Genomic DNA, 57,671 nt, shown 5'->3' with positions numbered 1-57,671 from the left:
ATATGCTCATCCATTTCATCATCATTTTTTACCAAACCATGGATTTTCAATACTCTGCCTATAGTATCTCGAATAATCATCCGGGGATTTAAAGAGGCAAAAGGGTTTTGGAAGACCATTTGAGCCCTGAGACGAAATTGCTTCATTTCTTCTTTGTCAAAAGAAGAAATCGGTTTTCCATTGAAAAGAATATCGCCATCTGTCATATTTAAAAGACGCAAAGTCATAAGGCCCACAGTGGATTTTCCACTGCCGGATTCTCCTACCAACCCTAACGTTTCTCCCTTATTGATAGAGAAAGAAACGCCATCCACAGCTTTTACATGCCCAATGACTTTTTTAAAGAGCAACCCTCCCTCTATAGGGAAGTATTTTTTGAGATTATCGACTTGAAGTATAGACATAACATGCAACCTCGTGTCCTTTTTCTACTTCCACCCGGGAAGGCCGACTCTCAGAGCATTCTAGGCGGGCACATTCACATCGAGCCTGGAATTTACACCCTTCCGGCAAATGCATCAAGTTAGGAAGAGTTCCCTTAATAACTTGAAGCCACTCTTGATCACGATCAAGGCGGGGGATAGCACCGAGCAACCCCTTAGTATAGGGGTGGAGAGGGTTATTAAATATATCGTTCACAGCTCCATACTCAATGATACTGCCAGCATACATGACGGCTACTTTTTGAGCCATGCTGGCAATGACGCCCAGATCATGAGAAATAAGCAAAATACTGGTACCATACTCTCTTTGCAATTTTTTGATAAGGGAGAGAATCTGAGCTTGAATTGACACGTCCAAAGCCGTTGTTGGCTCATCTGCTATAAGAAGCTTCGGATGTGACGATAAGGCCATGGAGATCATCACTCTCTGTTTCATGCCCCCTGAAAACTGATGAGGATAGCGCTCTATGGCCGTATCTGGATCTGGGATATTAACCTCTCCAAAAAGGCTTTTTACTTTTTCAATAACCTTTGTAAGGGACATCTCTTTATGATGAACCTGTATGGCTTCTTGTACCTGATACCCTACTCTATAGACAGGATTGAGACAACTCATTGGATCTTGAAAGATCATGGAAATATCTTTCCCCCTGATCTTTCGCATTTCACCAGAAGAAAGCTGCAAGAGATCTTTTCCTCCAAAAAGAATACGGCCTCCCATGATTTTCCCCGGTGGAGAGGGGATAAGACGCATAATACACGACGATGTCACTGACTTTCCACATCCCGTCTCTCCAACCAATCCAAGAATTTCTCCTTTTTTTATAGAAAAGCTTACATTTTCAAGGGCTTTCACTATCCCGCCTTCCGTATAGAACCACGTGGTGAGATCTTCAACACGAAGTAGTTCGTCATGAAATCGATTGTCGATATTCATCACAGCAGATCACTCCTTCAGTCGCGGGTTGAGAGCGTCTTGCAAACCATCCCCCAGGAAATTAAATCCTAACACTACCAACATAATGCATAACCCCGGGATAACAGCCACACTTGGAGCACTGCGAAGATAAATTCTGGCAGAGCTTAACATCGTCCCCCACTCTGCAGTGGGAGGTTGAACACCGAGCCCCAAGAACCCTAGACCAGCTGCAGTTAACAATACTGTTGCCATTCGCAGAGATGTCTGGACGATAATTGGCGAAATAGCGTTAGGAAGCACATAGCGCCAAATGATAGAACCATTAGTTTCGCCTATCGCTTTAGCCGCTGTAACATAATCATTCTGCTTAACACTAATAACAGATCCTCTCGTGATTCGCGCAAATTGGGGAATGGAATAAATCCCTATGGCAATAATAAGGTTTACCAGGCTAGGTCCTAACATAGCCACTATAGCAAGAGCCAAAAGCATACCAGGGAAGGCTAACATTACATCCATTATTCGCATAAGACATTCGTCGAGCCAGCCCCCAAAATATCCGCCTATAGCACCTAGAAAAACCCCTATAAAAAGCGCTATTACCACTGATGAAAACTGTATTATAAGAGATGTTCTGGCCCCATATATAATACGACTGAGAATATCTCGGCCAAATTCATCACATCCAAGCCAATGTTGTGATGACATAGGTGCAAGACTAAGGCTTAAATCTTGTTTGGCCGGAGCATAAGGGGCTAAAACTGGAGCGAAAATAGCAGACGTTACATAGAGAGCGATGAGGAAAAAACCTAAGAGTGCTATTTTATTTCGCCGCAACCGTCTCCAGATAAGAGCTATGTGAGTTGTCGGTTTAGTTATATTATTAGCCATGATAACGAATCCTCGGATCAAGATAAGCATAGAGAATATCCACGGTCAAATTGGCAAAAACGAAAATGGCCGCTATAAGCAATAGAGTTGTCTGAACCACTGGATAATCCCGTGCCATGATAGACCCCACGAGAAGTCTACCTACTCCAGGCCAGGTAAAGACGCTTTCCGTAAGGACAGCTCCCGCCAAATGCCCTCCAAACTGCAAGCCTATGACTGTAACAGTAGGAATAAGAGCGTTTCGCAAAGCATGACGAATAATAACAATCTTCTCTACTAATCCTTTAGACCGAGCCGTTGTAATATAATCTTGTCGCAAAACATCAAGCATACTTGAACGAGTCATACGAGCGATAACCCCCATAGACGCCGTCCCCAGAACAATCGCTGGAAGAATTAAATGGCGAAATGTCCCCATTCCACCTGAAGGGAACCACATAAGATGTACTGAAAAGACAAGGATTGTAAGTAATCCCCACCAAAAAACCGGCATGGAAATTCCGAGCATAGCTAGTACTGTTGCTAAATAATCCAGCCACGAATAGCGATATACAGCTGCTAACACCCCTGCTACAACCCCAAATATAATAGAAATAGTCATGGCTGCCACAGAAAGAATCAGCGTATTTTTCAGACGAGGGGTAATAACTCTATAAACTGGCTGTTCATATTTTAAAGAAACCATATCACCAGTCACTACACCTCTAAGGAATCGAAAGTATTGTACATAAAGAGGCTGATCAAGTCCGAAACGTTCTCTGATCAGCTCTATTTCCCGTTGTGAAGCCTCGACTCCAGCCAATAATTCGGCAGGGTCGCCAGGTGCCAGGTGCAAGATCATAAAGGCAATAACAGAGACTCCTAAAAGAACGGGAATCAACATAATAAGCCTTCTTACAACAAAACGCCCCATACTACACCTCCGGAAAACCATAGAGTTGTCCAATCACACTACGAATGAACTTTTAGAATAGTTGACTATGACAGTCTCTAATAAAGCTATAGATGGTTTTTCTCCGGCCTCATCCACCCCCTATATATGTAAAATATCCATCTACACATCCTTCCAAATTCTAGAAGAAACTCTACATTAACCTACAAAAATGCCTATAGGTACGTTGTATGTGATCGGCCATAGATAGTTTGGCCTCTTCACTATCCTTATTTTCTATGGCTCGTATAATACGAGCATGTTCTGAGTTTGTATGGTGGTCAGGATCTTGAGGGAACGCCTTTTTTTCCGCAAGGTTTCGGTAGGTACGGTAAAAGCTTCCAAGATAGAAAGTATAGAGTTGCGCTCGCCAATAGAGCTGGAGAGCAAAACGTTGCAAATATATATTTTCACTGAGCCGAACGATAGAAAGGTGGAATTTTTCGTTGAGATTGGCGAAACGCTCTTTTTCATCACTATCATAAAGGCGTCGCTCTTGCATATTATAGTCCCAAAGAAGTGCAATATCTTCCGGTGTGGCATTAGAAGCCGCGTAGTAAGCACATTGAGCTTCAACCACTTCCCGAGAAACATAAACCTGTTGCATATCCTCAGGAGTAAGAATGGGGATTGCATATCCCTTCTGCCCTTCCCTATTTTCAAGAACTCCCTGCGCAATAAGACGACTAATAGCCTGTCGTATAGGAGTACGGCTCACACCTAGTTCTTTACTCAGGGCCGTTTCATAAATTCTGTCTCCGGGGCGCAATTCTTTGGCAACAAGCTTTGCGATAACATGGCGAAAAACTACCTCATCTGCTCGTAGTTTTCCCTCCATTCCGTTCCCCCCTCCCCTTCATCCCTAAATGGATAAAAAAATGGGTCCATTTGTCTATTCATTTTTACAACGATCATTTATAATTGTCAATCAAAGCATTGAATTCTTATTATTGAGGTGATTCCAGTGAAGATCTACATAAGCGTGGATATGGAAGGGGCTACCGGCATCGTAAGTCCTTTACACGTGCGTGCCGAGGCTGTAAATGAATACGCTTTTGGGTGCACAATGCAATATCACGATCTAAAAGCCGTCGTTGAAGGAGCACTTGAAGCTGGCGCAACCGAAATACTTGTAAACGATTCACATGCACGAATGATTAATATTGATGTATCTCAGTTGCCCAAAGAGGTTCGGCTTATCTCTGGAACTCCCAAAGCACTTGGCATGATTGAAGGGGTTCAAGGATGCGACGGAGCATTTTTTATCGCCTACCATGCTATGGCAGGAACGCCAGAAGCGGTGCTAGACCACACTGTTTCTGGAAGTTCTGTCTTCAACGTAACGCTCAATGGCCACAACGTAGGTGAGACCGGGCTCAATGCCGCAGTCTGTGCTGAACATCATATTCCCGTAGCACTCGTCTCTGGAGATGCCGCCGCCTGTCGAGAGGCTCTGGCGCTTTTAGGGAGCAATCTCATTACGTGTGCTGTAAAAGAAGGGCGCTCTAACAGCTGCGCAACCCTATTACCTCCTTCCGTCTCTTTCTCTCTTTTGAAAGAAGCGGCAAAAAAAGCAGTAGCGTCTATACAATCTAAAAAAGCCCCCGTTATGAAAATTGCTACTCCTTATTCCTTAGAGATTACGTTTAAATATTCCCGCCAATGTGACGAAGTGTCTTATGTTCCAGGGGTTATTCGCGTAGATGGGCGAACGGTACGAATGGAAGGTTCTACCATGGAAGAGATGCGACACTGGATGGGGATAGCCACATCTCTGGCAGGATCAATAAAACCATAATCCTACAACAGGGGGTGAGACTCTATCTGAAAGAGGCAAGAATAGTGTTTTTAGTGTTCTTTCAAATCTGTCAGATTAGAAGGAGTGATGATTCATGAGTAGCTCAGGAAAACGCGTTGTCGTGCTGTTTCTCTCAGTCCTTTTGGTAGTCTTCTGTTTCGCCGGGCTAGCTACAGCCTCAAACAAAGACACTCTTATCATCGGGAAGGGAACAGAAGCGCTCGGGATGGATCCTCAAGACCTTACCGATACCCCTTCGGAAGAGGTTTGTCACAGTATCTATGAAGGTCTGGTAGCTTTTGATGAAAAGATGAAAATAGAACCTCGTCTCGCCACAAATTGGGATATTTCCGAAGATGGCAAAACGTGGGCATTCCATCTCAGAGAAGGCGTTACATTTCACAGTGGATCTCCCTTCAATGCGGAAGCCGTGAAGAAAAACTTTGATCGAATCTTATCTGGCAAATATAAACGTTCTTCCCTCTACACTCCCATCGTTGAATCTGTTGAAGTAAAAGATGAATACACCGTCGTTTTTAAACTTAAAACATCTTTTGGAGCCTTTCTTAATATTCTTGCCCACACCGCAGGACTTATTCTTGATCCTAAAGGCATAGATGAGGGGACAGACTTTGTTCGGAACCCCTCAGGCACAGGCCCTTTCATGCTTGATGAATGGATGCAGGGAGACTATATCGCCCTGAAAGCTTTCGATAAATATTGGGGTGGCAAACCCAAGCTGGCCAAAGCAATCTTTAAAACCATCCCAGAAGATTCTGCCCGAGGCATGATGATCGAAACTGGTGAAATTGATGTTGCAGAACAAGTACCTCCTCAGGATGTGGAACGCCTAAAAAGCAACAAGGATGTAGATATGAGAGTAGAACCCTCTGTAGTGGTGCAATTCCTCACCCTCAACTGTCAAGATGAATTTTTGAAGAACGTACACGTTCGACAGGCTATTTTCATGGCTATTGACCGAGAGGCTATCTGCAAAAATATCCTTATGGGATTCGCCACACCTGTAGATTCCATGGTCGCTCCTTTAGTCAATGGATATTCGGAAGTAGAAGCCCTCTCCTATGATCCCGAAAAAGCCAAAGTTCTCCTCGCTGAAGCCGGATGGAAAGATGACAACGGAGACGGGGTCCTCGATAAAGACGGGAAACCCTTGGAAATAAAGCTTCTTACCCATGGGCGGAACACTCCCGCTCTGAAAGTTCCAGAAGCTGTTCAGGCCTATCTGTCTCAAATTGGCATCGGAGCCAAGATGGTTGTTATGGATTGGGGTGCATTCCTCGCCGAAACTCGCAAACCTGTGGAAGAAAACACTACTCAAATCAGTTTTTACGGCTGGTCTCCATCCACTGGTGATGCTGACTGGGTCTATCGCCCCCTTGCTATGTCAGATCAGTGGGTACCAGAAGGAGCCAATAGAGCTCTATATGCCAACAAAGAAGTAGACGAAGCCATTATGATTGGTTTCTCTTCTGTAGATCAGGAAGTTCGCCGCCAAGCATATGCTAAAGCTCAAACTATAATTAATCAGGAAATCCCCTGGCTTCCTCTCTATACTCGCATGAATCTCCACGCAGTGAGGAAAAACATACACAAAGTTCGGCTCAGTCCGTTGGATTTCGTTGAAGTTACACACGAAACATTTAAAGACTAATTGTACATTGATGCTTTATAAAAAAGCCGCTGGCAAGAGGAGCGCCAGCGGCTTTTTTGAGGAGATGACATAATATGGACATGAAGACGGAACTTCAACTTCTTTCAAATTGCATTGCCGTTACTGGAATGGAAGAGGCTATCGCAGCTTTTATTTCCACCCGTATCCCATCGAACTATAAGTTATACAAAGACGCTTTGAATTCTCTGCACGTTTCTATTCCTGGTAAAGAGCACTCAAAAAAAATACTGCTGTTGACACACTACGATGAACCTGGAATGATCGTCACAAAAAGAGAAGGACAATTTCTGGCTTTTCAAACAACTGGCTCTCTTTCTCCATCCAGCCTCGCTGCCCAAGAAGTTACTATTACAGATGGAGTCCATACTCACCCCGGCATTATAGGTGCTCGACCTCCTCATATTCTAAGGCCAGAGGAGCAAAAAGCCCCTTTAAGCATAGATACTCTTCGAATCGATCTGGGGCTTACGGAACAAGATCCATTCCCACAATGGATTCTACCGGGAATTCCAGCTGTTATATCTCGCCCTTTTACTGAACTGCTGAACCATAGAGTTTGTGGAAAATCTCTCACAGATCGTTGCGGAACAGCCATCCTCATGGCTCTACTGCAAGATTTTCCACAGATGAAAAATGATGTTTATATCGTCTTTGCCTCTCAATATTACAACACTTTCAAAGGAGCCCTTGTCGCAGCTCACACAATCCAACCTCATGTAGCGCTTATTCTTGATGGGATATGTGTCTCAAGCCGCGAACACCCTGATAATCCTCTCCAGATAGGGAAAGGGCCTGTCTCTTATTTCGGCCCCACATGCCATAAAGGACTCACAAATGCTCTTCGAAAAACCGCCAAGACAGAGGGTATCCCTTTACAAAAACGATCTTCTGGAGAACGACGATTCTCCGACATATGGACAGTACAAACAGCGGTAGGAGGAATATCATCAGCTTTGTTGGAACTGCCGATTATGTATAGCGGAAAGAGCACAGAAATTGTATCTATATCTGATATGGACAAGGCTCTTAAACTCATTCAGGCATTTTTACCCTTTCTCGACAAGGTAATAAAGGAGAAGGCCTATTATGCTTGAAAAACTCACAAACATTAATGGGGTATGCGGTAACGAAGACAACATACGCTCATTTATAATAGAGAATCTTAAAGAAAGCGTCGAGAGCATAGACATAGATCCTCTAGGGAGTCTCATCACTTCTCAACAGGGGGGAATGCCATATCCTCGCGTTATGATCGTAGCCCATATGGACGAAGTCGGCTTTATCGTTACTACCATTCACGAAGATGGAACGATAGGCTTCTCCCCTTCCGGAGGAGTATACGAACACGTTATTGATTCTAAAAACGTAGTAATTGGAACAAACCATATCCCTGGCATTATTCGCATGGGAGAGTCTTTCGAAAAATCCTACATAGACATTGGGAGCACAAGCAGGGATGAAACTCTACAGATTGTAGATGTTGGTGATTTTATAGCATTTAAGACGTGTTTCGGCCCTCTAGGAGGGGCATCGATAAAAGCAAAAGCACTAGATGACAGAACAGGATGCTTTGTTTTGATGAATATTATGGCTTCTAAAAAATGGGATTTTCCTATCTACGGCGTCTTTTCTTCACAGGAAGAGGTTGGTGAAAGAGGAGCCCTTTCAGCTTCTTACAGGGTTCAGCCTCATATAGGAATTGTTTTGGAAGGAACAGTATGCTCTGATTTGCCTACCGTGGAACCATATCGTCACTCCACCACGCTAGGGGGAGGCCCTGCTATCTCTATTGCTGACAGTACAAGTTGTTTTGACGTAGAGTTAAGCGAAATTCTTTGCAAACTCGCCGAAGAAAAAGGGATACCGTGGCAAAGGCGGCGGATTATGGGCGGAGGTAACGACGGTGGAGTTGTACACCTTTCCGGATCGGGGGCAAGGACGGTCACAATTTCTGTTCCCTGCCGGTACATTCACTCTTCCGTAAGCGTTGCCAATTTAGAAGACGTACAGAACACCATTCACCTCGTGGAAACGTTCCTTTCGTGGCTCAATAAAGGAGATCTTTCAAAATGATAGAATGCCTATACGACCATGTTATATCAGATAGCACTGTAGAGGGTACTATACCTTTCAACGCGATAAAATGTCTATATGACCTTGTTGCCGCCTTCGCTCCTACAGCTATGGAAAAAGAAGTAGCAGAATGTATCGTGCACCAAATAGAAAATCTGAATTTTCCCTGTAAAACTAGAATTGATTCTCTTGGTAACCTTACTATTGAGCCCTTATCGAATCCTGCCCCCAAGATAATGCTTGCTGCTCCTATAGACCAATGTAGCTTTCCCATTATCGCTGCCCCTAATGCGAATCAAGTACGATTCGCCATATTAGGGAATGTCCGGCCTCAAGACCTCCCTGGGAACACTGTTCGTTTCTCCAACGGCGCGGAAGGGATCATACGTGTAAGTGACAACAGTGTTTCTTCTGTAAATCGTTCTGATGAACTTCTCATTTCTCTAACTGAAAAATCTCCTTTTCCTCTGCCAGGAGACCGAGCAATCCTCACTGGACCTTTTTCTGTTCAAAAAGGAGTGCTCTCTGCCCCAGCTATGGAAGGGCGATTAGCTTCGTGGGTTTTTCTTTCACTCATGGGAAAAGAAAGTATAAAGAAACAAGAGGTTCTCTTCGCTTTCTGCGCTCACGGAGTAGGAGGAGGAAGAGGATGTCAGGTTATTGCCCAAACCAAACAACCTCAAATAGCTATAGGACTTGACATAGAACCTATCGCTTCAACATCTCCTATACATATGGGAAACGGACCTGTCCTCCGGTGGCGAGACGAAAATACGATCTCTCACCCTGGCCTCGTCCGTCTCGCCGTAAAGACAGCAAAAGAAGAAAATATTCCACTACAAATATCTCCCATCTCTTTAGGAAAAGCTAATATTTCAGGGGTTCATGCTTCAGGCACCAATTGTGCAGTTCTCTCTCTTTCTATACCTGTACAAAAAGCATACACTCCACAAGCTTTCTGTTCTCTGGAAGATTGTCATTTCGCTTCCTGTTTGTTAGAAAAAATAATCGACAGATTGCTTTAAAAACATCTTGGCGGAGGAGTTTTCAAGCCCTCTATTCTCCCTTTTACTTTGATGTGGGGACTCCTCCGTCTGGGGTGTTTTTCTCTAACCACTTCACCACGTCTTCACGGCTACGGATCTCTTTTTTAGCCACAGCTTGACGAAGCCCTACTTTCAAAATGCCAATAAGAGGGCCCTCCTCCACATTGAGCATCGACATGAGCTCATCACCATCTGGAAGAAAATCTGCACAAAATAGCCGAGCTGCCGTTGCGCTATAGAGAATACGGTTTTTTCGACATAACTCGTCAGATTTCCCCGACGCCGCCAATATTGCACGAGCAAGAAGGAACAACTTTTCAACTATGTGTGCCCCTAGCTCTCCATTTATAGAAACCGCTGTTTCTAAAGAGAGGGGAGACAGCAGTAATGAATGATACTTTACCAACATCTCGATTTCGTTGCGAAGAGCAGCCGGCCATGCCCAATCAATTAAATATTTTTCTACAGACGGACAGCCTACATGATGAAGCAATGCCGCCATTTGTACGGCGCTTTCCGCATGAATGTTTTGAGCCGACTGAAGGGAAAGAAGTGAATGAAGGAGCCTCCCTCCTTCATAGTGGTCACCAAAAACAAGGCGCTGATCTTTCAAAACTTCAAGGAAAGGGAAAAAAACAGGCATAAGTTGATGACTGCTCACCAATCGGAAAAAAAGCAAGGCATCTCCATCAAGAGCTTTCAGAACTTCATGCCCAATTCGTTCCCCAGGAATAGGCGGAATAAGGGGGGCAAAAGCCTTCACAGCATTGGAAGAATCTTCATCTATTTTTAAACTCAGCGAGGCTGAAAAGCGGCAGAGACGCAATGTTCGAATGGGGTCATCCTTAAGACGCTCCACAGGATCGCCGTTAAAGCGAAGAAGCCCCTTTTCTAAATCTATCAGCCCTCCAAAAGGATCATACACGTCCCCCTCTCCATCTATAGCTATGGCATTTACCGTAAAATCCCGCCTCCCCAAATCTTCTTCAAGAGGATATGAGCCGAGGGGGAAAATATCCACGTGCTCTCCCTCAAAAAAGATTATGCCAGTTCGCTTCCCCTTCTTTCCAACAAAAATAGCGTGGGGAAAAATATTCTGAATTTCTCCTTCCTCTCCTTCAACAGCTACATCCATGTCAGAAAAGGAAGTGCGTCCCATCAATAAATCTCTCACTGCACCACCCACAAGCCAGGCACGTTTGCCTTCCTTAGCGAAAAGACGGATAAGCCGTAAGGCTCGGCATAAAGCCATCTTCATTCCCCCTTCCCAACAAGCCTTATAAGGTAATATAGTATAATATATGTGTATATGCACAATTTATTAGCCAGCATAAGCTTCTCTGACCTTATGGAATAATATATAGTATACATGCACCTGAAAGCAGGTGATAAAAGTGAGGAACTACCAAAAGCCCCCAAAAAGACATAGAGAAGGCCCCTCTCTCCTCATGCAGTTTCTTATAGTCTTCTGTGTTATTGTTTTGTCCTTACTTTTTGTTATTGCCATCGATAAATATACCCATCCTGGCCGGGATTGGAGCGATACTCTCCTCTTACGAATGATGGTCGAGCGTCGTCTCGCCAAGCCTTATTTCAAATAACAAAGGGAAAGAAACAGTTATCCTTTTTAGAATAAAAAAATATTCATTTTTATTTATTGCAAATTATAGCTCTTGTCTAAGAAAAAAATAAGAGAGAGCGGGGACCCTATTACTATAGGTCCCCGCTTTGTGCTGTGAGGTGTTTCGGAGGTAAAATCTTTATATACGAAAAATATTCATATAAATCACGTGACAAGCCATTGAAAGCTAAAGAATATAGGCTTTAACGCCCTTTCTCCTAATGGCAAATTCCCGGCAACGCCATCTCTCTGAACACGTTTGAGTCCCATTAGCTACAGCTACAGCTAGGTTGAAAAGATCATTGCCAAGCTCGGAAATGCTTTTCCCTGCATCAATAACAGGGCCAGCGTTGAAATCTATGTTATCTCGCATATTATTGTAGGTAGTTGTATTACTCGAAACTTTAATAACCGGGACACCAGGACATCCAGTAGGAGTTCCCCGGCCAGTGGTAAAGAATATGAGATTCGCTCCTCCGGCTGCCATAGCAACCATAGATTCTACGTCGTGACCTGGTGCATCCATCACGACAAGGCCTCTTCCTCTAGGGCATCCACCGTGAGGAACAACTTCCTGTATGGGGCGCGTTCCACCTTTTCGAATACATCCCAAAGATTTTTCTTCCAGAGTGCTCAGACCTCCTGCAATATTGCCAGGAGCTATATCTGCTATTTCGCTATGACCAACTTGAGCCATAAAACCCTCTGTCTCGCGAACATACTCCATAAGGTTCTCCGCCACTTTTGCAGAGACACATCGCTGGGCCAATATATCTTCAGCGCCAAGGAATTCTGTAACTTCTGTAAGAAAAACTGTTGCGCCACTATCTACAAAGTGATCACAAGCATGCCCTACAACTGGATTAGCAGAAAGACCTGAATAACTATCGGAAGCACCACATTCTGTCCCAACAATAAGGGAGGATAGAGGAACATCTACCTTCACGTCTTTTTCAAGAAGGGCCATAAACTCTCGCACTATAGCATCAGCTTTCTCAATAGCTCGGCCTGTGCCCCCTTCTTTCTGGATTGAAACAACTCCTACTGGTTTCCCAGAAAGACGAATGCCTTCGTATACCTCATGCAGTTTGATGGTTTCGCACCCTAAACTGACAAGAAGGACGGCACCGAAGTTAGGATTTCTGCCTAATCCTACAAAAATGTCTGTGATCTCCTTATTGCTTGATGGATCGAAAGTACAGCCGTATGGATGGGGAACAGTGATAGCATCAGGATATCTTCTTCCCATCTCCTCAACTACCGAATTGGCACAAACAACGAGAGGGAGAACAAGAATATGGTTACGAATACCCACCGTCCCATTTTTTCGCATATATCCCTTTAGGGTTTTATTTTTATCTCCCATGCTAATCCACCTTCGATTCCTTCCCACGGTGACTACGGATATTGTGAACATGAACCATGGCTCCAGCACCAATATCAGATGTAGCTGTCCCGATAGTTTTTCCATACTTATAAACAGTTGCACCCTTAGGAATAGCAGTTATGGCGACTTTAAACCCTTTCGGTATCTTTTCTTCAGCAACCAGCGTTCCGTCAAAGTCTCGAGCGACGAGAACCTCTCCTTCTTGAATCTCGCGAAAAGTAGTTAGTACATTGTCTTTCTTGTCGATAAGAATGGCGTTCGGCATTTCTTTTTTTTGAGATTCGCTGCACTCTTTTTCCTCTCCAAGAAGGCTACAACCTTCCCGAGAAAAACGGTTCATTTCATCTATTGTCTCTCGAAGATCTCTCTCTTCATCGTCTGAAGGAAAGGCTTCAGATGATATATAGCCTTTATAGCCGACCTTCATCAACGCCGCAAAAAACGGAGCAAGATCCAGATTCCCTTGACCTAAAGGTTTCCTATCAGAATCACACACATGAACATGATCCAGATACGGAGCTGCAAGAGCAACGCTCTCTGTTGCGTTCTCTTCCTCTATAACAAGATGCATATAATCGAGCATAAGACGAACGTTGACAACATTCAGGTCTTTAACGAAATCCACGCCATCCTGAGTAGATATAATGAAATTTTCATAGTACCGGTTAATAGGTTCAAGCAAAAGGTGAACATCCCTGTTCAGTTCCGCAACGTCCCTAAGCCCATCTTGAACCCACCTCAGAGTATCTTCTTTGGGAACCCCATCAACAAATCGCCCCCGCGCTCTTCCTATACTCACATGCGTATTCAGAAGAGCTGCCGCCTCCACTAAAGCCTTGAATCGCTTAAGGGCTTCTCGTCTTACTGCAAGATCAGGGTCTCCCAAAGAGATTTTGTCTTCTCCGTACATTTCTCCAGTACATAAAGAGCAGACAGGCAAATCATATTTTTTAGAGAGGCTATAAATCTGATCAAAATCCACATTGAAAGGATTTTTTAACATCACCTCTACACCCTGGTACCCTAACTCCTTTAACCTTGGGAAAAGGTCTTCAAAAGGACCCCGAACTCCTGTAACCTGACTTCCCTGAACGTCTGGAGTAATAATCATAAACGCAAAACGCATAGCTTCACCCCATTTTTACTTTTTACGTTCCAGAGGTAACACGTACAAATCCTGAACAAGAGCCACTCGACGCATCTTTTTGGATTGTACCAACTGAAGAGCATCACCGATGGAAGAACAGACAGGAATACCAGAAATCTCCTCCACTTCCTTCTTCACGTGGCAGTTATCTGTGACAAGTACGAGGGTCTTTGTTTCCATAATTTTTCGAATAGCACAAGAAGCTGATACCCCCAAAGGATCTGATACTTTTCTATCTGCGAGAAGACTTTCTATCTCTTTCACAGACATACGGAGAGCTGATGCAAACTCTGGATGATCACCTGTACCATCGATCAGAGGAGAAGCCAGAATAATTACTCCCCCGTCAGGCACCAAATGCTCTCCAATATAAAACCCTTTCCCGCTTTGCCACAAATCTTGACTAGCTGGGTAAGAAGAGATAATAGCTACGTCGAATCGTTCGTCAAACTCCTGGCAGGAGTATTCCATGCCAATACGTATCCCTTCCATAAGAGTACTATCAGGAGTTCCTGCCACTACTCCGTAATACCCCTCCGCTCCCGAAACAAAATTCACAACAAAGCTTAAGCCAGCTCTTCGTCCCACTTCGTCTATAAAAGTGCGGAACCAGTTCGGATACATGCCTGGCGCAATCTGCTCACGAAGAAGGGCTCGGCAGTGTGTCTGGAATATAGTTTCATACCCACTCAGCCCTGGGGTAATAATCTTTCCACCACCAGACCATCCACAAAAGCGATGAGGAACTGTAGAACCTACAGCAAGAATGGTCCTAGCTTCTTTGAGGTGTTTGTTCAAAAGTACAGGAATACCATCAAGATCTCCATAACTTTCTAAAGACTCTGAGGCGTAACAGTTATGTTGATATACCTTAAAACGTTTTCCGTACTCCCCTAACTTCCCATCAACTTCCTCCGGAATCATTTCTCTATGTGTTCCATTGGCCGTAATAATGCTTATATCAGAGTCTTTTAGACCACACTGTTCTAGACGAGGAACAAGAACATCTAAAACTTCTTTTACAGGCGTACTACGAGTATGATCATCTACAATTAAGAGTAATGGAGCTCCTTTTTCTTCCAAAACTTCTTCTAGCGATTTACCGCATGGAGCATTCAGAGCACTGCTGACAGCTCGACAAATAGCCTCCGGGCTTTTGGCAATCACCCCGCTGCGACTTTTCATCTGCTGCACTACAACGTCCTCTGGAAGAGTAAAAGACAACTCTTTATCTTTGGTATAGGTTAAAGAGTAGCGTTGCTCCATTTTTCTCCACCTCACTTCTTTGCGAAGTACATATTTTGGATCGTATCCTGATTTTTAAGCTCTTCTGCACTGCCTTCAAGAGTAATAGCGCCTTGAGACAAGATATAAATTCTGTCACTGAGAGGAAGAGAAAGCTTGGCATTCTGCTCTACCAGCAAAAGTGTAAGTTTTCTTTTTTCCATAATCTCTTTCAACGTCTTAAAGATACGAATAACAACAACAGGTGCCAGTCCCATGGAAGGCTCGTCTACCATGATCAACTCATTCCCAGAAACCATGGCTCGACCAATAGCCAGCATCTGCTGCTCTCCACCACTCATGGTTCCGGCAAACTGCTTTTTACGACGTCCGAGTTCGGGGAAGAGCTCGTAAACCTGTTCAATTTCCGAAGCCCTTTTAGACGCTGGTTTCAACAGAGCTGACGCCACTTCTAAGTTCTCTTGGACACTGAGCTCAGGAAAAACCTGTCGTCCTTCAGGGACATGGGCTATACCTGCCTTCGCAACTTTATGAGGCTGCAACCCTAGAATAGACTGTCCCCTAAAGAGAATATCCCCACCTTCTTCAGGTCGAACCAAGCCGGAAATAGTGCGCAGTAATGTAGATTTTCCAGCCCCGTTAGGACCAAGAACCGAAACGACTTCTCCCTCTTCTATTCGAATATTTACGTTTCGGAGAGCATAAATTCCGTTATATGTTACTGAGAGGTTTTCGATCGATAAGAGACTCATTCCATATCCTCCCCACCCAGATATGCAGCGACAACATCAGGATCTTTCTCCACATCTTCGAATTTCCCTTCGCAAATAACTTGGCCGAAATTAAGAACATACACCCAATCAGACACTTCTCTGATAAACTCCATAGTATGTTCCACAAGCAACATGGTGATTCCCTTCTTTTTAAGAAGGAGCATGATCTGCATAATATCTTTGAACTCATCTTTCGTCATACCTGCTGCTGGTTCGTCAAGGAGGAGCAGTTTGGGTTCCAATGCCAGCGCCCTGGCAATTTCCAAAGCTCTCCGCTTCCCATAAGGCAGAGAGGTCGGGCGCTCGAAAGCTTCCTTCTCAAGACCTAGAAGCTTGAGAAGTTCCATGGAATAGTCAAACTGTTCCTTCTCCTCTTTTTTAAGCCGAGGTGTAGCAAAGAAAATATCAAAAAGCGATGATCCAAAAAATTTTCGTCGGGCCGTCAGCACATTTTCTACTACAGAAAGGCTGTTAAAAAGGTTTATACGCTGGAAGGTTCTCGCTATTCCACGGCGAGCGTACTGGAATCCCTCAAGCTTCGTAATATCTTGTCCTTCCAAAAGGATACTGCCTGACGTAGGCTTCATAGCTCCTGATACCTGGTTAATAAATGTTGTTTTTCCTGACCCGTTAGGACCTATAAGGGCTGTTACCGCCCCTTTTGTAATCTTTATATCTACTTCATTATTGGCCAATACACCGCCAAAGGCTTTTGTCATTTTTTGAGTTTCTAAAAGGATGCTCATCGGTTCAGCCCCCTTACATGATGCAAGGTCTGCGTCATATCGTTCTTGCTGCCAAAAATCTTATTGAAAAGTTTCGAAAAATAGGGGCCAAGGCCTGTAGGAAGCAAAACAACGAACAAAATCGCTATTAAGGAAGTGAAAAGCATATAGTAGGTTTCCCACCCTTTGAACTTAAGAAGCTCAGGAAGAAATGTAAGACCTACGCCGCCAATAATTCCACCGCCCATGTGTTTTAGCCCGCCTACTACCGCCATAGCAACAAAGTTCGAAGACTCTCCGAATGTAAAAGGCTCCGGGCTGAGGAAGCCGGCAAAGTGAGCATAGAGAGCTCCAGCCAAACCTGCCAGAGAGGAAGCAAAACCAAAAGCAAAAATCTTTGCCTTCTTCGAACTGATGCCACAAGACTCTGCTGCCACTTCGTCGTCATTAATGGCAAACATGGCTCGACCTATATAAGAGTGTTTTATACGGTACATTAAAAGAATAGAAATACAGAGAATGGCAAGGAACACATAGTAATAGGCTCTGTTATCAAAGAAATGTTCGCCTATATGGAACTGAGGAATACCGAACAAGCCGCCAGGCCCGCCTGTAAGAGGAATCGCATTCAGAACGAGCATCCACACAACTTGCCCAAAAGAAATAGTGACAAGAGACAAAAAGAAGGCTTTCAACGAGAAAGAAGGAATACTCAAAATCAGTCCCGCCGCAAGGCTGAGTAAGATACCGCCAACAATACCTACGGGGATAGGGAGACCCAGGCGAGTTGTCAAAAGAGCCGTCCCATAAGCACCGATAGCATAAAAACCCGCTTGTCCCAAGGATATCTGCCCAGCAAATCCTGTTAGGAAAACAAGCCCCGAAACAAGAATAGCGTGAAGCAGCGCCCTATTCGTAAGGAAAACCCTAAAATCTTTCGTCTCTACCATGGGATAGCTAAGGAGCAACAATACCCCTATTATAATAAAAAATTTACGTGAAAGTTTCATATTCTACGCCTCCTCCCCTACTTATCCCTGTTACCAGTCCAGTTAAAGACTCCACTGGGCCTTACTATGAGAACAAGAACGAGGATACAGAAAGAGATGACATCTTTGTACGTTGAAGAGATAAACAGGGTTGAGAAGTTTTCTATAATGCCCAAAACAACTCCACCTAAAAGGGTGCCATAGGGATCCATCAATCCTCCCATAACTGCCGAGGCAAAACCTTTAACACCAATGCTCCCGCCTCCCAACTCCAGGGAAACGAAATAGACTGGAGCCAGAAGAATCCCGGCAATACCAACAACCATGGTAGAAAGCATAAATGCTAGAGATCTCGAAAGATTGACGTTAACTCCCATGAGTTGGGCGGCAGTTCCGTTCTGAGCAGTAGCTCTGAAAATTTTCCCCACTAAAGTTTTTCTCAATAGGAAGTGAAGGAAAGCCATCAGGAAAAGAACCACGGCAAAAATATAGAAATAGAACTTCGGCAAACGAACGCTACCGACCTCAACCAAATCCGCAGAAGACCCGAAAACTGGCGGGAATGGCTTGGGCAATCCCCCATAAATGACAATGATGACTGTCAACCAGAAAGTACACACCATCAAGGTCGCCACAACAAACTCCATTCTAGCTCCACCTCGACGGATGATGGGTTCATAAATAAGATAACGCAACATCAAGCCGTATAGAGCCAGAAGGGCTATTGAAAAGACAAAGGATAGTACGAATCCCAACTTTAAACTTGAGTAGAACGTATAAAAAAGATAGGCGCTCAACATAGCTGAGCTAATATTCGCAAAGTTAATCCGTTCAATACTCTGCCACAGGAATACAACTCCCAAACCTATGAGTCCGTATGTACAACCTATGGACATGCCGCTAACTAAGTTTTGAACCACATCGCTCAGGTTCATAAGTTTCCCTCCACTATAACTTTAAAGAAATAAATGCCGTTGCTGCCCCTCTTCGAGAGTCAGCAACGGCTCTCGGCACGTATTTAACTTCGATTCAAAGAGGTGCTGTTAATGTAGCAGCCTCAAAAATCTATTGTTTTTCCCAGATAGATCCGTTATAACGTGCTATAAATGTATAGTTAGTGAAGTTATGATTCTCGTCACACTTCATCATGCCCTGTACGCCATCAATCTGAACTTCGTTCAGAGCTTTGATCAAAGCCGGGCCATCAGTGCTCTTTGCTGCTTCAACAACTTTTGCAAAGAGATAGATACCATCATAATAAGCCTGACCAGGATCTGTAGGAGATTCGTTATCCCACTTTGCGCTATAATTTTTCACGAAATTCTGGACTGCCTGGGAAGGATCATTCTCGTCAAAGCCCATAGCAGCATATACGCCAACCATAGCGTCTCCGGCAAGATCCTTTACGACAGGAGCACTCCAAGCAGAGAAACCAATAAGAGGTACGTCAAGCTGGAGCTGCCGAGCCTGAGTGATGCAGATGGCTGCTTCTGGCTCATGTGTAAAGCCAACGAGACAATCGAATCCGGAGTTCTTCAGCTTAAGAAGCTGACCTGTAGCGTCTTTGTCTCCTTCTTTCATCTGCTCTTTTGCCACAACTTCGATGCCATATTTCTTAAACTCTCTTTCTGCTACTGCCAAAGCTGCTGTACAATAGTCAGTGGTACCGTAAATAATTCCGGGTTTTTTCACATCAAGCTTCTCAACAACGTACTTCACAATGGCTGAAACTCTTGCGTCGTCGTTTGCTCTCAAGCGGAATAGATAATCGTTTTTAGTTTTGCTATAATCCAAGTTTGGCGATGTGGCGGCTACCAACATGGGTATTTTGGACTGTTTCGCAAGTGAGTGGACACCGAGAACAGCACTACTCATATTGGGCCCGAAAATAGCTACCACATCGTCATTAATGACCTTCCGCACAACGTTCATAGCGGTGCTGGGGTTAGCCTGGTCATCGTACACAAGCATCTCGATCTGTTTCCCATCAATGCCGCCTTTGGCGTTGATTTCGTCAACAGCTAGCTGAGCACCCTTTTTAATAAAATCTCCCAGGATGGAACCCAGACCCGTAAAAGGAGCCACAAGGGCTATCCGAATTGTATCTGCAGCAAGGGCAGATCCAGAAAGGCAGAAAACAAGTAAAAGAGCTGCGATTAACCGTACACTGCGTTTCATCGTATGTTGATCCTCCTTTGTAAAGATCAAGTCCTACAGAGTTCTTCTTTGTTTCTCCCAATATTGCAACCTATGACACGTAATGCTTATGAATTGGGTTACGACAGTTTCTCTTTTTTGACGTCCCCCCTTTTGTTACTTCTCGTTTTTATACTCCTCGTACAAGCGTTTAAACTCTTCTTCGGAAACTACGTCTCTTTTTTCCCGACCAAGAGCTTTCACTCGATCAGTTAAAGGCTGAAGATCATCTTCCTCGTAAGGAAGGGCAAGCTTATCAAGGAACAGAGATATGCTATCCTTTCCGCTAGATCCACCTATAACGATATTTGCCTCTTCACGGCCGACCACACTTGGTAGATAAGGGAACATAGCTGCCTGAATCCCTGCTTCTTCCAGACGAGTTTTCGCCTGTACAACAACTCCAGACTCCATCCAGAATAGGCGCGTACCTGTTATAGGCTTATTTCTGTGAATAGGAATCTGTGTTATTTTCTCTACCATCTTGGTAATGCTGTCTATTTTCTTCAGGTCGATACCTGTATGGATGTTCAGCAACAGTTCTAAAGCTGCCGCAACCTCTTCTGTAGCTACGTTTCCTGTTCGTTCGCCTAAAGCATTAATAGAAGAATGAATGCCCGAAACACCGGCATAGGCAGCAGCCATAACAGACCCCATGGCCATGCCGAACTCGTTGTGCACGTGGAACTCTACGGGAATCTTCAGTTCTTCTTTAAGCTCACGAACGGCGCGATAAACGGCATGAGGAGTGGCCACACCAAAGCTATCTGTAAAAACTACTGCTTCAGGATGTACCGCATCGACTACGGCCTTATAGATTTTCTTGGCGTACTCAAGAGTGCCACGGGTTACATCCCATCCCATAAAGGTAACTTTCAAGCCAAGGGATTTTGCATACTCAATATTACTGACGATACGATCGATGAGTTTTTCCGTATCCACGTGATAGGCATAATAGTCTGTATAAGGATTAACAGCGTGTTCTATAATGACTTTTTCAACACCTGTCTTAGCAGCACTCTCAATATCATCACGACGAGCTCTGCAGAAAGGAATAAGCTCAGCCTTCAAGTTCATCTTTACCAGACGGGCAATGGCTCGGCCAATATCGTCAGAAATGATGGGCATTCCCACCTCAATGCTTTTTACGCCAAGGTCATTAAGGGCAACTGCAATGTCCACTCGCTCGTCTTCAGTCCAGTTCAAGCCACACGTCTGTTCTCCATCGCGAAGGGTTACATCATGGATATAAACAGATTCAGAAGTCTCTTTTCCTTTTACTTCAGGCATGAAATTCATGGGAGAAACCCATTTTTCATCGCTAAAGTATGGTGCTCCCTCCATAGGCATATTTTCCAGTAGCTTCATGTACATTCCTCCTTCATTCTGTAAAAAAGTCGTATTGTTTAAAGTTAAGCCATTAAACAAGCAAGAAGCATTGAGTGGTATCGCTCTTCCTTTCCAGCTGAGCGAGAAGTCAGAACTACGGGCTTTCGAGTGCCAGCCACAATTCCCGCCGATGGGAAATTACCGATATATGTCAACCCCTTGCAAAAGATATTACCCGCATCAAGAGAAGGGACAATAAACAAATTCGCCTTCCCTGCAACAGGACCAGACAGACCTTTTAAAGCGGCAGCTTCAAGGGAGAAAGCATTATCTAATGCTAAAGGGCCTTCTATATATTCTTCCTGTGACAGGGAAGGGCGAAGATCACGAACAATCTCAAAAGCTTCTACCGAAGAGGGAACCGCAGGAGCGGGAGCCTCTACACTAGACAAAACCGCCACTCGACGATGGGATATGCCAATTTGTCTCATAACATGCAGGGCATTTAAAATAATGATTTTTTTCTGTTCGATAGTGGGTTGAACCATAATACTGGGGTCAGAAACGAAGAGGAGATCGCGATCGGGAATTTCATATACAGCTACGTGAGTAAGCAAAGAACTTGTCAAAAGATTTTTTCGTTGCAAAATTCCCTTAAGGAAAGCCCCTGTATGAACAAGACCTTTCATCAAACAAGATACAGCGTCATCCTCTAAGAGCTCACAAGAGCGCTCGATAGCTACAGCATCCTCTTTCTCTTCTACTATTTCGAAAGGAGTCAGCTCAATATTAGATTTTTTTGCTGTTTCTTCTATTTTCTTACAATCCCCTACAAGGACACCCTTACAAAAGCCCTTCCTCGTTCCTTCGGAAAGAGCTACTAAAATGCTTTCTTCATAGGGACATGGGACAGCGAACGTTATCTTTCCAAGATTTGATTTTTCTTGGAGAGCATTCTCTAATTCTAAAAAACTTTTCACTCTTCTTCGCCTCCTGGGTAGATTCTGGGACTCTCTTGACCGTTGAGCACCCCTAATACACGCCTGGCCAGAGTATCTACCTCAAAGCTTCCTGGGTAGATGTACACTGGAGCGACAGGCAAAAAAGTTTCTTTTAAAAAGGAAGTAACTTTCAAGGAATGTGCAATTCCTCCAGTAACACAAAGAGCATCCACAGAGAAGGAAAGAACCGCCATAAGGCTCCCAATTGTTTTTGACAGTTGCAAGAGGTAAGCATTCATTACTAATGCGCTTTGAGAATCTCCCTCTTCGATCCGTCTTTCTACTTCTTGCATATCTTTTGTTCCAAGGTAGGAATAAAAGCCTCCCTCTCCTTCTATCTTTCGCATTACTTGCTCTTTCGTATATTTACCAGAGAAGCAGAGATTTACTAGCTCCAGAGTGGGAAGGCCTCCTGCCCGTTCTGGAGTAAAACTTCCTTCAAAATCATTCACAAGATCGATCATCTGGCCTTTTTTATGTGCGCTAACAGTAGTTCCACCGCCTAGATGAGCCACAACCAGGTTTACATCCTCATAAGATTTCCCAAGGTCACAGGCTGCACGGAAGGCAACTTCCTTGCTATTTAAAGCATGCCCTAAAGACTTACGTTCTATATCTTTCAGTCCAGAAAGCCGGGACTCTGGCAAAAATTCATCCACCGAAACCGGATCTACTACAAAAACAGGACATTTAGAAGCTGCAGCAAGCTCTTTCCCTATAAGTACCGCTAGCGCAGAAGCATGTTTCCCCGATGTCCCATTAAGACTATCCTCTATCATTTGGCCATTCATCCTATAAACCCCTGAGGGGATAGGGCGAAGCCGACCACCTCTTGCTGCTACTGCAGATATATCCTTAGCTGACACCCCTACCTCTGCAAATAGCTCCTCTACAACCTGTCGTCTTACACGTACTTGAGCAAAGACATCTGCTGCCAATTCTTCTGGGGAATGAGAAACTGAACGCTCCAAAAGACATTCCCTATCAGAATACAGTGCCACCTTTGTTGACGTAGAACCAGGATTAAGCACAGCTATGAGTTTCTTCGTATCTCGATCAATATGGATGGCACGCATGAACAGACCTCCTTAAGCCCAACTCTTATGACTTACGATCTTTTCTATAATCTTTCGTAAAATCTCTATAGAGGACTCGGAAAGCACATTCTCATATTCAATAACTCGCTTCCCCATCCTTTCAAAGACATCTTTCTTATGCATAAGCGCAAATTTAGAGACGACAAGAATATCTGAGACAGCCGCAACCCGTCTAATATCATCATCACTAGAGTACCCTTCGGTAATAAGATCTCCCTTAATGCCCAGATTCAGAAGAGATGACTTCAAACCTTCACTCCCACCACGAGGAGACATACATATCACGCCGATCCTCATATCTTTAGGGCATTCCAGAAGTTGTTCCACCACCTTCAAATATGGGCCGAGGTTGATGCCATAAATGTTCTGGCGACTGCCTAAAACTCTCTTCACTTCCGGGTAGTGTCCAGCCGTAGTAATGATCACATCAAAAGAATCCAAAAAACTCTCTTCAACTCGTTTTTCTACCAGGCTGTCTAACAAGACCCCTTCCACCGTAATGGCGAGAGCATTTGTTAAATCTTTTACATATTGTTCAAGGGCAAAGGGATTACATTCTACAAAAAGAGCTTTTACATTAGATCCGCTATTTTTCTCTTTCAGCATAAGCATTTGGGCCATATTCACAAACTCTTCAGAACTAAAACCCAACTCTGATGCTTGCTGCATTGCTTTTTTTAAGACGGATACAAACTCTTTCGTCTCTTTACGAGGAGGTATATCAAGGTTTTGAGCCACATAAGTACCTGCAGCTTGACGAATATCAAGATACCCCTCTTCTTCCAACTCCCTATAAGCCTTTGCGACCGTATTCCTATTCGTTTTCAAAAAAGCAGCGAGCTCTCTTACACTGGGAATTTGCATACCAGGAGACAACTCTCCACTTAAAATCAAATATCTTAATTGAACTTTAATCTGCTGATTTAACGGGATGTCACTCGTTGTATCTAATAATAAATTCACTCTATCCCCGCCCTTTTATAAAAGGTCAATCATTTTTTGGCACGCTGTATCATACCACTATGACAGTTAAAAAACAACATCTCTTCACAAAGTAAATATATGGTAAAATACCAGCATAAACCAGCATTTCCGGAAAATGTCGGTTGTAATAACACATAGCAACTGTCTCTTTTTAGAGACAGTTGCGTCCTATTTCTCCATTCATAGAATGGAAATGCACCATTCATCACTTGTTGCGCTATTTAAGAATGAAAAAGGGAAATCCAGCAAAAATATTTTTTAATACATTGGAGTCCCTAGAAATCTTTGATTACAAAGAATATTTATCCAATATGCGAACCAGCGGTCCGTTAAACGGATAAAAAACCTTGACTTCTTTCTCTTTCTCCCTTTATATACATGTGTTATGTCCTCAAAAGTTTTAGAAAAAGGAGCTTTACATTAATGAATTTTATAAAATAAGAAGGAGAGGTGGCTTAAAATGTCTTCTACATTTCAACGTGTAGGGTATGAAGCCCTACGTAGTTTTTCTGCCGATGTATTAGAAAAGATAGGATATCCCCGAAACAAGGCAGAAATTACCGCAAAAGTTTTGACCGAAGCCGACGCACGAGGTGTTCCTTCTCACGGTGTAACCCGCCTGAAAGTCTACAGGAACGAGTTAGGGAGCGGCCACGTACACCCTGAAGCCCAACCAGAAGTTGTTCACGAGACTCCTATTTCCGCTGTTATTGACGGTCATTACGGTATAGGCTCTCATATTTCCAAATTTGCCATGGATATATGTCTCGAAAAAACTCGTAAAAATGGAACTTGTTACGTAGCCGTTCGTAATTCCAATCACTTCGGCATGGCCGGTCTTTGGGCAGAACAAGCCGCAAAAGAAGGTTTTGTAGGAGGAGCTTTTACAAACACCATCCGTTGCTCGGTACCTGCTCTCGGACGGCAGCGTATGCTTGGCACAAACCCCATCGCAGTTGCAATTCCATCTGATGAAGAAGACCCATTCCTTCTAGATATGGCTACCACTACTGCAGCCCGAGGGAAGATATCAGTCTATAAACATAGAAATAAAGACCTCCCAGAGGGATGGATTCTTGATGAAGAAGGACGACCTATCACCTGCGCCAAGGAAGCAAACAAACTTCTCGCTGATCCAGCCACCCCTTTAGGTGGGCAGATATATTTAGGTGGCTCCACAGAAGAAATGGGCGGGCATAAGGGATATGGCCTCGGACTTCTGGTAGAACTGCTTTGTGCGCCCCTCTCTATGGGAAGTTGGACCCGAGACATTTTCATAAAGCCCGATGCCAATGTTGGACACTTCTTCTCGGCTTTCCGTCTTGATCTCTTCGGAGATCCCGAGCCCATCAAAACCTACGTGGGAGACATTCTAAGAGCTCTTCGGAACAGCACCCCTCTCCCTGGAGAAAAACAAATTTATACTCACGGACAAAAAGAAGCGGCACGACGGCGCACCTCTCTTCAGGAAGGTGTAGAGCTTGACGATGCTACATTTGCCATGCTTGAAGATTTTGCCAAAGAGTACAAGCTTACGCCTGTTACCCAACGATAAAAACAAGGGGATCCTCTTCTCTGGAGTACGCACCCTTGAGAAGGGGATCATGCCCTCGATTGAACCTGATAAAGAAAGAAGTGACGTAAGCAATGAATAAAGTGCTCGAACATATTGGGCTATGCGGCCTTGTCCCTGTTATTAAAATAGACAGCCCGGAAAAGGCTGTGCCCCTTGGAGAAGCGTTACTCCAAGGAGGACTTCCTGTAGCTGAAGTTACATTTCGAACTGACGCTGCAGAAGAATCAATTCGAAGGCTCTCAAGCGACTTGCCTAAACTCCTTGTAGGAGCTGGCACTGTTCTTTCTGTAGAGCAGGTAAAAAAAGCGGTAGGTGCAGGGGCAGCCTTCATCGTTTCTCCTGGCTTTAATCCTGAAGTGGTAGACTACTGCATAGAGCATGAAATTCCAATTACGCCTGGAGTCAATTCTCCCTCGCAAATAGAAATGGGTTTAGAACGAGGCGTATCTATACTTAAGTTTTTCCCTGCAGAAGCATCTGGAGGGGTAGCGATGATCAAGGCCCTGTCCGGCCCTTATAAAGGTGTAAAGTTTATTCCTACAGGTGGAGTCAATGCTGAAAACTTCAATAGCTATCTGTCTCTTCCCTCTGTCCACGCTTGTGGTGGTAGTTGGATGGTAAAAAGCGACCTTCTAGCTGCTGGCGCCTTTACTGAAATTGCAAAGTTAGTACAACAGACTGTTTTGTCCATGCTGAACTTTTCTCTTGCCCACATAGGGATTAATGAGATCAGCGAAGAAAAAGCCCTCAAGGAAGCGTCAACTTTCGAACAGATGTTCCACTTCCCTGTAAAAAATGGCAACAGCTCCATTTTTTCTGGAACGAGCTTTGAATTTATGAAAGAACCATATCTCGGTGAAAAAGGGCATATAGCTATTAGCACAAACTTTATAGAACGTGCAATCGCATATCTTGAACGACAAGGCATTCATACCCTTCCAGAAACGGCAAAAAGGAAGGATGGCAAACTTAAAGCAATCTACCTGGACAAAAAAATATCTGGATTTGCCCTCCATCTGGTAGAGAAATAAGAAAAATTCTTGTTGTTTTTAAGCGCTAACTCATAGAGTAATCTAATCGTTATTCTCACATCTTGGAAAAACATGGGGTGGCACATTGTCATTTGGAGGTATTCGGTGACCCTTGAGGTTGACACAGCACCATATTTCATATATCATATGCCACAATTTGCGCATCACACCTTTAAGAAATAAGGAGGGAATAGCATGAATATAATCATGGTAATAGCTATGAATAGCATGATGATGTGCATGTGCGGCGGCCCTCCTGGTGTGGTCGGCGCAGTTTAGCGCTGTTTGTTGACCATAAATCAGGCCGGGCCTTCATTGTGAAGGTCCGGCCTTTTTTATGGCTTAAATTTCTTAAAATTTTAAAGGCAGGTGAAAAGCGATGATCAACATACAGAACTTAGGAAAAAGTTTTATTTCTGAAAATGGCGAGTTTAAAGCCCTAAATAATATTAGTTTTGAGATCAAGTCTGGAGAAATTTTTGGAATTATAGGGTTAAGCGGGGCCGGGAAATCAACTCTTCTCCGAACTCTTAATCGCCTGGAAGATCCATCTAGCGGTAAAATTTTTATCGATGAAACAGATATTACCTCTCTTTCCACATCGGAACTACGAGCTCTTCGCAAACATATTGGCATGATTTTTCAGCATTTTAACCTCCTCACCTCTCGGACCGTTTTTCAAAATGTAGCCTTCCCCCTTGAAATAGGGAAATGGTCTCGCCAATCTATGGAAAAGAGAGTATATGAAATGCTCGAGCTAGTAGGCCTTACAGACAAGGCCCAAAGCTACCCCTCTCAGTTAAGTGGCGGACAAAAACAACGAGTTGCCATCGCACGGGCTTTAGCCAATAACCCTCGGGTACTTCTTTGCGATGAGGCCACAAGCGCCCTTGATCCCAAAACAACTCAGTCTATCCTCTCTCTCCTTGAAGAGATTAACAGCAAAATGGGAATTACGATTGTCTTGGTAACTCATGAGATGGGAGTTATTCGTCAGATATGCCATCGCGTAGCAGTGCTTGAAAAAGGGGAAGTTGTGGAAATAGGCCCTGTTAAAGACGTTTTTATGCGGCCTCAATCGGCAACAGCCCGAGAGTTTCTTTCTCATTTACCTCGCACCACATATTCCCACGAGAAGTTTCCAAGAGAGGCTGGGTGCCCCATTGTTACCTTCTCTTTTAACGGTCATATGGCTGAAAAACCTGTAATTTCTCAAGCTATAAAAAAAAGCGGCGCAGAAATTAACATACTTGCCGGCGAAATCGACCATCTTCATAGTAGTCGTATTGGTAATTTAACAGTTCAACTTGCCGGCAACCCCGAGCAGATAAACTCTGCCCTTTCCTACATACGAGCACAAAATGTGGAAGTGGATGTGATTTGGAATGGATAAATGGATTTCGCTCCTTAACTTACTTGCTACACCTACGTTAGAAACCTTGTATATGGTTTTATTCTCTACTTTTTTTGCTACGCTCCTCGGATTCCCGTTGGGGATAGCTCTTGTAGTTACAGAAAAAGGGGGGCTTCTCGAAAATGAACCGCTTTATGGGGTTTTGAATGGGATCGTAAATGTATGTCGATCGTTTCCCTTCATTATCCTCATGATTGTTTTGTTTCCTCTATCCCGATTGATTGTGGGAACAACTATTGGAACAACAGCATCAATTGTTCCGCTTTCTATCGGAGCCGCTCCCTTCGTAGGACGAGTGGTAGAAAGCTCTTTAAAGGAGGTGGACAAAGGACTTATTGAAGCTGCTGTAGCCATGGGGACAAGCCCCAAAGACATTGTGTTCAAGGTCATGATACCTGAAGCCCTGCCCGGTCTTGTGTTGGGAGAGACCCTTACCATTATTAACATTGTTGGCTATTCAGCCATGGCAGGAGCCATCGGAGGTGGCGGTTTGGGAGATCTAGCTATTCGTTACGGCTTCCACCGCTTTCAAACAGACGTACTTATAGCCGCAGTAGTTGTCATCATATTATTTGTGCAGATAGTTCAAGCTGCGGGGAATAGAACCGCTCTATATCTATCAAGGAACCGCTAGGGGATAAAAAAGCATAAGAAGTACCAGAAGTAACTATTCTTAAAATGGAGGTTTGAAAATGAAGAGATCAGCACGTTTTATTACTATTTTTGCGTTATTTTGTATATCCTTAGTACCTTCTGCAAGCTTGGCTCAAGAAATTATTAAAATCGGAGCTTCTCCAGTACCCCATGCAGAAATATTGCAGGTCATTAAAGACGATCTGGCACAAGAAAATGTTACTCTCGAAATCATTGAATTTACTGATTACGTAAAACCGAACCTCTCTCTAGATGACGGAGAGATTGATGCCAATTTTTTCCAGCATTTCCCCTACCTCGAAAATTTCAATGGAAGTCACGGCACTAAATTGGCCTCTTTAGGCGGTATCCACGTAGAACCCCTCGGTCTCTACTCTCAAAAAATAAAGACTGTTGATGAACTGAAAGAAGGGGCCCTTATAGCTATTCCAAGCGACAGTGTTAACGGTGGTCGTGCCCTTCTTCTTCTTCAAGCCAACGGTCTTATCACCCTCTCTGACAAAGCAGGACTAGAGGCTACAGAACGAGATGTAGTGGAAAACCCCAGGAAACTTAAATTCAAACCTATCGAAGCAGCCCAATTACCTCGAATTCTTCCAGATGTGGACGGTGCTGTTATCAATGGGAACTATGCCATAGAAGCTGGATTTAAACCAACGGAAGACGCAATACTTCTTGAAGGATCAGAATCCCCTTACGCCAATATTATTGCCGTTCGGGAAAAAGATAAAGATAACCCCAAATTTCAAATACTTTTAAAGCATTTAAAGTCAGATAAAGTCAAAGACTTCATACTCTCTAAATATAACGGTGGAGTCGTTCCTGCCTTCTAAAAACTTTTTCACAGAGTGGCAGACTAAAAAAGGGGGTTGCCTTTAAAAGGCAACCCCCTTTTCGTATCTCTAGCAAAAGCATTCACGTTTGATCCTCGTAGCTACTTAACTTAAGAACTCGAAAGTATGAGGCTGAATTTACACATAACCTGGCTTGCTACTCAACACCCGTCCTTTTTGACAAGAAGAGCGAGGGAATCGAGAGGAGAGTGCCACTGATGCTCACATTACCACTCAGCAATGGAACCATCTTCCATTCTCCATACCGGATTCTTCCAGCACAACCTTTCATCTGAGCGCTGTCGCACCACATCCTCATCAATAGAAATACCCAATCCAGGCTCTGTTAATACCCCTACAAAACCATCCTTATAATCGAAAAGCTGCGGATTCTCCAGATAGTCAAGAAGATCCGCTCCTACGTTATAGTGAATGTTGAGGCTTTGCTCCTGAATAAAAGCATTAGGAGTACAATAATCCACTTGCAGACACGCTGCCAGAGCAATAGGTCCTAAAGGGCAATGAGGGGCTACTGCTACATCATAAGCCTCTGCCATAGCGGCGATTTTCTTTACTTCCAGAATTCCGCCAGCATGGCTTACATCGGGTTGAATAATATCTACGGCGCCATCGGCAAGCAGCGTTTTGAAATCCCACCGACCGAAATTACGTTCCCCCGTAGCTATAGGCATAGAAGCATGGCGGCGGAGCTCTACCAATGCTTCACGGTTCTCGATAAGCACTGGTTCTTCCACAAACATGAGATGATAGGGCTCCAGTTCTTTCATAAGCACCCTGGCCATGGCTTTATGGACACGGCCGTGAAAATCAAGGGCTATATCAATTTTATAGCCAAGGACATCTCGTATGGCCTGAACTCTGGCTAAAACCTCTTCCACCTTTTTATAACTATCGATCCATCCCATCTCTTCTGTGGCGTTCATTTTTATAGCCGTCATCCCAGCCTGATATCGTTCTCGGGCTTGAGCTGCCACATCTGAAGGACGATCTCCTCCTATCCAAGAATAAACTCGTACCTTTTGACGAACAGCCCCACCAAGCATCTTATGAACGGGAAGACCATATATTTTCCCGGTAATATCCCACAGCGCTTGCTCAATACCAGAAATAGCGCTCATAAGAATAGGACCGCCCCGATAGAATCCGCCACGATAAAGAACTTGCCAAATATCTTCTATCTCTGTAGGATCGCGACCAATAAGATACTCTTCCATTTCACGAACGGCGGCAGCTACAGTAGAAGCTCGACCTTCCACTACTGGTTCGCCCCAGCCTGTCACGCCATCATCTGTCGTTATCTTAAGAAAAAGCCAACGCGGAGGAACTTTAAAGAGCTCGAACTTCGCTATATGGCTCATAATGAGATTCCTTTACAGTCTCTAACGCTGAACACGGCCGCTAGCATCTCCGCCGGCGAGAGTCATAACATCATCAACAGAAACGCGATTGAAATCGCCATAGATCGTATGCTTTAATGCTGATGCCGCTACAGCAAACTCCAGAGCTTCCTGAGGCGTATCAAAGTGGTTCAAGCCATAGATAAGGCCGGAACCAAAAGAGTCTCCTCCTCCAATACGATCTACAATGTGGCGAATCTCATATTTGCGGCTTACATACACTTCCCCGCGCTCAGCTAAAAGAGCCGACCAATTATTCCAATCAGCGCTTATGCTTTCACGAAGACTCACCGCTAAATATTTCACTCCAGGGAAGAGGGTGAGCATTTTCTGGCTCAACGCTCTATATTTAGCTACATCAAGAGAGCCAGAAGTTACATCAATATCTGCCTCTATCCCCAGGCATTTCTGGCAATCCTCTTCATTGGCAATAACCACGTCTACATATTTCATAAGTTCGGGCATAACTTCAAGGGGTTTCTTGCCCCACTTCCAAAGTTTTTTTCGATAGTTCAAGTCGCAAGAAACAGTAATTCCCTTCTCCTTGCATTTTTTCAGCGCTTCAAGAGTTACTGCTGCTGTTCCCTCAGCAATAGCAGGAGTAATGCCTGTTACGTGAAACCATGCAGCTTCTTCAAGAATCTCATCCCAATCAAAATCTCCAGGTTTCACCTCTGCAATGGCAGAATGAGAACGATCATAAATAACCTTTGAAGGTCTCATACACGACCCCGTCTCCGTAAAATAAAGCCCAAGTCTTTCCCCGCTTCTACGTATAAAACGAGTGTCCACTCCGAAGCTGCGAAGTTCATGCATCACTCCATCTCCAAGAGGATTCTTTGGGACAGCTGTAACAAAAGCCGCATCCTCTCCGTAATTTGAAAGAGCCACAGCTACATTAGCCTCCGCACCACCAAAGGTGGCAACAAAGCGAGGCGTCTGTAAAATTTTTTCGTGATCTGGCGGGGTGAGCCGCAGCATAATTTCACCAAATGTAATAAACTTCGCCATAACAAACCATTCCTTTCTTATTTCATAGAACCTCGAATCCGGGCAATCTCTTTCAAAACTTTTTCTGTAGCCTCGCAAACAGCTTCGTAGCTTCCGTCTGATCCCGCTGGTTTTGTTAAAGCGCTACCAAGCCCAACAGCAAAAGCTCCAGCTTTAAACCATTCTTCCAAATTATCAAGAGACACTCCCCCTACGGGCATGATATGAGCATAGGGAACAGGGCCATGAACTGCCTTGATAAATTTTGGCCCCAATACACTTCCTGGGAATGCTTTCACTACATCTACACCAAGCTCTAGAGCCCGCATGAGCTCTGTAACTGTTCCAATGCCCGGTATTGCTGGAAGGCCATACCGATTACAGGTTTGAACCACCTCTTGATGTAAACTTTGGGAAACTATAAACTCGGCACCATTTACAACACACATTCGAGCCGTGGCTTCATCCACCACAGTACCAGCTCCAATAAAACAGTCATTTTCTCTGTGCCGTTCTACAGCTGTACGCATAATGTTAAGAGCTCCTGGAAACGTCATAGAAACTTCTATAGCCTTAAGGCCGCCATGAAACATGGCATCTGCCATCTCTATTCCCTTTTCCACACTTTCTGTACGAATAATGCCTACGATCCCCTGTTCCTGAACCGCAGAAAGGACTTCATATTTTCGAAGATACTCCACTTGCTACGCCTCCTTGTTTCCTTCCATATGTCGTCGACTAATACGCAAAGAAATCTTCGCCGTTTCCTGTGCCAGCTTTCGTCCCACTACCGATGCTTTCTTATCATCGAATCGATAGGCAGGTGCCGATACACTTACAGCTCCAATAGGATATCCATTCCCATCTACAACCGGAGCTGCTACACAACGAATGCCCTCCTCGTTTTCTTGTATCTCCTCGCTATATCCCAGCGATTTATATTGCTTCAAAAGCTCTTTAAGTCTGTCTGGATCTGTTATCGTATTCGGAGTACGTCTCTCTAAAACATTTTTTGCTAAATAGTCATCGAGTTGATTAGAGGGGAGGGCAAAGAGAATCGCCTTTCCACCAGCAGTACTATAGAGAGGCAACTCTACTCCTACCTGCGAACGCATCACTAACGGGCTCGGGCTTTCAAGCTTTTCAAGATAGTAGGCTCGGCCATTTTCAAAGACAAAAAGGTGTATGGTCTCTCCAGAATAGTCTCGCATCCCTTCCAAAATATTTCTCGACATCTCAAGCAACCCAGACCGACGATTATAGGCAGCTGACCACTTCACCACAGCCGGACCTATTTGATAACGCCCACGAGAGTTTTTTAAAAGGACATTGCTATCCTGCAGAGTAGAAAGAATTCGATATGCTGTTGTTTTTGATAGCCCTGTTGCTTTCGCAATTTCAGTAAGACCTGCAGGCTCACTACGGTCCGAAAGGTCTTCTAAAATTGAAATTGCCTTTTGCAATACAAGCACTTTATCTTTCTGTGCCATACACCGTCACCTCTCTTACCTTCCCACTACATAAAAGAAGGCAACCATAAAACTAGCTGTGGGACGTACGTTACCAACAACACCACTATAAAAAGAGCGATGTACATTGGCCACAGAGATTTTACGAGATCGCCTAAAGAAATTTTTGAAATAGAGTTCGTAACATATAAAACAGTTCCTACAGGAGGAGTAATAAGCCCTACGCACAAGTTTGTTACCATGATGATCCCAAAATGGATATCATCAATCCCATATGACCGGCATACGGGTAAGAGAATAGGAACAAGTAAAAACAGGGCCGGAGTGAGGTCAATAACCATCCCCACCAAAAAGAGGAGGATATTGAGAATCAGCAAAAAAGTCATTTTATTCTCAGTTATATTCATAATAACATTCGTAAGGAGCTGTGGAACCTGAGCTACAGCCAAAAACCATGTCAAAGCCATAGCAGAAGCACAAACCAGCATAACAACGCCAGTATTCAAAGCAGCACTCTTTAAAATTTCAGGATATGCCGACCACTTAACGTCATACTGAAAATAAGACACAATCACAGCATAAATTACAGCCACAGCGCCAGCCTCTGTAGCAGTAAAAATCCCCCCAAGGATGCCGCCAAGAATAATAACGGGAAGAATCAATGCCCAAATAGTCTTTTTAAAAACTCCTAAAAACTCCTTGAATCCAACTTTTTCGCTGAGTGGGTAGTTCCGTTTCTTCGATATCACGTACGATACAAACAAAAGAGCTATACCAATCAGTATTCCAGGAATAGCCCCGCCAAGGAAAAGCTTAGCGATGGAAATCTGCGCGATAGACCCTAAGATAATCATGGGAACACTTGGAGGAATAATGGGGCCGATCACTGATGATGCTGCTGTAATAGCTGCGGAGAAGTTCTTGTCGTATCCTCCATTTTCCATCATAGGCATTTCAAGAGACCCTAAGGCTGCCGCATCAGCAACTGCGGAACCGCTAATACCTGCGAAGAGCATACTCGCTATAACATTAACATAGGCCAATCCGCCACGAACGCGGCCAACAAGGGCGTTAGCGAACATAAGGATATCGTGAACCAAACCTGCTTTGTTCATAATCTCCCCAGCCAACATAAAGAAAGGGATTGCTAAAAGAGTATAAACATCGACTCCAGTTATCATCCGACGAGCCAAAACCATAGGCTCCAAAGTTCCAGTAACAAGCATCAGAATTAACGCGGCTAAACCAATACCGAAACCAATGGGAACACCAACAATGGTAAATCCCATCAACGATCCAAGAAAAGCCAATAGCACTCCCATCTTAGGCTTCCTCCAATTCTTCAGGCGCCCATATACAAACAAGCTGACGGGCCATCTCTAACAGCATCATAATAGTGGCTACCGGTACTGCTGCATATTGCCACGCTACAGAAATAACCAGTATTGACGTTTTTTGCACATAGACTTTAGAGACATAATCAATGCCTCCCTTAAGAAGGAAAAGCAAAAAAACAACGATAAGGACATCTATAGCCGTCTGTAAAATTTTTCCGTTAACGCCTTGACATCGCTCCGATAAAGCATCGAAGGCTGGATGAAGACCAATTCTCAACCCCGAAGCTATCGCCATAAAAGACATCCACACAAAAGCCAAACGACTGACTTCATCCACCCACGGGAAAGCCATATAAAAGAACCTGAAAATTACGTTCGTAAATACAGATAACACCATAACAACTAGCATCGTAATCGCAAGTCCATCAGCAATACGGTACATGAGCTCGTACAGAGCCATGGCCATTTTTTTCATATGAGAACAAGCTCCTCTCACCTAATAATTCAAACCACGGGCTTTGATCTTTATTTCATGGCAAGGGAAGGCCCCTTTAGGCCTCCCCCTGCTAAAAAACAGATGTATTCTATTTCTCGAATTTCTTCCCGATCTCTCGAATCTCATTAACAAAAGGTTCTGCCTCGGGACAGCTTTTTATGTAATTAGCAATAATAGGCTGGGCGCTTTCGACAAAAGGTTTCAAATCGGGGTATGTAACTTCAAGACCCTTGTCGATAGTCTTCTGAAGAACATCTTTCTCCTGTTCTTTCGTTAGACGGGTAATTTCTGCAATGGAAGCTTTGGTAGCATCCATAACGATAGACTGTTCCTCTACGGAAAGTTTGTCCCAAACCTTTTGGTTAACAACAAAATACTGGAAACCGAAAATATGGTTGGTCATAGCAACATACTTTTGCACATCATACCAGCCAGAGAAATAAGAGGTCATCAAGGGGTTATCCTGTCCATGTACAACTCCCTGCTGCAAAGCCGTAAAGACCTCGCTCATGGGCATAACAACTGTGCTGAACCCAAAGCCCTGCATTAGTTTAATAATAACTTCACCCTGCCATACCCGCATTTTAATACCCTTACAATCTTCAATGGAATTGATAGGTTTTTTATTATTAGAAACAACTCTGAATCCTCTCGGGAAAGCGCCGAGAATTTTAACTCCCAGAGGTTTAAGACTTTCGTAAATCTTCTCCCCTATAGGGCCATTAAAAACAGCATCAGCATGCTCATAGCTGTTAAACATATACGGGAGCTGAAGTAATTTAAAAAGATCCACCGTATTCTCCCAAAGATTGCCTGTCAGAGCCATCTCAATGGTTCCCAACTGAACTCCCTCTACAAACTCCTGCTCTGCACCGAGCTGGCTATTAGGGAAAATCTGGACTTTAAGAGACCCGTTGCTCTTGCTTTCTATCTGCGCTTTAAACACATCATTAAGAACTTGGTTGGCTGGATGATCTACAGGAAAGTAGTTGGCAATTTTGAGAGTCGTTGCCGCCAATGCAAAACCTGAAAAAGCCACCGTTAAAATTGTTGCCAGCATAGCTATACGCATAAAACGCTTCGTATTCACTCCAAACAGCCTCCTTAAACGGTATTAAATATGCACCAACGTAACCCATACGTCACCGAGTACACCTATTGCCGTTTTCTCCCCCTCCCCCATCCCCCTTCTTCTCGAGTATTCTTTTAAAGAATGACTCCGTTTTTAAATAAACCAATCTCCCCAACTTTGAGACGTTCATTACAAGTAGATCGGCCATTGGCAACGTCAATCACCATGGTAACAAGGCGAGAAAGCGCATTATCCCAACCTTCGCCTTCGAGGAGATTTCCTGCATTAAAATCAATCCAACGGTGTTTTTTTTCGTAGAGAGCGGTATTTGTCGCTATTTTTATGGAAGGAATCACAGAACTGTAAGGAGTTCCACGACCTGTTGTAAAAAGGGTTAAAACAGCACCACTTATGGCGAGAGATGTTACGGAAACAGGATCGTTCCCAGGGCTAAAAACAATAGCAACTCCTGGGCGTGTCGCTCTCTCGCCATACCATAAAACATCAGTGACAGGTCCTGACCCTGTTTTTTCCACAGCCCCCAAAGATTTTTCTTCGAGGGTCGTAATGCCACCAACTTTATTTCCTGGAGAAGGATTTTCGTATACAGGTTGGTTGTAAGAAGTAAAATAATTTTTAAACCAATGGATCATCTCTACAAAACTGTTAAACACTGATTCTTCCTCGATACGAGATGTAATTGCTTCTTCGGCCCCAAACATTTCGGGAATTTCTGTAGCTAAAGTTGTTCCCCCCCAGAAAGAGAGATAATCAGTGAAAAGACCTACAAGTGGGTTCGCCGTAAGGCTCGAAAAAGCATCGCTTCCCCCGCATTTCACCCCTACTACGAGATCGGAAAGAGGGCATTCTGTTCGCGTACGAACAGAGTTTTCAGCGAGGAAATCAAGCCTGGGGAAAAGGGCCCTTTCGTCATCAGCTTCATCTTGAAGTACGGTATATGCCACATTTGGGTGATGTGACATACGCTCTTTAAGGTAGGAAATCTGGAGATTCTCACACCCCATGCCTACAAATAAAACACCAGCGGCATTTGGATTAAAAGCCAAGCTGGAGAGGGCTCGAAGCGTATATTCAAAATCGTCGCCTAACTGGGAGCAACCATAGGGATGTGCTAATACTCTTACGTTTTCTATCCATGGAGCCGGACTATAGCGAGGAATAAGGGTTCGAAGCAAATCATTGATACAGCTGACAGTGGGAATAACCCATAGCTCATTTCGTATGCCCACTCCATATTTCCCTCGCCGATACCCCATAAAGGATCGTTGGGGAATTTTCGTCTTCAATGACGGGGAGCAATATTTCCATTGAGGCGTCCATTCAACTTCCAGGGCGGAGGTAAGGTTATGCGTATGAATCCATCCACCTTTATAAATCCTTTGTATGGCTCGCCCTATAGAACAGCCATATTTAAATACTGTCTCGCCCGATTCTATTTGTGTTAAAGCTACCTTATGACCTGCAGGAATATTTTCTTTCAACTCTATTTGAAAACCATCCAAAAGGCGTAGGGTATCCCCCTTTGCTCCATCCTCCGTTAGAACTGCAACAGAATCATTGCATCCTAATTTTAATCCACGGATATTTCCCATGCAGACATCCTCCTATTCCGCATTCCGGATAACCTAACCGTAATACGAACCGCAATTACTTCTTTATATTAAGCCATGTTCTTCCCTAAAAAGCAATAAGATGAAGTGTATCCTCTTGCTTTTAAAGGAAAGTGAAAGTATAAACGTAATATATGGGTTTATTTCCCCTTCATCTTCTCTTCTTGCTCTTTAATGTATCCTCTTGCCATACTCCACCCAAGCGCCCCTACATAATCTTTTGCCGAGCGCCCCTGTTCAAAGCTAGCGTTCTTTATCCTAGCCATCTGTATCGGGGCTCAAGCTGGCTCTTGATAAGTTTTATCGCGTCTACTCGAGAAATTTATATGACGTTTCACTTTTACATTCTTGTTACAATGATGAAATACCTCTGTTACATCAGGCCTCTATACTATGAACTGTCAAAACAAAATCTTGACGAGAACATAAGGAGGTCTTCTGAAAATGAAAAAAGCAGGTGTCGTCATAGGACTTTTAACCGCGTTTTTCATGAGCGGTGTCGCTTTCGCAACAGAGCTAGTGCTCAAAGGTTCTACCACTGTTCTTCCCATCGCCCAATCCGCAGCGGAGAAATACATGTCAAGTCATCCTGACGTAAGCATAACGGTCTCAGGTGGAGGGAGTGGAAACGGCATCAAAGCCATTATTGATGGCACTACTGACGTAGCAAACTCCTCCAGATTCATTAAAAATGAAGAAGTAAAGGCCGCTGTAGAAAAAGGAGCCTATCCTGTACCTTTCGCCATAGCTATGGATGCGCTCATACCTATCGTTCACCCCTCAAACCCGCTAGAAAACTTTACTATTGAACAGCTGAAAAAAATATATACGGGAGACATCAAGAACTGGAAGGAACTCGGCGGACCAGATAAGCCTATTGCCGTCGTAAGCCGGGACACGAGTTCCGGAACCTACGAAACATGGGAAGAGAAAGTGCTTCACAAGGAGAGAGTGGACAAAAGAGCCCTTGTCGTCGCTTCAAACGGAGCAATGGTGCAGACTGTAGCTAAAAACCCAAACGCCATTGGATATATCGGCCTTGGATATCTCAACAACTCGGTAAAGAGTATACGCGTTAACGAAATAGCCGGGACAATAGAAAACGCTCTTGACGGAACCTACCCCATCTCAAGGTACCTCTACATGTTCACTCGCGGCTGGCCAGAAGGAGCCTCACTCAACTTCATCAACTTCGTACTCAGCAGCGAGGGGCAGAAAATCGTCGCCGAATCGGGATTTGTCCCCCTTCGATACTAAATAAAGCGCAAAATCAGCAATAGCGAAACAACCTCCTAGGAACCGGGCTACCAGAACCTAGAAGCCCCCCTTCAAGGAATTCGCCCATCCTCCCATGGGCGAATTCCTGCTCGCAAAAGTATAGGGAGGAAGGAGCGTATTTGTTCTACTGATTAATGATTAAGAGAGAAAACGAGAAACATGTGTTAGGAAAGGAAACATGGACACTACTACTTATAGAAAAAGAGGATATGTGATGTACATGAAAAAAGAAAATATACCTTTTATGGTTATAGCCGTCGTCTCCTCTATAGGCATTTTTATTATGCTATTTATTCTGTTCTTCCTGATCAAGGAAGGACTTCCTGTATTAAAATCAGTCTCACTCAAAGGAATTCTTACGGGAACAGACTGGTATCCCACAGAAACTCCCCCAGCCTTAGGTATGCTATCTCTCATTGTAGGGACTATCACCGTTACTATTCTTTCATCCGTGTTGGCTCTCCCTATAAGTCTTTTTATCGCCATTTTTATTTCAGAAATAGCCTCGCAGAGAGCCCGTTCTTTTCTAAAACCCATCCTTGAGCTTCTTGGTTTCCTTCCATCCATTATTTTGGGCTTTCTGGGTATGGTGGTTATAGCTCCGTGGCTTCAGGAACGGTTCAATATCCTTTCCGGTCTTAACCTTTTCAATGCCTCTCTCTTATTGGGGATCCTCATTATCCCTATTGTAGGGTCACTTGCGGAAGAAGCCCTTTCCGCAGTTCCAAAAGAACTTCGAGATGCTTCTTTCGCATTAGGAGCCACCCGTTGGGAAACTATCAGCAAAGTGGTTTTTCCCGCAGCCCTTCCCGGCATTCTATCAGCATGTCTTTTAGGCATTATGAGAGGCATGGGTGAAACCATGGTAGTTCTCATGGCCGCTGGAGGAGCAGCTCTTGTCCCCCTATCACTTTTTGACCCCGTAAGGCCCCTCACATCCACAATAGCCACAGAAATGGGAGAAACTCCTGTGGGTTCACCGCACTACCATGCTCTTTTTTTTGCCGGCCTTATTTTATTGTGTATCACGCTGGCCATTAATATTCTCTCGAGCTGGATAGAGAATAAGAGGAAGGTGCAGGCTTCATGAATCGTCGAAAACTCTTCAACACATTCATGACTCTTCTTCTCTGGAGTTCCATTACGACTATGGTAATTTTACTTCTCTCCATCATTGCTTTTATTTTTGTAAATGGAGTTCAGGCCCTCTCCTGGGAGTTTATAACGGAACCCCCAAGGGAAAATATGACTCGAGGAGGCATCAGTACCCCCCTTATAGGCACGTTACAGTTAGTGGTTGTCTCTATGCTTTTTGCTCTGCCGGTAGGAATCGCAACAGGCCTTTATCTATCGGAATACTCGAAGAAAAATAAATTTACATTTCTGATCCGTCTGGCTATCCGTTCCCTCGCTGGAGTTCCATCTGTTGTTTTTGGCCTCTTCGGCCTCTCTCTCTTCGTTATTCTTCTAGGTTTCGGCTCATCATTGCTCTCAGCAGGCCTCACTCTTGGATGCTTGGCCTTGCCTCTTATTGTTACTGCGTCAGAACAAGCCTTTCAGGCAGTACCCAAAGACTTCCGAGAAGCTTCATACGCTCTCGGGGCCACTAAGTGGCAAACCATCAGAAAGGTTGTTTTCCCAGCTGCTTCGTCCACAATTATTACAGGGGCCATACTCAGTATTGGGCGGGTCGCCGGAGAAACAGCTCCCATTATTTTTACCGGAGCCGCCTATTTCACGCCTAACGTGGCCCAAAGTCTTTTCGATGAAGTCATGGCTCTGCCTTATCACATTATGGTTCTCGCTACAGAAGGGACAGATATTACACTCACTCGCCCCATCCAGTACGGAACAGTGCTTGTCCTCTTAGCCCTTGTTCTCGGAATGAGTGCTGTGGGAGTCATGATGCGAGCCCGCCTCAGACAAAGGGGGCAATAGTTTATGGACAAGGAGTCGGTATCCATGAATAGACCTCAACTTATTGTTTCAGATTTAAACCTTTACTACGGTGACTATAAAGTTTTAAAAAATATCAATATGGAAATATATGGGAAGACCGTTACAGCCCTTATCGGCCCCTCTGGATGCGGGAAAAGCAGCTTCCTTCGCTGCCTCAATCGAATGAACGATTTTATAGCCGAAGCTAGAATTGAGGGACAAATCTATCTGGATAATACCAATATATACTCAGGCGACACTGACGTCATAGCTCTTCGACGCCGGGTAGGAATGGTGTTTCAGAAACCTAACCCTTTCCCCATGTCTATTTACGATAATGTGGCTTACGGTCCTCGCATCCATGGAGTAAAAAACAGAGATCATCTTGACGAAATAGTAGAACAAAGTCTTCGCGGAGCCGCTCTCTGGGCTGAGGTAAAAGACAAATTAAAAACATCTGGACTCGGCCTTTCTGGAGGCCAACAACAGCGTCTCTGCATTGCCCGGGCCATTGCCACAGAACCTGACGTTCTCCTCATGGACGAACCCACAAGCGCTCTCGATCCCATGGCCACAGCCCGTATCGAGGAACTTGTACGAACCCTCAAAGAAAGATACACTGTCATTATTGTGACGCATAATATGCAGCAAGCCGCTCGAATATCGGATTACACTGCATTTTTTCTTACAGGGGATCTTGTAGAATACGGGAAGACCCCCAAACTCTTCACATCGCCAGAGGATAAACGCACAGAAGACTACATCACTGGTCGATTCGGCTAAAAGGAATCTGATCTTTTCTGGAAGGAAGTGACAAGTCTATGGATCAAATCAATACAAGAAGACAACTCGAAACGGATCTTACAGAACTTATACGAATGCTCACTCGACTGGGGAAAATGTCTGAAGAATCTCTCACCAGATCTGTTTGGGCTCTAAAGAATCAGAACGCAGCCGTGGCTCGCGAAATTATTAACCGAGATGACGCAATAGATGATCTCGCAGCAGAACTTGATATGGCTTGCATGCAATTCACTGCTCGTTTTCAGCCACTCGGAGAAGATTTACGTGCTGTTTCTTCCATTATGCACATGGCGGTAGACCTGGAAAGAGTAGGAGATTATGCCACCAACATCGCAAAAGCCGCCATTGAAGTAGCCGATAAAGAGCTTATGAAGCCTCTCATCGATATCCCCCGAATGGTAGACATTCTCTCTGAAATGTTGGAAAAGACCTTAGAAGCCTTGGAATCTAAAAACGAAGCTACGGCTATTCGCGTTTTCCCTTTAGACGACCTTATTGACGACCTTGAAAAACAGATTATGCGCGAATTACTTCTGCTCATGATGGAACGCCCCCAACGTATAGAGCAGGCAACGCTACTTCTCAACGTGGCGAGAACTCTGGAGCGAGCAGGAGATCACATTACGAATATAGCAGAACGGGTCATTTACATTATTACCGGGAAGACCGTTAAAGCCTCCACATACCGCAGGCCAAAGGAGCGATAAGGGTGAATGGACAGCGTATTCTTGTAGTAGATGATGAGAAAGGAATTCAAGAAATAGTTTCTCAAGCCTTAAAACGCCGTGGATATGACACCCTTAATGCCGCAGACGGAGATACGGCTCTTGATATGGCTTTTACAGCCAAGCCAGATCTTATTATCCTTGACCTCATGCTTCCTCGAATGGATGGGTGGGAAGTCTGTCGTCGTCTGAAAAGCAACAAAGAAACGGCCTCTATCCCCATTATTATGCTCACCGCCCGTCGAGAGGAAACAGACGTAGTGGAAGGTCTAGACCTCGGGGCAGATGATTATATTAAAAAGCCTTTTTCCCTTGCTGAATTAACAGCTCGAGTGGGGGCCATTTTGCGCCGTGTCCAAATAGCAGATGAGAGCCGACAAAGAGTGGAGGAAGGAGATTTGATTCTTGATTTCGAAAGTCAGACAGCAATCTTGCGGCAGTCACTTCTCGACCTCAGCCCCACAGAATTTCGTATCCTCGAACTCTTGGCCCGGCGTTTTGGACGCACTGTCTCCAGAGACGAAATGCTCGGCCGGATTTGGAACCTCTATGGAGGAGATACGCGAACTGTAGACGTCCATATTTCACGACTTCGTAAAAAAATCGAGGACGGAAGAGAACCCGCCCTCACTATACAGACCCTTCGAAGTCGCGGCTATCGCCTCACCTGGGAGAAACAATCATGAATACCCTCAAGGGAAAAGTAACCGCGGTGCTTACCCTCGTCACCGTTTTGGCTTTCATAATAAGCTGGTTTCTCGTTTCGAGCATTATGAAAGAGCGGCTTATTTCTGATGCCATAGACAGGCTGTCGAGACATACCGCCGCCATAACACAAGTAATAGAAGATAACGGATACTCCGCCTTTCAACGAAACCTTCAACAGTGGTCGGATATTTTCGGAAGCCGCATCTCTATTATCAACCAGGATGGGCGGGTAATCCTCGATAGCGCAACAGATGCGGAAACCCTTGATAACCATAAAGGAAGACCGGAAATACGTCAGGCAACTAAAGAGGGGCTAGGCAGCACCACTCGTTACAGCCATTCTCTCAAGGCCTATATGGTCTATCTGGCACGAAAATTTTTCTTCAACGACAAAACATACTTCATACGCATGGCCTATCCTCTTACAACCCTCAAAGAAACAATTTTTCAGGCCAAACTGCAATTTCTCTCGTATATTATCATCATTGCCTTTCTGATTATTATGGTTGGTTTCTGGATCGTCCGACGTTTTTTCACTCCTCTGGAACGTATTATTGCAACAGCACATACTATTTCAGAGGACAAAGATGTCCGTTTTCCTCTCATGGCAGATCCGGAACTTCAACGTCTTTCCGAATCTCTGCAAACAATGTCGTCTCGTCTAAAAAACGCTCTGGAAGACCTTGGGAAAGAGAGAGACACTCTTTCTCGTATTATCGCAGCCTTGCCTGTAGGAGTCATTCTCCTCGATAATGACAATCGGCTTCGCTATTCCAACACTATAGCCCAAACATTGCTGGGGATCAGAACCACTATGACTCCAGGCCAACCTATAGAACGTTTTCTCACGTTGGCGGAACTGTACCCCCTGCTCCAAGAGGCAAAAGAAGGAAAAGAACAGACAATTAAAGCAGAAATGCCCGAACAAGAAGGCCGCCATTTAAGCATTTATGCTCGTCAAACTGGCAGTGGTCCGCTCCTGGTTATTGCCGACCTTACAGAGGAAATTCGACTTGAGCAGGCTCGACGAGATTTTATTGCCGATGCGGGACATGAGCTTCAGACCCCCCTTACCACTATTCGTGCTACCGCTGAATTTTTACAGGAAGAGTACGAACAAAACGAAGAAATAGGACGCTATCTCGATTCCATTATTCATCAACAGGAGCGCATGACCAGCCTTGTGGACGATCTGCTCCTCCTCTCTCGGCTGGAAAGCGAGCCCCCCTCAGAAAAGGAGGAAGAATTGGACCTTTCTCGCCTCCTTCAATCTCTCACAGAAGAAGGCCGAAATCATCCATTAGCCGAATATATCTCCATACAAACAGATCTCCCCGAAAGGGCGTTGATAATGGGGCGAGCACAGGATCTCTCTCGAGCCATCCGAAACATTCTTGATAACGCTATAAAATATGTTCGAGAGAAATTCGGGACAGAAAAAGGAGGGGAGATCTCTGTCTCTCTTTCCCATCAAGAAGGATGGTGGATTCTTCAGATAGAAGATAACGGCATTGGAATTTCCCAGGAAACTGCCGCTTTCATCTTCGAACGATTTCGCCGTGGCGACTCTCACAGAGCTAGAGGACAATGGGGCTCTGGTGGGTATGGTCTTGGATTAGCTATTGCCAAAAGAATTCTTACAGCCCATGGAGGAAATATAGCTCTCGTCACGGCGAATGGAGAAAAAACACTATTTGAAATAAAGCTCCCCACTCAAAAAAATTAAGCATATAAAAATCTCTGAGCCTTGTCTATTAGAGGAGACAAGGCTCAGAGACATTTCTAAACAGCACGTGCGCTCGAACCATACGTATGTAGAGCCCTCGTTGCGGCAACCACGCAGGATATCTTAAACGGAACCTGCGCTTGGGGCATACGCATACCGAGACTTCATTGCAGAGACTGCGCGGGCATTTTAAACAATACCTACGCTTGAACCATAAGCCCCTTCTGATCTTCCAATTTAAATTCTTCCATAATGTTCTGAGTCTCTTCTGCCTGAGAAGACAACTTCTGAGCTTCTACAGCCAATTGTTCCCCTGCCCGAGCTGTATCTTCAAAGGCTTGACTGATCTGATGGACAGTTTCCAGCAGTTCCTGGATACGCCGGGTAGATTCGTCAGTACTCTGCCTTAGATTTTGGGCCTCTGTTGCCTGGCCGTGAGACAATGTCACTATATTCTGCACTGCTTCGTTAATCTGAGGCAGCATAGCGCTTGTCTCCCCTACAGCTGTCTGGGTTCCCTCTATACGCTGAGATGCCTCTTGAAGAATGCCCACCATCGCTTCTGCAGCATCATTTGTCCTGCCAGTATCAGCCACTATTACATCGGTAATGGAGCGAACTTGCTGAGCCGCCTCTGCAGATTCTTCTGCGAGTTTTCGGACCTCTTCAGCCACAACAGCGAACCCACGACCGGCCTCCCCTGCTCTAGCCGCTTCTATAGCAGCATTCAACGCTAAAAGGTTTGTCTGATCAGCAATTTTAGTGATAGTTTCCACAAAAATTTTTACTTTGCCAATAGAATCTAATAACTGACGTGAAGCTTCACCATTCACCCTTGCCTGATGCACTGCATTATCTATATTTTGCACAACAGAAGAACTTAACCCTCTCACTTTTTCAGTAAGAGATGCCGCCTGTTCTGTCAACGACGCTATTTGTTGGGTTTCTTTTGCCACATCTTGAGCTGTCTCTTCCGAAGAGTGAACCACTTTTGAAACGGAAGTAGCCGCCTGAAGGATAGAGTGAATGGCTTGCTCTGCCTCATCTACAGAAGCTTTCACTTCTTCCATGGAAGCAGATGTCTCCTCGGAAAGGGCACCAAGAGTCTGTGAACTATCTAAAGTTTGTCGAGCCTGGCGGCGACCTATAGTCATAGCATTCCCCAACGAGTCCACCATCTTGTTTAGCTCCATGGCGATCATGCTCATCTCATCATTCCCTTTTGTAAGGCACCGAATAGCCAGGTTTTTCTGACCTAATTTCTTTACATCAGATGTCAACATATCTACAGAACGGTTGATCCCCACAGAAATCCACCTTAAAACAAGCAAAAGAAGCAAAAAAATACCGCCAGCAATATAAAGTAGCTGACGAGTAATAGCTCCGACTTGAGTTTTTATCGTCGATGTGGGGAAGGTAATGCCCAATGAAAAACCATGGCGGGTGGGGGCAAAAAATGCGTACTGCTCCACTCCATCCTGTATAAACTTATCCATTCCAGAGCTCCCGTTAATCATGCGATTGGCTATATCTCGAAGAGATTGGGGAAATTGAAGATGAGTCGCCATATTGGCCTTCATAACATCTTCTTTATGAAAACTTGCCATCACCAATCCTTCAGGGGTTAAGAGAAAACCCGACCCCTCCCCCGCAATTTTCAAGCCAGCAACAAAATCACTTAAAGTAGAAATGTCGACATCACATCCAACGACCCCGATTAATTTAGGTCCCTCATAGACTGGAGTTGCCGCTGTAGTCACTACATTGCCAGTGATAGAATCAATGTATGGGCGGGTAAAAATAGTATTTTTTTCTTCCAATGCCTGCTTGTACCACGGCCTTTCGCGAGGATCCCACCCATCTGGCGGAACCCAATCGCCACCTACAATAAAACGCCCGTCATCTTCCGTCCCCAAATACACCGCCATAACTCCATCCTTTGCCATTTTCTTCGTCATCTCTTCCAAAGCAGGCTTTAAAATAGAATCAAGGCGATAAGATTGCTCTGCAGCAGAGGCTGCCGCATCCATAAAATTCTCGTATTTCTCAAAAAAAGATCCCACAATTTGAGCATCAGCCGCGATGATCTCCATACCAGATGCTTCAAGGTAACGAACAAAAAAACGCTCACTTCTTCTGTTCACGACAAACAGCGCCATGGAAAAGAGAATAAGGACACAAATACTGACGCCTAACAGTTTTTTTCGAATGGTCAATATTATTTCCCCTCCCCCCAAAAGGTTTAAATTTTACAACTATTGTATATCATCTTTCTTTTAAACATTAAATATATTTGGGTTCGTATAATGCATCCACTTTCCCACAAAAAAAGAGCCGTTTTTTAAAACGGCTCTTTTCACGATCAAATGGACGTTTTTAACTGGCTCCTTGTCTTAAGCCTTCGTTTTTTATCCAAAGGCAATAGACATTCTTCTCGCTATACTCTTCACCAAAAAAGCATAAAGGGGGATCTGAATTACCTGAGTCTGGATACGAGGGATCATAGTAACTATCATTGGCACTCCATAAAGAGACTGCATAAAATAGGGAACCAGCAACACCGCCGTGATGGTCTGCCCCACTGCCAGCCCCACAAGAAGCTGCCAGAAGGCGTAGTCTCCCTTGGTATGAAAACACTTCAAGACCAAGGGGGGGATAATCCCTGTAAGTGCTGCTGTAAGAGTGAAATGGGGCATATACGGCCCCATAGGATTGATCCAGAATCCAATAGCGTCCCCTAGCGCCCCTACAACCCCTCCTGCACGGGGTCCCATATAAACCCCAGCAAAAACCACAGGCAACGCGCCAAAACCAATTCGTACCATTTCCACACCAGCCATGGGAACTCGAATACTCGCAATACGGGTTAGCACAATATTCAAAGCTACGAGGAGAGAGATATAGACAATTTCCTGAGTTGAAGAGCGATACTTAAACAAATTGCCTTGCTGTTTTTTCAAAAACGAACGCCTCCTTTATGGGCAGGTCTGCCACATCAAAGGAGTAACGTATCGATGTGGCAGCGAACGCGGCGGCCTACCGCAAGCTGGTGAAAGCTTTTCGTCTCAGGGCAACGTCCCATCCCTAAGCACTTAACGCAAAGTCGCCTACTCTGCCAAAATGTTTTTCCATTCTACCATAAGAACTACAATATCCCGAGGCTAGTAAAGCATATGCTTCGCAAACGAAAGTGTTTAAATTTGACAAAACGTCTTCCTTATTTATACTGTATGTATATTTAAAAGTTGGGAATTTATTTTTTATGTTTTTGACTCTTATTCTCAATATAACTTCATTTTGAAAGCGAGGTTTTTTCAATGCAGCGCTGGTTCTGTCTTTTACAAGCAGCGGATATAGCCTTTCCCAGCATGTTAAGCGTGTTTTCGCAGCAGAAATCGCTACAGAAGAAGCTGTGGAATTTTTGTGTTCACCCTCTACTGGTTTCCCAAGATTGTTTTTCCTCTTTCAAATTAGCAACAACTTCATTTATCCAGCTCTCTCTTTCAACAACTACTACTCACACTACCACATGCACGTACACAACAAGCACGTGTGTCTCTCTGTCAACATCAACCCGATAGTTCCTGTTTTTACTTTATAACGTTAAAGAGTCTTTCTAATAAATTACGAGTTTTACTGTGTTGTTTCATAACAAAAGTTTCTCGTATGTAAGCACTCTAAATTATTTTTCTGTTTACCAATAAAAAGTTTTGCTGGGCGACGTCAGCAAAAGCTATGTCATAAGCTATACACACATACTCTCATGGAGGTGCATTCAGTATGAAGGGAAGAAACATTCGCAAGATTTTGTCGCTATTCTTTGTTCTCACGTTTTTTGTCGCATCGGCAACTATAGCCAGTGCAGAGGAAGGTCCTATTGTCATTGGCTCTATATGGAGCCAGGTAGGGATTGCAGCTCCCTTGGGGCAAGCCGGCCTTCGCGGAACTCAGCTTGCTGTAAAACTTGCTAACGAGCAAGGAGGTGTTATCGGTCATAAACTAGAGCTCAAAAACATTGACGGACAGAGCGACACCACGGTTATTTCAAATGCCGCTATCCGTTTGGTGGAAGAGAGCAAAGTAATAGCTGCATGTGGACTGACCGATGACTCTCTTGTATCTGCTGCCGGCCCCATTTTCCAAGAAGGAAAAACCGTGTTCCTTGACGGTACGGCTACAACGCCAACTATTCCCAGCATTGGAGATTTTATCTTCATGACTCCCTTTGGAGATAACTATCAGGGGCAAGCTGTAGCTAAATATTGCGCCCATACCCTGGGATGGAAAAAAGTAGCTGTTATTTGGGACAATGCCAGCGCTTATAGTACCGACCTCTCAAATTTCTTTATGGATGCTTTCAAAGCCTACACCAAAGATGACGCGGCGATTGCACATCAGGAAATCTATCAAACTGGCGACGTAAACTTTACGGCCCAGCTCACTCGCCTAAAAACAGTCATAGAGAAAGAAAAGATTGAAGGCATCGTTATTACGCCCCCATTCCCACAAGATGGGCCTATTATCGCAAAACAGGCAGAAAAACTCGGCATCAAGCTTCCTATAGTTCTTACCGACGGTGCTGACGACCAGAGCGTTGTAGAGGTAGGTGGACCCTCTATAGAGGGTGCCATTGTCTCTACCCACTTTGCAGCAGAATATCCTCTTACGGAAAATGCCAAGAAATTTGTGGAGGCTTACAGAGCGGAATACAACAACGAGCCCGGCGCTTTTGAGTGCCTCGGTTTCGACGCCGTCAATATTATGCTGGAATCCATTGAAACCATCGGGAAAGAAAAATGGGATTCCATGTCTCTTGAAGAACAGAGAGTAGCTTTGAGAGATACAATTCAAAGCCACAAGTTCGTAAAAACCACCATGCCTATTTCGTATCCAGATCCCCAAATGGTGAAGTATCCGAGAGTTCCTCTGAAACCAGTCGTCTTTAAAGAGTTCAAGGGCGGACAGAGAGTCTATAAAGACATAATCTACCCGGAAGATCTATAAAAACATCTCTGGCAGAGGCTGGAACACAGCCTCTGCCTATTCATAATACGTCTGGAGCTGATGGTATGCTGAACATTCAAAATTTGACAAAAAGCTTTGGCGGACTTCGAGCTGTGGACAGTCTAAGCTTCCAACTTGAGCAGGGGGAGCTTTTAGGCCTCATCGGTCCCAACGGAGCCGGTAAAACCACAGTATTCAACCTTCTTACCGGAGTCCTGAAAGTTACATCGGGGACAGTAGAACTCGATGGAGAAAATATAACCAACAATCCACCTCACCGCATTACGGCCAAAGGCATCGTGCGCACTTTTCAAAACCTTCGGCTCATGAAGGGACTATCCCTTCTGGAGAATATGAAAATCGCCTTTCATCTCTCTTTGCGCTATAGCTTCAAAGACGCTTTTTTCTTCACTTCAAAATATAAAAAAGAGGAAAAGCGAATAGAAGAGAAAATACATCACGTCCTTGGGCTGTTGAATATGGACCAATATGCCGCCACTGTCATAGACGACCTGCCTTACGGTATTCAAAAGAAGGCAGAATTGGCCCGAGCTCTCCTCTTCGAACCCAAAGTGCTTCTTCTTGACGAGCCAGCTGCCGGTCTTAACCCTGCTGAGGCCGACGAAATAATTCGCATTATCCGCATGATTCATTCGGAATCCCCAATGGGCATTATTATTGTAGAACACAACATGAAAGTGGTTATGGGAATTAGTGAGCGGATCATTGTAATGAACCAAGGTGCTCTCATTGCTCAAGGAACCCCCTCTGAAGTTCAAAACAACGAGAAGGTTATCACTGCCTATCTCGGGCAAAAAGCTTGGAAAAAGCAGGCTGTCTGTGCCGAAAAGAAGGGGGAAGCAGCATGTTAAAGCTCAATCACATTATTGCAGGCTATGGAAAGGCCGAAGTCCTTCACGACATTAACCTGGAGGTAAAAGAAGGAGAGGTTGTAGCCCTTGTAGGACCCAACGGGGCAGGAAAAACTACGACCATTCGATGTATTACCGGTGAACTTTCCGTAACAAAAGGTACTATTCTCTACAAAGGCAAAGACATCACATCCTTACCTCCCTATAAGATAGTACCTCTCGGCATCGGATGTTCCCCTGAAGGCCGTAATATTTTCGGGAACCTCTCTGTCTATGAAAATCTAAAAATGGGAGGGTACCTTCTCAAAGAAAAGGCATTGTATCAAGAACAGCTGGAATGGGTCTACCAACTGTTTCCCAAACTCTGGGACCGGCGAGATCAGCTGGCAGAATCTCTCAGCGGAGGGGAACAACAAATGCTGGCTATAGGAAGAGCGGTTATGACCAGCCCCCAACTGCTTCTTCTCGACGAGCCATCCCTCGGCCTTGCACCAGTTGTAGTGGATCAGATCTACGAAAAAATAGAGGAAATCAGCCAGCAGGGATCATCAATCCTGCTTGTGGAGCAAAATGTACGACTCGCCCTCGAAATATCCTCCCGGGCCTATGTTATGGAAAGCGGGCAAATACACTTATCTGGCGATAGCGCCAGCCTTGCAAAAGATTCCTACGTAGAAGAAACCTATCTGGGGGTGAGATAACATTATGGGTGTGCTCTACTTTTTTCAGCAGCTTATTAACGGCCTTTCCTATGGCAGTATTTTAGCCCTCCTAGCCATTGGCTACACTATGATATACGGAATTTTGGGGCTTATAAACTTTGCCCATGGAGAGATATTCATGATCGGAGCTTTCTGCTCCTATCTTTTGATTATGAATGCTGCCGCCTCCTTCTGGACAGGGCTCATAGGAGCCATAGGGGGAGCCGTACTAGCCGGACTCCTCATCGAAAAGCTGGTTTACGACCCCTGTTTGAAAAAAAGCCCTGAGGTCCTTACCGTCTTCATTGCCTCTTTCGGAGCATCTCTCGGACTTCGAAATATCTTCGTTATGATCTTCGGCGATGGACGGAGAGCCTTCCCTACTCCAGAATTTCTTGAGGGTATTATCGTCACGAAAAGCGGATTGTTCCTCAATGTAAAAGACCTCTGGATCCTCGCTATAACCGGCATACTCCTGATCTCTGTCACTCTCTTTATAAAATATACAAAGGTCGGGACAGCCATGAGAGCTATCGCCTATGACCCCAACGCAGCAATGCTTGTAGGCGTCAATAGCGCGACATTGGTGCTTTTGGCTTTCACTATCGGATCAGGGCTTGCGGGCATATCGGCAGTATCCTATGGGATCAGTTTTGGAATTGTGAATCCGAGCATGGGGTATATTATCGGCCTCAACGGTTTTATAGCCGCAGTTCTGGGGGGCATCGGCAACATACCTGGAGCCGCTATAGCAGGATACATTATAGGCCTCGGAGAGGTGCTTTTCGTTGCCTTTCTTCCTCCTGCATGGTCAGCGATACGTCCACTCTTTGTGTGGGCACTTCTCTTTTTGATTCTCTTCATCAAACCATCTGGTCTCTTTAGACCTAACATTAAGATAGAGTAGGGGGCGAAGATATGAATAAGAAAACTACAACTATCCTCGGTTCGTTGATCCTTCTCGGCATCCTTCTCCTCCTCGCCAACACATTTCTGAGGGGATACTACCTTCGACTGGTTATTTTACTGGCCGTTACCTGTATCGTTGCTCTAGGGGTCAACATCACTAATGGCTATACAAACATATTCTCTCTCGGATTCGGCGGAACCATGATGGTAGCCGGCTATGCCACAGCTATCCTGACTCTGCCTCCAGCCTATAAAAAGGCAGTGCTTCACCTTCCTCTTTGGCTGGAACAAATTCAGGTAGCCTTTCCCCTGGCCCTTCTCATCGCAGGAATTTTGGCGGTTATAGCCAGCGTTATATTATTACTCCCCGCTTTCCGTCTCGAAGGACAGTATTTTATTCTCGCTTCTATGGGAATTAATATAGTTATGGGGAACTTGGCAGAAAATCTGCGCGGGATTACTCACGGAGACATGGGGCTTCGAAATATTCCTGCCTTCACCAACATATGGTGGGCCTATGGTATCCTTCTTGTGGTTATTTACGCCACCCATCGCCTCGTCAACTCTCGTTTCGGTCGTGGATTAATTGCCATATCAAAGGATCAGGAACTCGCGAGCGTCATGGGCGTTCCCGTAGTACGATATAAAATAATGTCTTTCGCCATTGGAAGTTTCATTACGGGCATTGGTGCCGCTTTATGGGTACATCTTGTCCTCACCATGAACCCCAAGGCTTTTAGTCTTGTCTATGTTTTCCAGTTAGTGGCCATGCTCGCTATAGGGGGCATTGGAACCATCTCAGGCCCTCTTATCGGGACAGCTATTCTTACTATTGGAACAGAGCTATTAGCTCCGCTCCAAGAAGGTTTTACATGTATGGGGCTCTCTATTCCGCCTGTTTTTGGCCTCGTAAACGTTTTAATGGCAGTGCTTTTAGTGATCATTATGATCTTCAAGCCTCGAGGCCTTATGAACGGTCGAGAAGTATGGAGCATACTCAATCCCCCTAAAAAAGGAGGGCAATAAAAGATATGGAACATCATATTAAAAGAGATCAGGTCATCTATGCTATGTCGAACTCTCATGAAGCCGTAAAGCGCGTTCAGCCTGGCGACCGAATTGTATTTGAAACAGAAGACTGTTTCAGCCATAAGATTACACTGCCGGAACACCGTCTTTCCTCTGACTTTGACTACTCCATTGTCAATCCAGCTACCGGCCCAATATGGGTAGAGGGGGCAGAACCTGGAGATGTGCTTGTAATCCGAATAGAAAAGATAGAACTGGACACGCAAGGAGTAGTGGAACTCTTCCCCGGATGGGGGCCTCTGGGAGATAAAGTTACAGAAAGCCATACAGAAATCGTCTCTATTCAAAAGGGGAAAGGGCACTTCTGCGGTCTGGAACTACCTCTTCGCCCCATGATAGGCGTTATTGGAGTAGCTCCCGCAGAAGGAGAAATAGCCTGTGGTATCCCTGGCACCCATGGCGGGAATCTAGACACTATTCAGATGACTGAGGGGGCTACTTTACGGCTTCCAATATATGTCCCCGGAGGAAAACTTGCTCTCGGCGACCTCCATGCCATTATGGGGGATGGAGAAGTCTGTGGAACGGGAGTAGAAATTAGAGGAGAAGTGACCCTCACTGTAGAACTGGAAAAAGGCAGGAGGCTCATCACCCCCCTATTAGAAAATAAAGATGCCTACTTTGTTCTGGCCAGCGCCCAAGCTTTGGAAGAGGCCACTCGCATAGCGCTAGACGAAGCTGTGACCCTCATTTGCGAAAAGAGAGGAATGACGTGGGAACGGGCGTATATGTTTGCAAGCATTGCCTGCGATCTGCACATCAGCCAAGTTGTAAATCCTCTCAAAACAGTTAAAGTCCGGATCCCTAAATAAAGAGAGAGAAAGCAAGGGGTTAGGAAAACACAACAAAGACTAGGCTCCTATCATTACCATTGTTTATGATTGGGAAAGAAATTTCTGCAAGGGAAGCCCCCAACACGCCTGTGTCAGGGGCTTCTTTTTCATTTTTTATCGAAATCGACTATCTATTTATTCTCGCTATAAAGCTCTCGCAAACAAGCCTCTGTTAAAGCTCCGAGGCTTGAAATCATTCCCTCTTCAGGTAGATCAGAAGCGTCATAGGCCAGGGGCAACTCCGTACATGCAGCTACAATAGGAACATGTCTCTCCTTCCATAGCCTCTCTACAACCCCTTGCAGCAATATCCCTCCCTCACGGAGGCGATTTGCTTTTACTAAAACAATGCTTTCCTGAACCTTTTCCTGATCTTCGTCAGTAGGGAAAAAGAAAGGATACCCTACTTTTTCTGCATAACGCTCGTACATACCGCTCTGTTTAGTGCCGCTGGTGGCCAGCAACCATGCTCCTTCAGAGCTCCGTTCAGCAGCTAGGCCCACTGTAGCCTCTACAATATGAATCAAAGGCACTGGCAATTCTTTTCGAAATGTGTCGATAAAAAAATGAGCGGTGTTGCAAGGGACAGCCAGAACTTGTGCACCCCATTGAACCAACGAGAGCAACCCCTCTTTCAAAAAGGGCGTAGGGTCTTCTCCCCTGCCTAAAATAGCACTACTGCGGTCTGGAATCTGCGGATTCGACAGAACATAGAGCTTCGGATGTTCCTGATCACTTCTCGCCGGAGCCTTTATGGCTAAAAGCCGCAAAAATTCCGCTGTAGCAGCCGGCCCCATTCCACCAAGGACACCAAGAATTTTGGAAGGCACTTTCACTGAAGAGTTCATTATGTCACGTCCTTACTTTGAGGTAAAAACATACTCCTTATGTCATAAATTATACCCTTCACTCAATAAATACGTAATTTCCCCTATTTATATTCCCGTAAAAGTGACGGGGTCTCATTGGCACGTTTCTACTAATATATAGTCACACAGCATCGCAACGGTATCAAGTACCAATCCTCCTGTTGTGTGTGCCCTATGAGTCAAATAATCTCCCTTTTCTGCAGAGGCCTCTCCCCCAGGGGCCTCTACTTTTTTTGTATATGAATAACGGTAATTTCAGGGGTGGCAAAAAGACGCATGGGAGGCCCCCATGTTCCAGCCCCAGTTGTCACCACTAGCATATTGCCCCTCGGGAGTTCATGAAGACCAGATGTCATAGGATAAATCAATGTTGTAATAAAATTGAAAGGCCAAATCTGCCCCCCATGCACGTGACCAGAAAGCTGTAGGTCGTAAAAGCCCAAGGTCTCTTCACGCACAAGAGGTTGATGTTTCAAAAGCACACAAAACTTGTCACGGGGTATTTCTGCCAATAATTTATATTCCGTCGCATGCACTTCTTCAACCATAGATACAGCAGGGTCATTCACTCCCGCCAATATAACAGGTCCAACGTCCACCCATTCATTTCGAAGAAGGCGAAAACCTGCCTCTTCCGTAAAAGCCACAGACTGTTTTAATCCCGCATAGACCTCGTGATTGCCAATAACTCCGAACTTCCCCAACGGAGGAGACAGGCGATGGAAAATCTCTATATCCCCCACTCTTCCGTTCATCTGCCCATCTACAATATCTCCTGTAGAAACCACTACGTGAGGATCTTCACCTATCGCAAGATCTATTATCTTCGATAATCGTTTCTCCCGAACAAGTAAGCCTAAATGAATATCAGAGATGTGAACAATCTTGAGGACAGGCCACTCTGGCGGTAGTTTATCGCTCTCTATTACAATATGGCGAGGATGAATATCGAGAGCCTCTCTATAGGCCCACCAACAAGTTCCAATGGATAGAAAAATTATCCCTATTCCAATCCATCGGATTCCCCAATCACTCAGAGGATACCGAGCAAACCACAAAATAAAACGAAGCAAAATAAGCCCTAACAAACCGCAAAAAGAAAGGAATATAAAACCCATCCATACATACCCTACCCACGCCAGGGCATGACGCAAAATGCTCCCGCCAATCTTTTCGCCAAGACGTAGTATAAGAGGGCAAGCCACCATAAAAGCACCCCAAAGAGAGAGAACTAAAACTCCCCACCCTCTCAGAGAAAAAATTCTAGCCGTAAAAGACAGGACATACCACGTCATGACACCGTAAATCGCTAGGTAAAAAGAAATCACGATCCAAAAACGTGTCATAATATCCCTCCAAAGCTAGAGTTTTTTTCTAACCGCTCTTAATTATACTGAATTTTGCAAATATTTATATGGGGCGCCATTAGAGGACATATCAAGTATTTCATAAATCAAAACCTGGCGCAGCTACCACGCAGCAACACATCCATCAGTGCGGGGTTCTGTAGCTCCAACAAGAGTGCCGCATTCCGTTCGCAAGATCATCTGACCTCTCCCGAAGCTATTCGAGTCTAAAGCGCAACGCACATGATGTCCCATCCGTTGAAGCTTTTGTGCTGCCCATGAAGGGAAGCCTGGCTCTACCTCCACTACCAGATCCTCTATCCACTGCCACCTTGGAGCATCAAGGGCTTCTTGGGGGTTCATACTAAAATCTATAGTGTTCATAAGAACCTGCACATGGCCTTGTGGCTGCATAAATGCACCCATCACGCCAAAAGGACCTACAGGTTTCCCATCTTTTGTTAAAAATCCAGGGATAATCGTGTGGTATGGACGTTTCCCCGGGGCCAGCACATTAGGATGGTGAGGGTCTAAAGAAAATCCCCTCGCACGGTTATTTAAGGCAATGCCTGTTCCGGGAATAACAATACCTGAACCGAAACCAGCATAGTTGCTTTGAATAAAGGAGACCATATTTCCATCATCGTCAGCCGTACAAAG

At 44.6% G+C, this 57,671-nt stretch carries 56 protein-coding genes and 1 riboswitch (2 of these 57 cut by a window edge); of the genes, 24 read left to right on the top strand and 32 right to left on the bottom strand.

The features are described from left to right. From K360_RS0102185 to K360_RS0102165, 5 genes are all read right to left on the bottom strand, one after another. Positions 1-404, bottom strand: the 5' portion of a protein-coding gene (locus tag K360_RS0102185) for an ABC transporter ATP-binding protein (RefSeq protein ID WP_024821551.1). The gene continues 565 nt to the left of window position 1, outside the view; 404 of the gene's 969 nt are visible here — the first part of the coding sequence; it begins with the start codon at positions 402-404; its stop codon lies beyond the left edge, outside the window. Further along, positions 382-1,380 carry an ABC transporter ATP-binding protein gene (locus K360_RS0102180; protein ID WP_024821550.1) on the bottom strand — a complete coding sequence of 333 codons (999 nt, stop codon included), beginning with the start codon at positions 1,378-1,380 and terminating at the stop codon, positions 382-384. Before K360_RS0102180 ends, K360_RS0102185 begins: the two co-directional genes overlap by 23 nt. Before the next feature lie 9 nt (positions 1,381-1,389). Continuing rightward, complete coding sequence (locus K360_RS0102175) at positions 1,390-2,253, bottom strand: ABC transporter permease (RefSeq protein ID WP_024821549.1); 864 nt, start codon at positions 2,251-2,253, stop codon at positions 1,390-1,392. Next, entirely contained in the window at positions 2,246-3,166 is a 921-nt protein-coding gene (locus K360_RS0102170) for an ABC transporter permease (RefSeq protein WP_024821548.1), read from the bottom strand. The genes K360_RS0102175 and K360_RS0102170 overlap by 8 nt, the downstream gene beginning before the upstream one ends. A 172-nt stretch (positions 3,167-3,338) precedes the next feature. Beyond that, complete coding sequence (locus K360_RS0102165) at positions 3,339-4,022, bottom strand: GntR family transcriptional regulator (RefSeq protein ID WP_024821547.1); 684 nt, start codon at positions 4,020-4,022, stop codon at positions 3,339-3,341. Between the two features lie 126 nt (positions 4,023-4,148). On the opposite strand from K360_RS0102165, the gene K360_RS0102160 reads away from it, so the two are divergent. From K360_RS0102160 to K360_RS0102140, 5 genes are all read left to right on the top strand, one after another. Further along, positions 4,149-4,982, top strand: coding sequence for a M55 family metallopeptidase (locus tag K360_RS0102160; protein ID WP_024821546.1), 834 nt, complete (start codon positions 4,149-4,151; stop codon positions 4,980-4,982). Positions 4,983-5,076: 94 nt separating this feature from the next. Beyond that, entirely contained in the window at positions 5,077-6,654 is a 1,578-nt protein-coding gene (locus K360_RS0102155; protein ID WP_024821545.1) for a glutathione ABC transporter substrate-binding protein, read from the top strand. A gap of 74 nt (positions 6,655-6,728) precedes the next feature. After that, complete coding sequence (locus K360_RS0102150) at positions 6,729-7,769, top strand: zinc-binding metallopeptidase family protein (protein ID WP_024821544.1); 1,041 nt, start codon at positions 6,729-6,731, stop codon at positions 7,767-7,769. Continuing rightward, the gene (locus tag K360_RS0102145; RefSeq protein ID WP_051461086.1) at positions 7,762-8,748 is read left to right on the top strand and encodes a M42 family metallopeptidase; all 987 of its coding nucleotides are present in this window, start codon (positions 7,762-7,764) and stop codon (positions 8,746-8,748) included. The genes K360_RS0102150 and K360_RS0102145 overlap by 8 nt, the downstream gene beginning before the upstream one ends. Next, on the top strand, positions 8,745-9,773 hold the full coding sequence (locus K360_RS0102140) for a zinc-binding metallopeptidase family protein (protein WP_024821542.1): 1,029 nt from the start codon (positions 8,745-8,747) through the stop codon (positions 9,771-9,773). Before K360_RS0102145 ends, K360_RS0102140 begins: the two co-directional genes overlap by 4 nt. A 43-nt stretch (positions 9,774-9,816) precedes the next feature. Here the strand turns inward: K360_RS0102140 and K360_RS10930 are convergent, their stop codons facing one another. After that, a complete protein-coding gene (locus K360_RS10930) occupies positions 9,817-11,046 on the bottom strand; it encodes a tRNA nucleotidyltransferase/poly(A) polymerase-related protein (RefSeq protein ID WP_024821541.1) in 1,230 nt (409 codons plus the stop codon). Positions 11,047-11,242: 196 nt separating this feature from the next. Here K360_RS10930 and K360_RS0102130 point away from each other — a divergent pair, with 196 nt between their 5' ends. Continuing rightward, entirely contained in the window at positions 11,243-11,395 is a 153-nt protein-coding gene (locus K360_RS0102130) for a hypothetical protein (RefSeq protein WP_156923317.1), read from the top strand. A gap of 207 nt (positions 11,396-11,602) precedes the next feature. Here the strand turns inward: K360_RS0102130 and K360_RS0102125 are convergent, their stop codons facing one another. The 12 genes from K360_RS0102125 to K360_RS0102070 all read right to left on the bottom strand — a co-directional run bounded on the left by K360_RS0102125 (position 11,603) and on the right by K360_RS0102070 (position 24,267). Further along, positions 11,603-12,781, bottom strand: coding sequence for a UxaA family hydrolase (locus K360_RS0102125; RefSeq protein ID WP_024821539.1), 1,179 nt, complete (start codon positions 12,779-12,781; stop codon positions 11,603-11,605). Between the two features lies 1 nt (position 12,782). Then, positions 12,783-13,928, bottom strand: a complete 1,146-nt coding sequence (locus K360_RS0102120; protein ID WP_024821538.1) for a TIM barrel protein — start codon at positions 13,926-13,928, stop codon at positions 12,783-12,785. 15 nt (positions 13,929-13,943) lie between these two features. After that, the gene (locus tag K360_RS0102115; protein ID WP_024821537.1) at positions 13,944-15,215 is read right to left on the bottom strand and encodes a lactate racemase domain-containing protein; all 1,272 of its coding nucleotides are present in this window, start codon (positions 15,213-15,215) and stop codon (positions 13,944-13,946) included. A gap of 11 nt (positions 15,216-15,226) precedes the next feature. Next, positions 15,227-15,946, bottom strand: a complete 720-nt coding sequence (locus K360_RS0102110; protein WP_024821536.1) for an ABC transporter ATP-binding protein — start codon at positions 15,944-15,946, stop codon at positions 15,227-15,229. Continuing rightward, positions 15,943-16,713, bottom strand: a complete 771-nt coding sequence (locus K360_RS0102105) for an ABC transporter ATP-binding protein (RefSeq protein WP_024821535.1) — start codon at positions 16,711-16,713, stop codon at positions 15,943-15,945. The genes K360_RS0102110 and K360_RS0102105 overlap by 4 nt, the downstream gene beginning before the upstream one ends. Further along, positions 16,710-17,702: a branched-chain amino acid ABC transporter permease gene (locus K360_RS0102100; RefSeq protein WP_024821534.1), complete on the bottom strand. Its 993-nt coding sequence runs from the start codon at positions 17,700-17,702 to the stop codon at positions 16,710-16,712. The genes K360_RS0102105 and K360_RS0102100 overlap by 4 nt, the downstream gene beginning before the upstream one ends. Before the next feature lie 17 nt (positions 17,703-17,719). Then, positions 17,720-18,616, bottom strand: a complete 897-nt coding sequence (locus K360_RS0102095; RefSeq protein WP_024821533.1) for a branched-chain amino acid ABC transporter permease — start codon at positions 18,614-18,616, stop codon at positions 17,720-17,722. 130 nt (positions 18,617-18,746) lie between these two features. Then, the gene (locus K360_RS10405; protein ID WP_034326186.1) at positions 18,747-19,859 is read right to left on the bottom strand and encodes an ABC transporter substrate-binding protein; all 1,113 of its coding nucleotides are present in this window, start codon (positions 19,857-19,859) and stop codon (positions 18,747-18,749) included. A 135-nt stretch (positions 19,860-19,994) separates the two neighbouring features. Next, on the bottom strand, positions 19,995-21,245 hold the full coding sequence (locus tag K360_RS0102085) for a LeuA family protein (RefSeq protein ID WP_211235515.1): 1,251 nt from the start codon (positions 21,243-21,245) through the stop codon (positions 19,995-19,997). Positions 21,246-21,289: 44 nt separating this feature from the next. After that, positions 21,290-22,186: a phosphate acyltransferase gene (locus tag K360_RS0102080; protein ID WP_024821531.1), complete on the bottom strand. Its 897-nt coding sequence runs from the start codon at positions 22,184-22,186 to the stop codon at positions 21,290-21,292. Then, a complete protein-coding gene (gene buk, locus K360_RS0102075) occupies positions 22,183-23,283 on the bottom strand; it encodes a butyrate kinase (protein ID WP_024821530.1) in 1,101 nt (366 codons plus the stop codon). The genes K360_RS0102080 and buk overlap by 4 nt, the downstream gene beginning before the upstream one ends. Positions 23,284-23,295: 12 nt before the next feature. After that, positions 23,296-24,267 carry a GntR family transcriptional regulator gene (locus K360_RS0102070; RefSeq protein WP_024821529.1) on the bottom strand — a complete coding sequence of 324 codons (972 nt, stop codon included), beginning with the start codon at positions 24,265-24,267 and terminating at the stop codon, positions 23,296-23,298. Between the two features lie 481 nt (positions 24,268-24,748). On the opposite strand from K360_RS0102070, the gene K360_RS0102065 reads away from it, so the two are divergent. The 5 genes from K360_RS0102065 (at position 24,749) to K360_RS0102040 (ending at position 29,796) form a co-directional block, all read left to right on the top strand. After that, complete coding sequence (locus K360_RS0102065) at positions 24,749-25,843, top strand: Ldh family oxidoreductase (RefSeq protein WP_024821528.1); 1,095 nt, start codon at positions 24,749-24,751, stop codon at positions 25,841-25,843. A 92-nt stretch (positions 25,844-25,935) separates the two neighbouring features. Further along, positions 25,936-26,895, top strand: coding sequence for a bifunctional 4-hydroxy-2-oxoglutarate aldolase/2-dehydro-3-deoxy-phosphogluconate aldolase (locus K360_RS0102060; RefSeq protein WP_024821527.1), 960 nt, complete (start codon positions 25,936-25,938; stop codon positions 26,893-26,895). Between the two features lie 379 nt (positions 26,896-27,274). Then, a complete protein-coding gene (locus K360_RS0102050; protein WP_024821526.1) occupies positions 27,275-28,288 on the top strand; it encodes a methionine ABC transporter ATP-binding protein in 1,014 nt (337 codons plus the stop codon). After that, positions 28,281-28,943: a methionine ABC transporter permease gene (locus K360_RS0102045; protein WP_024821525.1), complete on the top strand. Its 663-nt coding sequence runs from the start codon at positions 28,281-28,283 to the stop codon at positions 28,941-28,943. Before K360_RS0102050 ends, K360_RS0102045 begins: the two co-directional genes overlap by 8 nt. Before the next feature lie 58 nt (positions 28,944-29,001). Continuing rightward, positions 29,002-29,796 carry a MetQ/NlpA family ABC transporter substrate-binding protein gene (locus tag K360_RS0102040; protein ID WP_024821524.1) on the top strand — a complete coding sequence of 265 codons (795 nt, stop codon included), beginning with the start codon at positions 29,002-29,004 and terminating at the stop codon, positions 29,794-29,796. A 227-nt stretch (positions 29,797-30,023) separates the two neighbouring features. Here the strand turns inward: K360_RS0102040 and dgoD are convergent, their stop codons facing one another. The 9 genes from dgoD to K360_RS11485 all read right to left on the bottom strand — a co-directional run bounded on the left by dgoD (position 30,024) and on the right by K360_RS11485 (position 38,475). Further along, positions 30,024-31,175: a galactonate dehydratase gene (gene dgoD, locus K360_RS0102035; RefSeq protein ID WP_024821523.1), complete on the bottom strand. Its 1,152-nt coding sequence runs from the start codon at positions 31,173-31,175 to the stop codon at positions 30,024-30,026. 21 nt (positions 31,176-31,196) lie between these two features. Continuing rightward, on the bottom strand, positions 31,197-32,225 hold the full coding sequence (locus K360_RS0102030) for a sugar kinase (protein WP_024821522.1): 1,029 nt from the start codon (positions 32,223-32,225) through the stop codon (positions 31,197-31,199). Positions 32,226-32,242: 17 nt separating this feature from the next. Continuing rightward, a complete protein-coding gene (locus K360_RS0102025; RefSeq protein WP_024821521.1) occupies positions 32,243-32,905 on the bottom strand; it encodes a bifunctional 2-keto-4-hydroxyglutarate aldolase/2-keto-3-deoxy-6-phosphogluconate aldolase in 663 nt (220 codons plus the stop codon). A 3-nt stretch (positions 32,906-32,908) separates the two neighbouring features. Further along, positions 32,909-33,694, bottom strand: coding sequence for an IclR family transcriptional regulator (locus K360_RS0102020; protein WP_024821520.1), 786 nt, complete (start codon positions 33,692-33,694; stop codon positions 32,909-32,911). A 26-nt stretch (positions 33,695-33,720) separates the two neighbouring features. Continuing rightward, entirely contained in the window at positions 33,721-34,995 is a 1,275-nt protein-coding gene (locus tag K360_RS0102015; protein ID WP_034326182.1) for a TRAP transporter large permease, read from the bottom strand. A 1-nt stretch (position 34,996) separates the two neighbouring features. Next, on the bottom strand, positions 34,997-35,485 hold the full coding sequence (locus K360_RS0102010; protein WP_024821518.1) for a TRAP transporter small permease: 489 nt from the start codon (positions 35,483-35,485) through the stop codon (positions 34,997-34,999). A 109-nt stretch (positions 35,486-35,594) separates the two neighbouring features. Then, the gene (locus K360_RS0102005; RefSeq protein WP_024821517.1) at positions 35,595-36,596 is read right to left on the bottom strand and encodes a TRAP transporter substrate-binding protein; all 1,002 of its coding nucleotides are present in this window, start codon (positions 36,594-36,596) and stop codon (positions 35,595-35,597) included. 116 nt (positions 36,597-36,712) lie between these two features. After that, positions 36,713-38,191 carry a UxaA family hydrolase gene (locus tag K360_RS0102000; protein ID WP_034326180.1) on the bottom strand — a complete coding sequence of 493 codons (1,479 nt, stop codon included), beginning with the start codon at positions 38,189-38,191 and terminating at the stop codon, positions 36,713-36,715. A 158-nt stretch (positions 38,192-38,349) separates the two neighbouring features. Beyond that, positions 38,350-38,475, bottom strand: coding sequence for a hypothetical protein (locus K360_RS11485; RefSeq protein WP_274532061.1), 126 nt, complete (start codon positions 38,473-38,475; stop codon positions 38,350-38,352). A gap of 178 nt (positions 38,476-38,653) precedes the next feature. On the opposite strand from K360_RS11485, the gene K360_RS0101990 reads away from it, so the two are divergent. From K360_RS0101990 to K360_RS0101955, 7 genes are all read left to right on the top strand, one after another. After that, complete coding sequence (locus tag K360_RS0101990; RefSeq protein ID WP_024821515.1) at positions 38,654-39,466, top strand: phosphate ABC transporter substrate-binding protein; 813 nt, start codon at positions 38,654-38,656, stop codon at positions 39,464-39,466. Between the two features lie 241 nt (positions 39,467-39,707). Beyond that, the gene (pstC, locus tag K360_RS0101980) at positions 39,708-40,577 is read left to right on the top strand and encodes a phosphate ABC transporter permease subunit PstC (protein WP_024821514.1); all 870 of its coding nucleotides are present in this window, start codon (positions 39,708-39,710) and stop codon (positions 40,575-40,577) included. After that, positions 40,574-41,425: a phosphate ABC transporter permease PstA gene (pstA, locus tag K360_RS0101975; RefSeq protein WP_024821513.1), complete on the top strand. Its 852-nt coding sequence runs from the start codon at positions 40,574-40,576 to the stop codon at positions 41,423-41,425. Before pstC ends, pstA begins: the two co-directional genes overlap by 4 nt. A gap of 3 nt (positions 41,426-41,428) precedes the next feature. After that, complete coding sequence (pstB, locus tag K360_RS0101970) at positions 41,429-42,208, top strand: phosphate ABC transporter ATP-binding protein PstB (RefSeq protein WP_024821512.1); 780 nt, start codon at positions 41,429-41,431, stop codon at positions 42,206-42,208. Positions 42,209-42,246: 38 nt separating this feature from the next. Further along, entirely contained in the window at positions 42,247-42,936 is a 690-nt protein-coding gene (gene phoU, locus K360_RS0101965) for a phosphate signaling complex protein PhoU (RefSeq protein ID WP_024821511.1), read from the top strand. A 2-nt stretch (positions 42,937-42,938) separates the two neighbouring features. After that, a complete protein-coding gene (locus K360_RS0101960) occupies positions 42,939-43,640 on the top strand; it encodes a response regulator transcription factor (protein WP_024821510.1) in 702 nt (233 codons plus the stop codon). Beyond that, positions 43,637-45,388, top strand: coding sequence for an ATP-binding protein (locus K360_RS0101955; RefSeq protein WP_024821509.1), 1,752 nt, complete (start codon positions 43,637-43,639; stop codon positions 45,386-45,388). Before K360_RS0101960 ends, K360_RS0101955 begins: the two co-directional genes overlap by 4 nt. A 200-nt stretch (positions 45,389-45,588) precedes the next feature. Here the strand turns inward: K360_RS0101955 and K360_RS0101950 are convergent, their stop codons facing one another. Then, entirely contained in the window at positions 45,589-47,604 is a 2,016-nt protein-coding gene (locus tag K360_RS0101950) for a methyl-accepting chemotaxis protein (protein WP_024821508.1), read from the bottom strand. Between the two features lie 192 nt (positions 47,605-47,796). Continuing rightward, positions 47,797-48,348 carry a folate family ECF transporter S component gene (locus K360_RS0101945; RefSeq protein ID WP_245587075.1) on the bottom strand — a complete coding sequence of 184 codons (552 nt, stop codon included), beginning with the start codon at positions 48,346-48,348 and terminating at the stop codon, positions 47,797-47,799. Between the two features lie 58 nt (positions 48,349-48,406). Next, positions 48,407-48,505, bottom strand: a riboswitch (THF riboswitch). Positions 48,506-49,168: 663 nt separating this feature from the next. Between K360_RS0101945 and K360_RS0101940 the strand changes: the two genes are divergently transcribed. The 6 genes from K360_RS0101940 to K360_RS0101915 all read left to right on the top strand — a co-directional run bounded on the left by K360_RS0101940 (position 49,169) and on the right by K360_RS0101915 (position 54,775). Then, positions 49,169-50,392 carry an ABC transporter substrate-binding protein gene (locus tag K360_RS0101940; protein WP_024821506.1) on the top strand — a complete coding sequence of 408 codons (1,224 nt, stop codon included), beginning with the start codon at positions 49,169-49,171 and terminating at the stop codon, positions 50,390-50,392. A gap of 65 nt (positions 50,393-50,457) precedes the next feature. Then, positions 50,458-51,264 (top strand): ABC transporter ATP-binding protein, encoded by an 807-nt coding sequence (locus K360_RS0101935; RefSeq protein WP_024821505.1) that lies wholly within the window; start codon positions 50,458-50,460, stop codon positions 51,262-51,264. Continuing rightward, positions 51,258-51,965, top strand: a complete 708-nt coding sequence (locus tag K360_RS0101930) for an ABC transporter ATP-binding protein (RefSeq protein ID WP_024821504.1) — start codon at positions 51,258-51,260, stop codon at positions 51,963-51,965. Before K360_RS0101935 ends, K360_RS0101930 begins: the two co-directional genes overlap by 7 nt. Before the next feature lie 4 nt (positions 51,966-51,969). Continuing rightward, entirely contained in the window at positions 51,970-52,872 is a 903-nt protein-coding gene (locus tag K360_RS0101925) for a branched-chain amino acid ABC transporter permease (RefSeq protein ID WP_024821503.1), read from the top strand. Positions 52,873-52,883: 11 nt separating this feature from the next. After that, the gene (locus tag K360_RS0101920; protein WP_024821502.1) at positions 52,884-53,900 is read left to right on the top strand and encodes a branched-chain amino acid ABC transporter permease; all 1,017 of its coding nucleotides are present in this window, start codon (positions 52,884-52,886) and stop codon (positions 53,898-53,900) included. A gap of 5 nt (positions 53,901-53,905) precedes the next feature. Continuing rightward, a complete protein-coding gene (locus K360_RS0101915; protein WP_024821501.1) occupies positions 53,906-54,775 on the top strand; it encodes an acetamidase/formamidase family protein in 870 nt (289 codons plus the stop codon). 152 nt (positions 54,776-54,927) lie between these two features. On the opposite strand, the gene cuyB is transcribed toward K360_RS0101915, so the two are convergent. The 3 genes from cuyB to K360_RS0101900 all read right to left on the bottom strand — a co-directional run. Next, positions 54,928-55,644, bottom strand: coding sequence for a cysteate racemase (gene cuyB, locus K360_RS0101910; protein WP_024821500.1), 717 nt, complete (start codon positions 55,642-55,644; stop codon positions 54,928-54,930). A gap of 245 nt (positions 55,645-55,889) precedes the next feature. Next, the gene (locus K360_RS0101905) at positions 55,890-57,011 is read right to left on the bottom strand and encodes a metallophosphoesterase (protein ID WP_024821499.1); all 1,122 of its coding nucleotides are present in this window, start codon (positions 57,009-57,011) and stop codon (positions 55,890-55,892) included. A 123-nt stretch (positions 57,012-57,134) separates the two neighbouring features. Continuing rightward, on the bottom strand, positions 57,135-57,671 hold the end of the coding sequence (locus K360_RS0101900; RefSeq protein ID WP_024821498.1) for a gamma-glutamyltransferase family protein. 1,071 nt of this gene lie beyond the right edge of the window; the window shows 537 of its 1,608 coding nt (coding positions 1,072-1,608); its start codon lies beyond the right edge, outside the window — the gene reads right to left on this strand; the stop codon is at positions 57,135-57,137.

Source organism: Aminobacterium mobile DSM 12262 (genome assembly GCF_000526395.1).
Lineage (GTDB): Bacteria > Synergistota > Synergistia > Synergistales > Aminobacteriaceae > Aminobacterium > Aminobacterium mobile.
The sequence above is the reverse complement of the archived record's forward strand: the minus strand, read 5'-3'. Positions and strand labels throughout refer to the sequence as shown.

Bases quoted from the DNA above. Each gene is read 5' to 3' on its own strand.
- K360_RS0102180 (WP_024821550.1), bottom strand. From the start codon at position 1,380: ATGAATATCGACAATCGATTTCATGACGAACTACTTCGTGTTGAAGAT.
- K360_RS0102175 (WP_024821549.1), bottom strand. From the start codon at position 2,253: ATGGCTAATAATATAACTAAACCGACAACTCACATAGCTCTTATCTGG.
- K360_RS0102170 (WP_024821548.1), bottom strand. From the start codon at position 3,166: ATGGGGCGTTTTGTTGTAAGAAGGCTTATTATGTTGATTCCCGTTCTT.
- K360_RS0102165 (WP_024821547.1), bottom strand. From the start codon at position 4,022: ATGGAGGGAAAACTACGAGCAGATGAGGTAGTTTTTCGCCATGTTATC.
- K360_RS0102155 (WP_024821545.1), top strand. From the start codon at position 5,077: ATGAGTAGCTCAGGAAAACGCGTTGTCGTGCTGTTTCTCTCAGTCCTT.
- K360_RS0102150 (WP_024821544.1), top strand. From the start codon at position 6,729: ATGGACATGAAGACGGAACTTCAACTTCTTTCAAATTGCATTGCCGTT.
- K360_RS0102145 (WP_051461086.1), top strand. From the start codon at position 7,762: ATGCTTGAAAAACTCACAAACATTAATGGGGTATGCGGTAACGAAGAC.
- K360_RS0102140 (WP_024821542.1), top strand. From the start codon at position 8,745: ATGATAGAATGCCTATACGACCATGTTATATCAGATAGCACTGTAGAG.
- K360_RS10930 (WP_024821541.1), bottom strand. From the start codon at position 11,046: ATGGCTTTATGCCGAGCCTTACGGCTTATCCGTCTTTTCGCTAAGGAA.
- K360_RS0102130 (WP_156923317.1), top strand. From the start codon at position 11,243: ATGCAGTTTCTTATAGTCTTCTGTGTTATTGTTTTGTCCTTACTTTTT.
- K360_RS0102125 (WP_024821539.1), bottom strand. From the start codon at position 12,781: ATGGGAGATAAAAATAAAACCCTAAAGGGATATATGCGAAAAAATGGG.
- K360_RS0102120 (WP_024821538.1), bottom strand. From the start codon at position 13,928: ATGCGTTTTGCGTTTATGATTATTACTCCAGACGTTCAGGGAAGTCAG.
- K360_RS0102115 (WP_024821537.1), bottom strand. From the start codon at position 15,215: ATGGAGCAACGCTACTCTTTAACCTATACCAAAGATAAAGAGTTGTCT.
- K360_RS0102110 (WP_024821536.1), bottom strand. From the start codon at position 15,946: ATGAGTCTCTTATCGATCGAAAACCTCTCAGTAACATATAACGGAATT.
- K360_RS0102105 (WP_024821535.1), bottom strand. From the start codon at position 16,713: ATGAGCATCCTTTTAGAAACTCAAAAAATGACAAAAGCCTTTGGCGGT.
- K360_RS0102100 (WP_024821534.1), bottom strand. From the start codon at position 17,702: ATGAAACTTTCACGTAAATTTTTTATTATAATAGGGGTATTGTTGCTC.
- K360_RS0102095 (WP_024821533.1), bottom strand. From the start codon at position 18,616: ATGAACCTGAGCGATGTGGTTCAAAACTTAGTTAGCGGCATGTCCATA.
- K360_RS10405 (WP_034326186.1), bottom strand. From the start codon at position 19,859: ATGAAACGCAGTGTACGGTTAATCGCAGCTCTTTTACTTGTTTTCTGC.
- K360_RS0102085 (WP_211235515.1), bottom strand. From the start codon at position 21,245: ATGAAGCTACTGGAAAATATGCCTATGGAGGGAGCACCATACTTTAGC.
- buk (WP_024821530.1), bottom strand. From the start codon at position 23,283: ATGCGTGCCATCCATATTGATCGAGATACGAAGAAACTCATAGCTGTG.
- K360_RS0102065 (WP_024821528.1), top strand. From the start codon at position 24,749: ATGTCTTCTACATTTCAACGTGTAGGGTATGAAGCCCTACGTAGTTTT.
- K360_RS0102060 (WP_024821527.1), top strand. From the start codon at position 25,936: ATGAATAAAGTGCTCGAACATATTGGGCTATGCGGCCTTGTCCCTGTT.
- K360_RS0102050 (WP_024821526.1), top strand. From the start codon at position 27,275: ATGATCAACATACAGAACTTAGGAAAAAGTTTTATTTCTGAAAATGGC.
- K360_RS0102045 (WP_024821525.1), top strand. From the start codon at position 28,281: ATGGATAAATGGATTTCGCTCCTTAACTTACTTGCTACACCTACGTTA.
- K360_RS0102040 (WP_024821524.1), top strand. From the start codon at position 29,002: ATGAAGAGATCAGCACGTTTTATTACTATTTTTGCGTTATTTTGTATA.
- dgoD (WP_024821523.1), bottom strand. From the start codon at position 31,175: ATGAGCCATATAGCGAAGTTCGAGCTCTTTAAAGTTCCTCCGCGTTGG.
- K360_RS0102030 (WP_024821522.1), bottom strand. From the start codon at position 32,225: ATGGCGAAGTTTATTACATTTGGTGAAATTATGCTGCGGCTCACCCCG.
- K360_RS0102020 (WP_024821520.1), bottom strand. From the start codon at position 33,694: ATGGCACAGAAAGATAAAGTGCTTGTATTGCAAAAGGCAATTTCAATT.
- K360_RS0102015 (WP_034326182.1), bottom strand. From the start codon at position 34,995: ATGGGAGTGCTATTGGCTTTTCTTGGATCGTTGATGGGATTTACCATT.
- K360_RS0102010 (WP_024821518.1), bottom strand. From the start codon at position 35,485: ATGAAAAAAATGGCCATGGCTCTGTACGAGCTCATGTACCGTATTGCT.
- K360_RS0102000 (WP_034326180.1), bottom strand. From the start codon at position 38,191: ATGGGAAATATCCGTGGATTAAAATTAGGATGCAATGATTCTGTTGCA.
- K360_RS11485 (WP_274532061.1), bottom strand. From the start codon at position 38,475: ATGGCTAGGATAAAGAACGCTAGCTTTGAACAGGGGCGCTCGGCAAAA.
- K360_RS0101990 (WP_024821515.1), top strand. From the start codon at position 38,654: ATGAAAAAAGCAGGTGTCGTCATAGGACTTTTAACCGCGTTTTTCATG.
- pstC (WP_024821514.1), top strand. From the start codon at position 39,708: ATGAAAAAAGAAAATATACCTTTTATGGTTATAGCCGTCGTCTCCTCT.
- pstA (WP_024821513.1), top strand. From the start codon at position 40,574: ATGAATCGTCGAAAACTCTTCAACACATTCATGACTCTTCTTCTCTGG.
- pstB (WP_024821512.1), top strand. From the start codon at position 41,429: ATGGACAAGGAGTCGGTATCCATGAATAGACCTCAACTTATTGTTTCA.
- phoU (WP_024821511.1), top strand. From the start codon at position 42,247: ATGGATCAAATCAATACAAGAAGACAACTCGAAACGGATCTTACAGAA.
- K360_RS0101955 (WP_024821509.1), top strand. From the start codon at position 43,637: ATGAATACCCTCAAGGGAAAAGTAACCGCGGTGCTTACCCTCGTCACC.
- K360_RS0101940 (WP_024821506.1), top strand. From the start codon at position 49,169: ATGAAGGGAAGAAACATTCGCAAGATTTTGTCGCTATTCTTTGTTCTC.
- K360_RS0101935 (WP_024821505.1), top strand. From the start codon at position 50,458: ATGCTGAACATTCAAAATTTGACAAAAAGCTTTGGCGGACTTCGAGCT.
- K360_RS0101930 (WP_024821504.1), top strand. From the start codon at position 51,258: ATGTTAAAGCTCAATCACATTATTGCAGGCTATGGAAAGGCCGAAGTC.
- K360_RS0101925 (WP_024821503.1), top strand. From the start codon at position 51,970: ATGGGTGTGCTCTACTTTTTTCAGCAGCTTATTAACGGCCTTTCCTAT.
- K360_RS0101920 (WP_024821502.1), top strand. From the start codon at position 52,884: ATGAATAAGAAAACTACAACTATCCTCGGTTCGTTGATCCTTCTCGGC.
- K360_RS0101915 (WP_024821501.1), top strand. From the start codon at position 53,906: ATGGAACATCATATTAAAAGAGATCAGGTCATCTATGCTATGTCGAAC.
- cuyB (WP_024821500.1), bottom strand. From the start codon at position 55,644: ATGAACTCTTCAGTGAAAGTGCCTTCCAAAATTCTTGGTGTCCTTGGT.
- K360_RS0101905 (WP_024821499.1), bottom strand. From the start codon at position 57,011: ATGACACGTTTTTGGATCGTGATTTCTTTTTACCTAGCGATTTACGGT.